The sequence below is a fragment of the Methylobacter psychrophilus genome (assembly GCF_025583945.1).
GTDB lineage: Bacteria > Pseudomonadota > Gammaproteobacteria > Methylococcales > Methylomonadaceae > Methylobacter_C > Methylobacter_C psychrophilus.
This window is the reverse complement of record NZ_JAOEGU010000030.1, coordinates 1-44,929: the sequence shown is the minus strand read 5'-3', so window position 1 is coordinate 44,929 and position 44,929 is coordinate 1. Positions and strand designations below refer to the sequence as shown.

Genomic DNA, 44,929 nt, shown 5'->3' with positions numbered 1-44,929 from the left:
GCAACAAAACCGTTACCTTAACCAGCAATTACAGCGGGGCTGATGCAGGTAACTACAACATTACCGATCAAGCGAACAGCACCGCTGGGGTCAGCGCCAAGGCCCTGACGGTCAGCGGCATCAGCGCAGCCAATAAAGTCTATGACGGAAATCGTGATGCCACCATCAACAGCAGCGCTGCCGGCTTTGACGGCATGGTTGCCGGTGATGTTCTGAGCGTTACTGCCACGGGTTTGTTTGATACCAAAAATGTCGGCAGCAACAAAACCGTTACCTTAACCAGCAATTACAGCGGGGTTGATGCAGGCAACTACAACATCACCGATCAAGTGAACAGCACCGCTGGGGTCAGCGCCAAGGCCCTGACGGTCAGCGGCATCAGCGCCGCCAATAAAGTCTATGACGGAAATCGTGATGCCACCATCAACAGCAGCGCTGCCGGCTTTGACGGCATGGTTGCCGGTGATGTTCTGAGCGTTACTGCCACAGGTTTGTTCGATACCAAACATGTCGGCAGCAACAAAACCGTTACCTTAACCAGCAATTACAGCGGGGCTGATGCAGGCAACTACAACATCACCGATCAAGCGAGCAGCACCGCTGGGGTCAGCGCCAAGGCCCTGACGGTCAGCGGGATCAGCGCCGCCAATAAAGTCTATGACGGAAATCGTGATGCCACGATCAACAGCAGCGCTGCCGGCTTTGACGGCATGGTTGCCGGTGATGTTCTGAGCGTTACTGCCACGGGTTTGTTTGATACCAAAAATGTCGGCAGCAACAAAACTGTTACCTTAATCGGTAGCTACGGCGGGGCTGATGTAGGCAACTACAACATCACCCAAGCGAACACCACCGCCGATGTCAGCGCCAAGGCCCTGACGGTCAGCGGGATCAGCGCCGCCAATAAAGTCTATGACGGCACTAGTGTCGCCACGATCAACAGCAGCGTTGCCGGCTTTGACGGCATGGTTGCCGATGATGTTCTGAGCGTTACTGCCACGGGTTTGTTCGATACCAAAAATGTCGGCAACAACAAAACCGTTACCTTAACCAGCAATTACAGCGGGGCTGATGCAGGCAACTACAACATCACCGATCAAGTGAACAGCACCGCTGGGGTCAGCGCCAAGGCCCTGACGGTTAGCGGGATCAGTGCCGCCAATAAAGTCTATGACGGAAATCGTGATGCCACGATCAACAGCAGCGCTGCCGGCTTTGACGGCATGGTTGTCGGTGATGTTCTGAGCGTTACTGCCACAGGTTTGTTCGATACCAAAAATGTCGGCAGCAACAAAACCGTTATCTTAACCAGCAATTACAGCGGGGCTGATGCAGGCAACTACAACATCACCGATCAAGCGAGCAGCACCGCTGGGGTCAGCGCCAAGGCCCTGACGGTCAGCGGGATCAGCGCAGCCAATAAAGTCTATGACGGAAATCGTGATGCCACGATCAACAGCAGCGCTGCCGGCTTTGACGGCATGGTTGCCGGTGATGTTCTGAGCGTTACTGCCACAGGTTTGTTCGATACCAAAAATGTCGGTAGCAACAAAACCGTTATCTTAACCAGCAATTACAGCGGGGCTGATGTAGGTAACTACAACATCACCGACCAAGCGAACACCACAGCCAATGTGACCCCCGAAGACCTGGCTATCAGCGGCATAAGCGCAGCCAACAACGCCATTATTTCTTTGACCGTTACCAATAATAATTCAGGCAGTAAGAATAATCTGTCGGTTGGTAATCCCAGCTCTGTTTCACAAGGACTTAACCAATCAGTTGTTCCTGTGACCTTTGATTCTGGTACCAGTAATACCGGTAACGGTGCATTGCTAAGCTTTGCGAATTCGTTAATGAGCGTGGAGTTAGCGGTTTCTGGGGATATGGCTATATTGATGACAGGTGATCATTCGCAACAAATTGGCGGCCAAGCCGGATTGGCTATTTCTTCCGCTAACGCGATACCAATCCCGATGTTAAGCCTGAGCAATGGCAAGTTTTCTGTTGTCAACACTTTGTTGCTTTCTAAACAGGGCCAATGGATGGGAGCTACGCTGTCAAACAATGTAAAAACCCAGGCTCCAAGCCAGGATGGCTCTTCCCTACGCACTACCTCGGCTGACTATCATTCTGCCGATGGTCATAATGAAAAGATAAGCATAAGCATCGGAGCTGATGGTGTGCTAATCATCGAGCTGCCAGCAAAGATGGAAACTAATTTTGATGATCGGCATGTGGCATTACTCAGCATCGCGGTTGCCAAACAAAATCTGGGGATCAAAGGTGATGATATTCAAGGGATATTGATCAAAAATACAGGAGCACCTATTTAACCTGAATTCGGGATAATGAATCTTAACAATGGCAATAATTCCTCTCTTTGTAAATTGAGCGCCTGCTTTTTGTTTTGGTAAGAGTTAGCGGCTAAACAGGCGACAATATTGAACATATAATTTGTCAGGGGAACGATGTCCAAGAGATTTTCGGTTTTAATGTTTATGCTTTCCTCATATTCATTAAGAAAAAAAATATATAAATAATGCAAAATTACACAATTTTGGACATTATTTTCCCTTGTTTAAGTCAAGGCTTCGGACAGTTTACGCCGAGACAGCTTAGTTACAGAGATTTGTAAAGTCTGGGCTGGATTTTATGGCAATAAAGTCCAGCCTCAAGTGGCAATAAAACCTGTCCAACAAATGCGCATTGAATTTACGGGTTTTCCAACTAGCGATGGAAATGACGTTGCGGCCTGATCAATGGTTCAGTTGCGAAGAATTATGAGTCGAACAGCTGATTGTTTTTTGTTAGGCATTAAAATCGTCACTCATTCCCATACTAAAAAGGTAGGGGAGGCTATTAATAAATTACTTTTTTATCATTGGCACTGTGATTATTCCGGGATATTTATAGAAAGCATTGTTAGTGCCATCAATGATGCAGGATATTAGGCGATATCCAAGAATGAATATACCCAAGTGGCGCAGGATTTTTGTTTGTTTTCAAGGCGGAAAAATAGGCGCGTAGCTAGCTACGTAACTATTTTGACAACGCAGTTAATGAATAAAAAGACTAGCGACTTGGGTATATTCTTCGTAGGAAATCGCCTTAAGCATAAATCCACTAATATTATATCCATAGCTAGAAATTTCCCCTCAAATTCCGGCTCTACTTTTCTTGTGCCTTATGTGGTGACATTTTCACAATTTATATCCATTATATTACCGTCTCGGTGTATTGAAATCGGTGTGTCTGCTGGCGCTTTCCATTTGCCCTCTTCATTTTTAAGTGTGCATATATACTCCGCGCGGTCACGGATGCGGAAAATAGAAACACATTAACCCTTTGTAATATATGGTGTTAAGCACATTTAAGAATCCGCAATAGTGACCGCGCGGAGTATAGTATCGGAATTAGTTGTGACTCCAACAGGTGATACCGTTATGGATTGATACGCGGTATTTGCTTGAGTTGCGCAGTCGGTTAACAGAAATGTTTCCAATAGAAGTTTTTTCATATCTGTATCTTCTTTTTATGATTTATTAGTTCCTAATGCACCCGGGTGATTACCCAGGTGTTGGAATATCTATTACGCGATAATTGATTAGCTATTTATTTTATTGTTAAGGTGATTTCTGGGAAAGAACTTACCCATTAGACGGATCTAATCGCTTGCCTGATTTGAAAATGCCTGCTTTTAATGTGTAAAACCTTCTTCGGAAATCACCTGATTAAATGTCTATTATTGTGCTATTGCTTGAATTAGAGCAGAAGTAAGATTAAAGAAGTGTCAAGAAATTATGATGCAAAAGGTTTTCCCTTGCTTCTCCATCATAGTTGCCAACAAAATCAGCGTTACTAAATAAGCCAGATTTACATCTTATTCGAAGCGTTCTTAAATTAATGTGGATTTAAACTTCTAAAATAATCTTGCCAATATGCTGGTTGGATTGCATGTAGCGATGCGCTTCCACCACTTGTTCCAGCTTGAAAATCTTTGCTATTGAAGGTTTTAGCTTGCCGTCAGTGAGTCCTTTAATAATGAATTGCTTTGCACGTGCGAAGCGTTCCGGGTCTGTGCTTACTTCAAATAAGGTATAACCGCGTATCGTTAGTTGTTTGGCAAGTATCGTGAACAGCGGCAATGGAGTCGGTTCGCTACTGAGCGCGCCATATTGAAAAATAATGCCGCGTTGCGCAGTCGCTTCTGCCAACTTGTTAATCGTCGGCCCGCCCACCGGATCAAATATGACCCGTGCGCAGTGGCTGTTGGTAATACGGTTGACTTCAGCCACCAGATCTTGCTCTTCGGTGGCAATCACATACTTGGCGCCAGCCTTGAGTAAAGCCTCACGCTTGCTACTGTAACGTGTCAGCGCTACCGGAATGGCACCGATCATATTTGCTATTTGTATCGCAGCAACTCCCACGCTACTTGATGCCGCTGAAATCAGTACATATTCGCCGGCTTTGGTGTCGGCAATATCAACCAATGCACCATAAGCGGTCATATATTGCATCCAGATTGCCGCGGCTTCCGGCCAGGATAAATGCACAGGATGTTTTACTACCGCAGTCGCAGGTACATTTACCAAGTCCCCATACACACCGTACTCATTCTGTGAAAAGGCCGGTACGGTGCTTACTGCATCACCCAATTTAAATTCGCTAACGCCCTCACCGACTGAAACCACAATTCCGGCAGCTTCATAGCCCAGTCGTGCCGGTAGTTGCGGCGTTTCAAGATACTGGCCACTACGAAACATGACTTCTGCGCGATTAATACCGATAGCTTTTACCTTAATCTGTACCTCGCCTGCACCAGGAGCAGTAACCTGTTCATCGCTGATTTGCAAGACTTCCGGCCCACCTACTTTATGAAAACGAACAACACGCGACATAGCATTTCTCCTGATATTATTTATAATTAATTTCGTCCGCTCAACACGATTTTACCTATGGTACTGTCAGTTTCAAGTTTAATATCCCAAATTTGACATTTTTTTGTATGAGGATATATAAAGGTTTTATCCTGCAGGATACTATTATGATACAAGACAATGGCTATTTAACAGCCCCGTTCGATAATGCCGTATCTGCCATACTTAAAGGTATAGATCGTGATGTGGAGCGGGGCGAAGATGTATTAATGTTGGGTCTGGGTCTGGTTATGCTATCGTCCACTTTTGCACCGATAGCTCCGCCAACTGTGCTACTGCCCTTGGTGGCCTTTATTTTTGCAGCTTCTGCAGGATATGCGCGGAAGAATTATCATCGCATGGAGCAAAAACTTTCAGCGTCAATGGTAGTCCTTGAAACCCATGAAATAGACAAGCTGGGAGCTATAGCGACTGTATTTGCACAATACCCCATGCCTGGTCTGGTTGAGTCTTTTAACCCTTGCAAGAATCTGAAACGAGCAGGAAAAAGTGCGTTGGGCGGATTATTGATTAATCCTTTGTGGATGCCCATTTTTTATGTGATGGGCATGCAAATCCAGGAAGAAGCTAATTTGGGCATTTTGAACAAGGCTATAGTTGAAGCAGAACAAAGAGAGTTTGATTGTAACTTGCTTTAGCTGTTAGTGTTTATCTCTAGCCTGAGGTGGAAAAAAGTATTAGACTGAATGTATAGGGATTTCTCTAAAACGATCTTGTTCATACTGCATTTAAAAGCTGAGTCTCCCGATGACTGAGATAATTAATACCCCGATTTCTTCTGCTGTGGAACTGGTTCGACGTTACGGCGGCCCCGTGTCACACGCGGCACTAAATTCATCGCTTAGCATTTTTCGTACTCCCGGAATTGATGGACTGATCGGCTTTCAGGTCGTGCAACGGTGCGCTGTCGTCCAGGGCGATCCAATCTGCGCTCCCGAGCATAAAACCTCATTGGCCGATGCTTTTGCCACCTATTGTGCCAAAAATGGCTGGACCTTCCTCTACTCATCTGTCACGGCGGATATGCAAACCTATGCCAAAGAGCGCCGTTATACCACGATGGAATTCGCGGATTTGTTGATAGCCAATCCCCAAGACAATCCCGAGTCAGACCACAGGAGTCACCACCTGCGCCAACATCTTAACAACGCCCGTCGAACCGGAGTAGTGGTTCACGAGTACTTGGGAGAGACAAACCCTGATGTCCGACTGGAAGCTCGGATGGAAGTGGCTTGCAAACAATGGCTAGCTGCCCGCCATGGGCTGCAGATGTATCTTGGCTATCCACGCCTGTTTGATGACAGGTCGGGGCGGCGCTGGTTTATCGCTGAACTGGATGGCAGCGTCGTTGGTATCTTATCAATGCTAAACGTGAGTTGCTTCGAGTGCCATAATCTAATAAACATCGTATTCTCCTCTCCCGCCGCACCGTTTTATACTAATGAGCTACTGGTAGTCACTGCCCTACATGCATTGCGCGAAGAGGGTTTAGATTCGGTTTGCCTTGGTGTGGGACCATTGAGTGTACTTGGGCAAATCGATGGCTGCGATGGGGTTACCGAGTTATTGTCGCGCAGTCTCTACCGCTTGGCGACCAAGATGCTAAACCTGCATGGTAGGTCTGAATATTGGGATAAATTCCATATAACACGCAGGGAACCGTTGTACCTTTTATTTCAGTCACCGCGCATCGGTTTACGCGAGCTTATTGCCTTGTTTCGAGCCTTGCATTTTTCCGTGACTTGATAACCCGCAGAAACGCGTATCACGCCTTTAATAATAGTTGTTTTTGTCTGAAGGCTATCCGAGAACAGAAAATCGATAGCGGAAAAGCTATTTTTGCCACATTTTCTGCTCATTTTTGTTTAATTTACCTCAAATGATGAAAAAATGTGACTAACATAGCTCCACCTTGCTACAGATCCTATTCTCGGGCAGTCTTGGTACTTTTATGGCTGAGGTGAAATGTCAACAGAACCTGGAAGACACAATAGAGCAATGCTTTATGTCTGAATAGAGAGCGTCGATTATCAGTCCACCGATGGTAAGGAATCGGATAGGTAGGCTTCTACCTTATATAGATTTTCAGAAATTAAATTTCCACTACACAATCCGTGTAACTTACACGGATAACATCCCTTGAAGGGATGGTATCCGATAGCATCGAAATTATTTATCTGAAAATCTATAGTTGTAACAACACCGTTGGATGGCAATAGCTTACTTTATTGGCTATTGAGTCCTCTTCCATCGGGATTGTGAAAATTCCAGTGCCTCCTGAATGTTTAAGTCGCGGGTTCCACCTCCCGTTCTTACATATAGCTTTAGTGTGTTGCCCTGATTTAAAAATACAGGTCTGTCTGAGGGCGAAACAATCAATCGACATATGGCATTAGCCTCGATGACATGAAACAAAATATTAATATGGGTACATAAGTCGGTGCCAAGGTTAGCGGCGATTGCCGTCATGATGGTTTGTTCAAAGCCATCCTGGTTCTGCTTTTTTAGGGTTTTGAAATCGTTTTCCAGGCCAATAATTTGGCCATCATCAGCTACTCCAATGAGCAATGTTCCACCTTCATGACTATTAAGAAACCCGGCCAAGGACTTGAGTACTACGCCTTCCAGTTGCCGATTTGTTCGGGATTGCTCCATGTCCCAACGAAAAGTTGACTTAAATTCCAATAAAGGTCCTTCACCTTGCTTAATGATTAACGGGATATCTTTATGCAGTTCTATTTTTAATAGCTCAATTCGCCGTAAGCGCGCATGCAAAAAACTGTATATGCTGATGGTCAATAAACCCAGCATTGCGCCAATTTCTGCATAAAACAGCATCAGATCATTTTGAAAAACATTGCCATTTAACAGCTCTTTAAACTGTCCCGACATATAATCGATTGAAGAGGTGGTATTATCGGTATGTACTTTGGAATCGATATAGTCATAACTGGGTGCCAATACCACAACGCCAATAATGGCACCTATCAGAGCGGCAACAAAATAGAGCTTTAGTTGTTCTTTCCAAAGGGACAGCATTAATAGAAAAAATCGTTTCATATTATCAGTAATTAATGGCGTGTTTCAGAAGAATTAGGCAGGCTTTCCGCAGACAACAAGGTTTCTACATCAACCCGATCGAAAAGGTATTGCTCACCACAAAATTCACAACCGACTTTAATGGAATCTTGTTCGGTTAAGATGTCTTGCAGCTCTTCTTCGCCCAAAGCGCGTAAGGTTCTCTCAATTCTTGGACGGGAGCAGACGCACTGAAATTTAACCGGTTCAGCATCAAATAGTCTGACTTCTTCGGCATTAAATAATTTGTACAGGATATCTTCGCAGTCCAATTCGAGTAATTCCTGTTCTGTGACTGTATTTGCCAGTATTTCAATGCGCTCCCAATCATCCTGCTCGCTATCTTGCGAAGGTAATTCCTGTATTAATAAGCCTACCGCGTGGGTTTCATTGGCAAATAACCACAGGCGGGTTTTAAGTTGCTCGGATTGTTCAAAATAAATCTGTAAGGCTTCGGCCAAATTACTGCCTTCCAGCGGCACGACACCCTGATAAGGTTGGGCATTATCGGGTTCAATTGTTAACACCAGGCGTCCCTGCCCAAACATGGTTTCCAATGAGCCATCAGGAACATGATCATTACTGCGAATTAAACCGCGTATTTTTTGATCATTGGTCGACTGTGCAACCAGCGTTTTAAAGTCCCCATCACCTTGTGCCTGAAGTATCATTGAGCCTTTAAATTTAACTGTTGCCGACAACATAACAACGGCGGCCAACGCTTGTCCTAACTGCAGTTGGGCATTTTCAGGTCCTTGTTGATACTGTTTGGCTCCTTGCCAACTCGTTGTTAATTTGACCCATTCGCCTCTGACGCCTAACTCTTCAAATATAAAACGGCGTAATAAATCTTGCTCTATCATGATTTTCTCGTTGAAAGTCTGTGCTTTGTTATAATCAAAAATTCCAGTAAGATAAAATGTAACTCTTCCTGATTTATCTTACCAAAATACCATAAGCCATGATTTTTTCATCAAAAAAGCTTACTTTGCCCGAACTCTCTCAAGCATTACCTGGCAGAGATACGCCAATACACATCATTAATAAACATTTTGTAACGGGCAATCCCATTGCCCCGCCTTTTCCTGAAAACCTCCAGCAGGCACTGTTTGGCATGGGTTGCTTTTGGGGGGTTGAGCGAAAATTTTGGCAATTCCCCGGCGTTTTTAGTACGGCAGTTGGCTATAGTGGTGGTTATACGCCCAATCCGACTTATGAGGAAGTATGCACCGGACTGACCGGACATAACGAAGTAGTGAAGGTTATTTATGATCCGGCATTAACGTCTTATGATCAATTGCTTCGCCTGTTCTGGATATCACATAATCCAACCCAAGGCATGAGCCAGGGTAATGATAGAGGGACGCAATACCGCTCCGGAATTTATACTGACGGTCAGGAACAGTTGGATAAAGCGCTTGAATCAAAAGAGCACTACCAACATTGCCTTACCCTGGCAGGTTTTAATGAAATAACCACAGAAATTATGCCGGTTGGTATTTTTTATTATGCCGAGGATTATCATCAGCAATATCTGGCCAAAGAACCTATGGGTTACTGTGGGCTAGGTGGTTTGGGCATTAATTTCGATTAGGGGCTGACAGCGCAGGCAATGCCTCACTGCCTTAAGTTAAGAAATAAGGAATCAAAAAACATGTTTTTTGACTCCCCATCATATAGTGACTGCTGGAGTACAAACCTAGGTTTGTACTCCATGTAAAAGCTATTTCAGCGCTTAATTTAATGGTAGTGAGGCAATGCCTTGAACGATGTCATTTGTTGCCGCAGGCGGCGCGTAAAGGTATCTGATAAAATCCTGTTCCTTTATGGCTTACACCTCTTTTCCTTGAAATTTCTTAACGACGCTACCAAAAATGCTCACACACATATCACCAAAATCACAGATTTCTGATCGACAAAACCTCAAATGGCTGTTTATTCTCAGAAACCTGATGATGCTCAGTGAGATAATACTCATTGTTTTATCTGTCTATGGTCTGCATATTAATTTACCGGAGCAACAGCTCTGGCTGGTAGTCATATCAACGGGTGCAGTTAATCTTTATACGTCAATGCGTTTACAGACGGATGTTCCGGTTACCGAGCTGGAAATTTTTTCGCAAATATCCATTGATGTTTTTGCTATTGCCGTATTGTTGTATCTGACAGGAGGTGCTTCAAATCCAATTACATGGGTATTTTTGTTACCCCTTATTATTACCGCTATCATGTTGCCTCAGGATTATGCCTGGTATATGGTAATTTTAACGACCTCGCTGTATACGATGTTAATTGCTTTTAATATTCCTCTACCGTCTATAGAGCCGCATATGCCTGATCCGCAGATGCAGATTTCAGATATGGAGAGTTACCGAATGCTGCAAAATGCGCATGTCATGCATGATAAAAGTTATTTTAGTCTGCACATGTTTGGCATGTGGTTTGGTTTTGTCTTTAGCGCCGGTTTAGTCGCATTTTTTGTTGTTGAGCTGGCCAGAACCTTGCGAGATCAGGAACGTAGCCTGGCTGAAGCCAGAGAAAATGCCTTAAGGGATGAGCGGGTTGTCGCCTTGGGTACACTGGCCGCGAGTGCCGCCCATGACATGGGGACGCCGTTGGGTACTATTATGATCGTCGCTCACGAGTTGGAACAGGAGTATCCAAGCCATCGTTATCCGGATTTACACGAAAAAATGTTGATTATGCAACAACAGATTAATCGTTGTAAGGAAGCGTTATCGGTCATGTCGGCATCGGCAGGTGAAATGCGTGCCGAATCTGGTGGAGTGATATTATTGACTGATTATATTGATGATGTCATTAATCAGTGGCGTACCCACAAGCCGGGAGCAAAATTAAATTTTTTTATTGATCCCAATGTTGCCAAAGACGCTAAAATCATTGCTGAACGTACGTTGACGCATTCGCTGATTAATGTTTTAAATAATGCCGCCGAGGCATCACCTATTGAATTGGGGATAGAATTTCATGCAACGTGGAATTTAGATTATATGACGCTTAAAATTCGGGACTTTGGCCCCGGCTTTCCTTCAGAGATCGTTGAATTTGTCGGTAAACAACCGGTAGTCAGCAAAAAACGTGGATTAGGTGTAGGATTGTTTCTCACTTATTCCACGATCAATCGCTTAGGCGGTAAAATTAACCTTTATAATAGTGATTCAGGTGGTGCCTGTGTGGAAATCACTCTTGCCCTTTTAAATACAGAGACTAATAATGACAATCCTGGAAATGGATAAACCCCGACTGTTACTTGTCGATGACGATGAAACATTTTGTAGCGTATTAAAATCGGCACTGGAAAAAAGAAATTATGAAGTACTGGTTGCTACCAATGTAACAGAGGGAATGCTGCTGGCCGAGCACAATTTACCTGAGTATGCCGTGATTGATTTGCGTATCGGTTATGAATCGGGCCTGGAACTGGTAAAAAAACTAATTTCTTTGGATGATAATACGCAAATTGTTATGCTGACCGGTTTTGCGAGTATTGCCACAGCCGTTGAGGCTATAAAACTTGGTGCCATACATTATTTAACCAAGCCTGCTAATGCGGATGAAATTGTCAGTGCGCTTAATAAAAATGAAGGCGACTCATCGGTATTGATTAGTGAAAATCCTTTATCAATAAAGCGTTTGGAATGGGAGCATTTGCAGAAAGTCTTGATGCAACATGACGGTAATATTTCAGCCGCCGCCAGAGCACTCAACATGCACAGACGCACCTTGCAAAGAAAACTGGATAAGAAACCAGTCAGAGAATAAGCTGGGTTGCGTTAACCGAACTAACACAGCTTACCTTTCACCTTGAACCTTTCGCCTTTTACCTTAACCACATGTATTCAAAAGAAATATTCGATCAGGATTGCCGGCAGTGTAAACGGCTGGATGATTTTTTGTGTCAGGTAAAACAAAAATATCCTGATTATCATGCGCGGCCGGTAGCGCCTTTTGGCGATCAAGAGGCCACTTTACTGATTGTTGGGTTGGCTCCCGGAATGCATGGGGCCAACGCTACCGGGCGGCCATTTACCAAAGATTATGCGGGCTTGCTGCTTTATGAAGCGCTTTATGAGTTTGGCTATAGTAATCAAATACTGTCTGAGTCCTTGGCAGACGGCCTTGAACTTAAGCGTTGTCGTATTACCAACGCAGTTAAATGTTTGCCTCCGCAAAATAAACCAACAGGCGGCGAAATTAATCAATGTAATCAATTTTTGGCAGCCGAGTTAAAAACCCTGCCGCAACAGGCAGTAATATTGGCTTTGGGTACGGTTGCTCATCAAGCGGTATTAAAAGCCTGTAACTTAAAGTTGAGTAGTGCGGCCTTTGCCCATAATGCACAACACAGCTTGCCGGGTGGACGTACCTTGATTGATTCTTATCATACCAGTCGTTATAACGTACAAACCAAACGCCTTACCAAAGCCATGTTTGCTGATGTTTTTCGTAGTATTGAGCTGTTATTGCCTGCTTGATAAAATCTACAGTCCATTTTTCGGGTACAATTTGTTTTTATCCATCTGGCATTATTCAAGCTGGCTTATACGTTTTTCAGTTAAAATGTGCGCAATATCGTTGGTAGGTTTTGCAATTTGGATGACATGACTTTTTTTACCCCTGTTACTGCAGTTAATTATTTTAAAAAACTAAGTTATTTGATTTTCCTGATTGGTCTTTTTGGCACTGTATCAGCCAAAGAGCATCAGTTTCTGGTTCTTAATTATCATGATATTGTTGGAGCGGAAGGCGCCAAGCCGCCTTTTAACGCGATGGATGTCAGTATTGATCATTTTGAAGAGCATCTGGCGTGGTTGAAAAAAAACAGCTACCAGATTATCAGCATACAAAATATTCTTGATGCAGCAGCAGGCAAGGTTGAGTTACCTGTTAAAGGTGCGCTGCTGACCTTTGACGATGGCTACCAGAGTTTTTATACTCACATTTTTCCACTTTTAAAAAAATACCATTATTCAGCGACAGTTGCCTTGGTGGGAACCTGGATGGATGGTAACGTCACCGCCAACGATCCGGGTAAACCATTACTCACTTGGGAACAGGTAAGGGAGCTGGTGCAGTCCGGTCTGGTAGAAATTGCCTCACATAGTTATGACCTGCATAAAGGCGTGCTGGGTAATCCACAAGGCAATAATCAGGCAGCGGCCGTTACCCGAATCTATGACGATCCGATGCTGGTTTACGAAACTGACGAAGAATATCATTTACGTATTAATGCCGCTTTGTTGAAAAGCGCCGAGTTTATTTTTCAACATGCCGGAGTAAGGCCCCGGGTTATGGTTTGGCCGTATGGGGAATATAATCAAATGGCCGTGCAAGCCGCGCGTGAAGCCGGAATGCCAATTACCATGCGACTGATGGATGGCTTTAACACGCTGGCAGACATCAGTGCCGTGCGGCGTTTGATTATGGTAGATAATCCTGATGTTAAACAATTTGCAGAAATTGTTACCGGCTTGCGTGCTGACAGATCTTTACGGGTCGCGCATCTGGATATGGATTATCTTTACGATAAAGACCCTGAGCAACTTGAGCGTAATCTGGATATTGCGATACAGCGCATTAAAGACATGCACATCAATACGGTTTATTTACAGGCGTATGCTGATCCTGATGGCGATGGTAATGCCGAGGCGTTATATTTTCCTAATCGACATTTACCGGTAACGCAGGATTTGTTTAATCGGGTTGCCTGGCAATTAAAAACAGTTGCCAGAGTGAAGGTTTATGCCTGGATGCCGATTATGGCCTACAAGGGCGAAGCGCCGGAATCCTGGTATATTCAGGAATGGCGAGACGGCAAGGCACAAAAATCCAGCCATATTTATACCCGGCTATCACCGTTTAACCCGGAAGCCCGTCAGTATGTGGCTGAAATTTACGAAGATTTGGCCAAATATTGTAATTTTGATGGCATCTTGTTTCATGATGACGGGATTTTATCTGATTACGAAGATGTATCGCCATTAGCCTTACGTTTTACCAAAGAGGTTTGGGGGCTATCAGATCAATTTGGGCAGTTGCATGCGACCAGCGCGATGCGTATGGCTTGGGCGCAACATAAAACCGATTTAATCAACCAGTTTACCGATGAGTTGGCGAGTCGAGTACGTATTTATCGACCGGATATTAAGACGGCGCGTAATTTTTATGCACTGCCTTTATTAAAACCCTACAGTGAAGAATGGTACGCGCAGTCCTATCAGTCCTTTTTAACGCATTATGATTATGTGGCCATTGAAGCCATGCCGTTTATGGAAGAGGCCGAAAAGCCCTTGCAGTGGCTCACACAATTGGTAAAAGCGGCGGCTAAATACCCGGAAGGTCTTAAAAAAACCGTATTTGAGCTGCAAGCAGTCAACTGGAAAACCCAGGAAAAAATCCCCATGCCGGTATTTATTGAGCAGCTGGAATTATTGAAAAAAACAGGTGTAAAGCACATTGGCTATTATCCTGACAATGTTTTTACCGATCAGCCGCGCTTGGCAGATTTACAACAACATTTTTCGCTGCATGCCCGGCCATAGTCACAATAAACCATGAATATTTCATTGCAGAACATTTTTGCCATACTCCAAAGCCAATGGCATTATTTTGTGCTGGCATGGCAACCGCTAAATGGTCTTACCGAAGGATTTATTTATTACTACCCTTTGTTTATGGCTTATATCTGGATGTTTGGCGCGATTATTTTTTATTTCCGCTATGAATGGCATGAGCAGGCTGATAGCGAACATTTGCCTGAGTTAACTGATTATCCTCCCGTTTCTATTTTGGTACCCTGCTATAACGAAGGGGAAAATGTTCGTGAAACTATCGAAATTTTGCTACGGCAGAAATATCCGGCGTTTGAAATTATTGCCATTAATGACGGCAGTAAAGATAACACGCTGGCGATATTGCAAGAGTTGGCCTTGCAACACGCCCAGCTTCGGGTGATCAATTTGGCTACCAACCAGGGTAAGGCCATGGGCTTGCGTACGGCGGCATTATTGGCCAACAGCGAAATTTTGATTTGTATTGATGGCGATGCGTTATTGGCACCCGAAGCCATTGCCTGGATGGTGCGACATTTTCTTGATAATCCCAATGTTGGTGCTGTCACGGGTAATCCACGCATACGCAATCGCTCAACGTTATTGGGCCGTATTCAGGTCGGCGAGTTCTCTGCCATTGTTGGCATGATCAAGCGGGCGCAACGGTCTTACGGTAAAGTATTTACCGTGTCGGGGGTTATAGCGGCATTTCGTAAATCCGCCTTGTACGATGTGGGTTTTTGGAGTAACGATATGATCACGGAAGATATCGACATTAGCTGGAAATTACAGTTGGCTGGCTGGTCTATTTATTTTGAAGCCAACGCCTTATGCTGGGTATTGATGCCGGAAACCCTGGAAGGCTTGTGGAAGCAACGAGTGCGCTGGGCCCAGGGTGGAACGGAAGTATTGCTGCGTTATTTTCACGCCTTGTTTCGCTGGTCATCGCGTGGCATGTGGTTATTGTATGGTGAATGCTTAATCAGCATCATCTGGGCATTTTTGATACTGGTACATCTGCTTTACATACCGGTAGAGTTAGTGACTGAATCAACCAGGCAATCGTTACATGATTTAAGCCCTAGCTGGACCAGTATGTTGCTTAGTCTGACCTGTTTGATACAGTTTGGCGTCAGTCTGTTTATAGATTCACATTACGAATCCAAAACCGGTGGTGTCGCACGCTACTATTACTGGATGGTCTGGTATCCCCTTGTTTACTGGTTGATCAATGTCGGGACCACGATTGTTGGCTCGATCAGGGCGATAAAAAAGAAGCGTGGGCAGCGGGCAATATGGGTTACCGTCGATAGAGGCTTGCGTCATAAATGAAAGACTATATTATTAATGCGCCGCAGTTACAAAGCTTGCAAAAACGGGTCGGTGCTTTATTTACCTGGGCTATTTGTTGGGTGATGTGGATTTACTTGTTGGTTCCCTTGGTTACTTTATGTAGTTGGGTGCTGGGGGATAAACAGATGATCAATGAAATGCGCTGGTTTGGCGGTTATAAAAGTCTGCTGGAACTCATGGAAATTTACGTCGTAACTTTGCTGATTATGCTGGCGCTTTGGCTGATCTGGATTTTTTATCGACGTTTACGGAGCAGGGCGCTATTGCCCTCAGTGCATAAAATAGTTAGTGACACCGAGCTGTGTGCGTTTTATCAAGTCAAGGTCGATGAATTGCAACAATGTCGAAATGTGTCGATGATTAGCGTTTATTTTGATGATCACGGGCACATTGTGCAGCTTGATCCTCATATAAACCGGTAGTGGTAAAGGAGAAAATTTTGCTTTTGTTTACAGATTTATCATCGGAAGATTTGGCATTGCCAAGCGCTCACCTGTTATTGGTAGAAGATAGTTCGATTAACCAACTGATGATCAAGACTATGTTGCATAAAGGCGGCCATAGTGTCGACATCGCTGATTGTGGTGCTGCTGCTATTAAAGCGGTATCAGCTACCCGTTACGATTTGATTTTTATGGACGTATCCATGCCTGACATGACGGGTATGGAAGCTACACGATGTATTCGTCAGTTGGGTGGTGCGGCGGCTACTGTGCCGATTATCGCCATAACGGCTCATGCTTTTGAAGACTATAATGCAACGTGCCTCGCGGCGGGGATGAACGGTTTTGTCACCAAGCCGGTTGGTAAAAAAGACTTGTTGGCTTTGGTAGCGCAATGGTGCGGTCGCGTAGCGCCAGGTGTAACTGTTGAATCAAATATAACTGTCGAGTCGGTTGCCCGTAGTGTCGAGCTGTTGGATGAAGCGGTGTTGCAGCAATTTATCGATGATTACAGTATGGTTGGTGCCCCTCAGCTGTTACAGTTGTCCATGGCTGAGTTGCTAAAGCGCCGCGACGCTATAAAGCGTGCTGTAGATAAGCGGGATTTAACCGCGTTGGGCTTTGAAGCCCATACTTTAAAAAGCGGTGTGGCATTGTTGGGTGCCTGGCCTTTACATGCGTTAGCCGTGGATATGGAGGCATCCAGTCATGGTAACGAGTTGGCAGCGGCATTGGTACTGGCAGAACAATTATTGCCTTGTCTTGAGGCAACAGTAGCGGCGCTGGTATTGCGAATTAACAAGGAAGCTGATTAAGACATCTGTTGATCAACAATGAGGCGATTACGTCCCTCATGTTTAGCCTGGTAAAGTGCAACATCAGCATGTTGCAGCAAGTTTTGCCAGGTTTTGTGCTGATCCAGATTTAGCGTAGCCAGTCCCAGACTGACAGTGACATGGTTTGCAACCGGGGAGTCGGCGTGGGCAATGCCCAAGTCACGGATACTGAACAGTATCTGCTCGGCCAGGTTGATGGCTTGTTCCCGAGGGACTTCCGGTAACAGGCAAACAAATTCCTCGCCACCCAAGCGGGCGACCATATCGCTGGCTCTACGTATGTTGCTGACGAAGCTGTCGGCAATCGCTTTTAAGCAATCGTCTCCGGCAGCATGTCCATAATAGTCATTGTAACGTTTGAAGTGATCGACATCGACCATAATAAGGCTGAGTGGTTTATCATAACGTAAGGCCCGATTCCATTCATTTTGTACGACCGTTTCAAAATGACGTCGATTGGGGATGCCGGTTAACATATCGGTGTCTGCCGTTAGTGCCAAGCTGTCACGATGTGCTTTAAGCTGTAACTGGGCTGCCACACGCGCACGAATAATGTTGGGTTGTATCGGCTTGGTAATATAATCTACCGCGCCTACAGAAAAGCCCTGGGTTTCATGTTCTTCATTATTTAGATCAGTAACGAAAATAACGGGAATATGTTGGGTATCGGTTTGCTGTTTGAGTTGCCGACAGATCTCGTAACCATCCATTCCTGGCAGTCGAATACTCAGCAGGATTAAATCCGGTTGCACGCTAACAGCAATAGTTAGTGCTTGCACACTGTTTGTAGCAGTAAACAAGCGGTATTCAGCCAAGGCGGAGACCAACGTATCCATATCCCAAGTTGAATCGTCGACGATTAGCAGGCTGGGTTGTATTTTAAAGCTTTCGATCATCAACGGGTCTACTCAGGAAAAGCGATAATGTAAAAGTGTATTAAATAATATGGGCATTACAATACTTGTTTTCGGCGATTGTGTTTCTTTTAGAGTATAGATGAGAGTCATCAATATGGCAGGGATTTTTTAAGCAGTATTTTATGATGGCCGCAATTTTTGATGAGCTTAATTATTTTAGCGGCATTTTTTAAGTAAAAAATAATATTTTCAGATGGACGCAATTAAATAGAATGTGCTATAAATCCAGTTTTATTTTTCTTAAAGATATTGATTTGTTTTAATAACTGTACTATGAGGCTTGTGAAATAATTTTCCTTATTGAAACCTTAAGGATTGATTTTCTCCTGAGCCTTACGTCTATGTTCAGGAGAGTTTTTTAAAAAGGATATTCATGGAAATTATAGTGTAGCTGTTCCCAAGCCAAACTTTACCTGGAATGATAATTTGCCGAAAGCTCGGCAACACTTTTACCTTTATCCAAGGTGTGATTTTTTTAACTTAAAGAGGATTTACTCATGAATACATTACCTGTAAAAAAACTACAACAAGGTTTTACCTTGATCGAATTAATGATAGTGGTCGCGATCATTGGTATCTTGGCGGCGGTGGCGATTCCGGCGTATCAGGATTATCTAAAGAATGCAAAATTCACGGAAGTAGTTCAATCGACTCAAGCACTTAAAACCGCGGTTGAAGTGTGCGCACAGGATCAAGGCGTTGTTACTAACTGTACGGCAGGTTCAAACGGTATTCCGGCAGATATTACTGTATCAGGTTCGGCTGGGAAATATGTTGGTTCTATTGCAACTTTAGCAGGTGTAATTACTGCAACAGCCGTGGGCGCTTCTGGTGCTCCCGTTCTAGGTTTATCGGGTGAAACCATTATTCTAACGCCAACATATACCCCAGCTACTGGCATTAAATGGGCGGTTACTGGAACTTGTATAACCGCAAGAATTTGCAAGTCTTAAAAACGTGAATCAATCGGGTCAGCGAACGCGGGACGGGGGTTGTAACCCCGTTCCAAACGTTTGATGTTTACCGTTATTCAAAAAGTTTCGTTAGGCATGGTTAGCCATTTAGTTCAGGCAGGTTAAAAACGTAAGGGACGGGGTTATAAACCCCGTCCCGCCGAGAGTCGTTCGAATATGTTTTGCTGACTATGATAAACTTAACTTAATAATTAATCTGATGGAGCATTTTATGGCAACAATTACCTTTGATACCTTAAGGTTTGCCAATAAATTAAAATCTGCCGGAGTGCTTCCTGAGCATGCAGAAGCTGAGGCTGAAGCATTGGCTGATATATTTGAAGTTAACCTTAAGGAAATTGCGACCAAAGACGATATTAAGCATCTTGAAGAGCGACTCTGCGAACGTTTTGATGGTAAATTTATCCAACTTGAACAGCGCATGACTATTAAATTGGGTACATTAATGGTGATAGCCGTTAGTGCTGTTGCTGCTTTGATTAAATTATTGTAGGCGGTATAGAGTGAGCCTTGCTTTTGTGCCCACGCCAATAATGCAGCACTACTGGTATCGAACGCGGGACGCGGTTTGTAACCCCGTTCCAAACGTTTGATATTTACCGTTATCCAAAAAGTTTCGTTAGGCATGGTTAGCCGTTTAGTTCAGGCAGGGTAAAAATGTAAGGGGACCAGAATCTCCGATTGATCATCGGGAGAAAGGTGAGGAAGTCGTGCTCGCCAATCTTTATGTGGTACGCGCAGGTCATCACGTGGTACGCCGATACCATGACGTGGTACGCTGATAATGCACTGCTGGTATTAAAAAGCTCAACAAAAACCATCCAATCCTGTACGGGGTTGGATGGTTTTTTGTGCCTGCATTTTGGCGTGTTGGTTGACAAAAAAGCGTTGCCCGCTCTACAAACCTATCGTCTTAAGTCATCCTGTTCGGATAATCAAGCATCGATATGAGCTTATTTAACTGTTTTCGTGTCTTTCGTGCTTTTCGTGGACCGACAGCTTTTGTGTCACTACGTGAACAATCGCAGCTTAGCGTTTGTACTTTTTGGCGACAGGCGGTTCGGAAAAATCAAAATCATATTCCAATTCGTCATCAAGAGTTTCTTGTGCAAGTCGCTGATTTAGATCTTGCTGTTTTTGCTCTGAAACAGCGGGTTTATGGGTTGTCAATAAGGGTGAGTCGGGAATAAGCACTTTAACCATATCGGCAATATTGTTCCAAAACGGATGCTCCTTAAGTTTGCCGGCATCGTCGAGTTCATTGATGTAGTTTGCAAATTGGCTTTTATTGCCACTGGTGTAATAGGTTTTTAAGAGTTTAAGTTTATATTCATCGCGGATGGGTTGCTGTTGCATAGCCCGACGAAGCAATTCTTCGGCTTTTTGGTAGTATCCATGAGAGATATAAATATCGACTTCGGTTAGCAGATTAACCGCGTTTTGATTGGCGTTTAAGATGTTTAGCTCAGCCAGAAACTCAAGTGTTGCCTCTGCTTTTATGACGGGAGTGAGTGTTGCATCAACAGGTTCTGATGGCGAAGAACTTTTGGCTGTCTCCGTATAAAAACTTTCCTTAGGCTCCTTGTTACGCCATTTCTGCCAGCCTAATAGACTGATAATTCCTATGATAAAGGCAATGGCAGGAAGAGCGTAGGACTCTAAAACAGTTGCCAAAGGAGCTGTTGTTGGCTCGGCAACTTTCTCGGCATTTTGCTGCACACTTTGCACATTTTGTAGCGTGTTTATTTGTTGCTCCAGTTGCTTGAGATGTGCTTCCATTTCCACAGCCTTGTTGCTGGCAGCTTTATCTTCGGTAATGATGGCTGGATCTGCAGTTACCGTGGTATTTTGTTGAGGCACTTCCTTTTCGGTGCTCCGTTTTGCTACGATGCTACGCTTGGGTGTGCGAGGTTTTGGGTTAACTATCGCGTTATTTTCAACGGGTTCAGTGATGCCGGATGTTGCCGGGTTTGGTGTTTTACCAGCATTTTGTTGTTGCGTATTCGTTAAATTATCTTTGGCACCTCCCTGTAACTGGATGCCATTAGCCGATTTTTGGTCAAGCGCTGAACGAGTTTGAATATCACTACTTTCCAGTGACCATGCCTTGGTTGATACCAGTAGTGCTATCAGCGCCAAGGTTTTTATAAAAAGTTTACTGTGCATTTAATGATTTTTCTATTTTTGATAATGTCATTTTATCTATTGTCGGGCATTGTAGAAATGTTGGGATATTCGCCTTCATAAGGGGGTAGTACCAGGGTATTTAAATCATCGCTGATTAAATCAGAGGGTAGGTTTTTTGAGGCGGTATCCATTGGCATGGATACCGGCGTATCAATGGCGGCATCGCCAGACTCGGCATCGTTAAGAATCATCAGTTGTACCCGTCGATTACGCAATCTGCCATCGGCGCTGTCATTCGATGTTATCGGTCGGTTGGCGGCATAACCGATAGCCGCTAATCGTTGACTTTGGATACCCATACCAATCAAAAGCCGCACGACACTGCCGGCGCGTGCCGATGATAACTCCCAGTTTGATGGATATTGCTGCGTGTTAATGGGAAGATCGTCCGTGTGGCCTTCCACATGAATGAGGTAAGGCTGGTTGGTAAGAACGTCGGCAATGGACTGCAGTGTTAGCATCGATTTTGAATCTGAATTAAAAACAGCATCGGCCGGAGCGAATAAAATACTGGCATTGATCTCTACACTGATACCACGGCTGGACTCAGTGATTCGTACTTTGTCCTGATTGATTAGCGAAGCAAGACGTAGCTCCAATTGATTGGCAACGTCTTTCATTTTTACTTTTTCTTGGCGTAGCTCGGTCTGATGTTTTATCTCATCGGTTGTCATGGGCGGGTTTTCGATAACCGGCTCGATCAACGCTGTTGGATCGGGTATCAGCATAAGCATTGGCACAGGAGCGGGCATTGCAACTGTTAATGGCAGCAGGACGACTTTGTCTGGATCAGGATTATCCAGCATGATATCAGCTGGTTTAAAAGCCATTGGCTGAAGGGTAGTGGCAGGGGGTTGATCAGGCTCTCTGTTGGCTAATGCTTGACTCAGTGATGAAGACAATTGTTTAAATTTTATACCCTGCGTTGATGACATGGCGTACATCACCACAAAAAGGGCAAATAGCAGCGTGATGAAATCAGCATAGGATACCAGCCAGCGGTCGTTTTGCTCCGGTTCTTCATGGTAGGGTTTACGTGCCATCTTAGTGCCCTTGATGCCAATAACTGCTCATGCGTTCCTGAATCAAATGGGGATGTTCACCTTGTTTGATACACAAGAAAGCATCAGCCAGCATTTCACGCTTAAGAATTTCAAGCTGAAGATGCCCTTTAAGCTTATTGGCGATGGGTATAAAAACCAGATTGGCAAGTCCAACACCATAAAGGGTCGATACAAAAGCTACGGCGATGCCTTTGCCAAGCATTAGCGGATCAGACAGATTTTCCATGACATGGATGAGACCCAGTACCGCACCCAAAATACCAATAGTTGGAGAATAGCCGCCAGCGGCATCCCAAACTTTAATGGCATGGCGTTGCTCACGTTCATAACTGGTAATATCAATATCCAAGATGTCACGAATTTTTTGCTCGTCAATGCCATCCACGACAAGACGTAGACCTTTGGCTATAAAAGGATCTGGATGGGCGCTGATGTGGCCATCAAGTTTCAAAAAACCTTCAATCCGGGCAGTAGTGCTCCAGGAATGAATGGTACTGGTTAAGGCCGGATAAAAATCAGCTTGCGGCACAAAAGCGCTACGTAGCATGCGCACACCACGAACCAGATTGCCCAGTCCGTTCTGTAGTAATACTGCGCCAAAGGTTCCACCTACGACGATTACTAGCGGAGCTGGCTGAATCAGCGAGCCTATTTGGCCGCCTTCGACCCACTGACCCAAAATAATTGCTATCAGGCCAAGGATTAATCCGGCTAAGCTTCCCCAATCCATTTTTGCCCCCTGAGAATATCCCGTATACGAGCGACGGCCTGGCTATGCAATTGCGACACCCGAGATTCAGTGACTCCCATTACCGCCCCGATTTCCTTAAGATTAAGCTCTTGCTCATAATAGAGGCCCATTAATAGTTTTTCCCGTTCGGGGAGCCCTTCAATACATTGGGCCAAGGCATCCTGTAAGCCATGGTCAATAAGATCCTGTAAGGAATCTGCTGACGATTCTTTATGAAAATGATCCAGAAAATGCTCGCCGTCATCTTCATTGGTAAAGTCCTCGAAATAAAATAGTTGATGTCCGATACCGTTAGCCAGCATTTTCTGATACTCAGCCAAAGAGACATTGAGTTTATTGGCAATTTCATTTTCAGTGGGGGTGCGTCCTATTTTTTGTTGTACTTCGGTTATCGCCGTTTCAATTTTCCGCATAGACTGACGGACACTGCGTGGCGTCCAATCCATGGATCTTAACTCATCGACCATGGCACCGCGTATACGTAGGGTTGCATAGGTCTCAAATTGTGCTTGTCGGGTATTTTCATAACGGCCCATCGCATCGAGGAGGCCGATTATGCCTGCCTGAATTAAATCGTCTACGTCAATATTGGCAGGCAATTTGGCTTTGAGTTGATATGCCAATTTTTTAACCAACAGAATATGCTCATCAAGAATCGGTTCCTTGGCTGCATGGCCTTTCGCATCGTACATAAGTTATGCCTCCATTTTTGCAAAATGGTTGTCTGGCTTTGAAGACGGAGCGTTAATACTCATTGGCTTGTCAGCCAGTCGTGTGGCTATCTCTCTAAATGCGATTGAAGCGGCTGCCATGGGAAAAGCTTCGATGACTGATCGTCCGAGTTGGACGGCCCGCGACAGATGTTCATCGGACGGGATACATCCCAGCGATATTAACGGTACCGCCAGAAAAAGATTGGCGGCTTGGCTCATATTCTGCTGTATCTTTGCCGCTTGATCCGGTGAAGCATTAATTACCAGTAATTGGTAAGACCTGCGCCCCAGTTGAGTATGTAATTCCTTTATTTGCAAGTAGGCAGACTTGATGGAGTCGATGGTATTAGTTGCCAGTACAACAACATCGCCGGCAGCCACTTCAGATAACATGAAAGGATTATCGTTATCCATTTGCGTATCTATCAGGCAGAAGCCGCTCGTTGGGCTGAGTTCACGTAATGCTGCGGATAGATTTTCCAAGTCCTTAGGCTGGTCAGTCATTTGCTTTATTGGCTCGCGTGATAGTTTGCTCATATAGATACCCTGGTTTTGTTCCTGACTCACCAGTTTCTGAGTCGTGTTAATATCACAAAGGAAAACGGGTGCGGGTGCTGCGGCACAAGAACTGATGCCCTCCGGTGACTGGCTTGCATCAAGTAAATGAACCTCACTCCCTACTTTCACCAGTGCGGCGGCAAGATTTTGTAAAAGCTGATTCTTTTGGGCGGGAGACACTGCCGAGACAAACGAAATCATGCGTATCGTACCCGGTCCCAGCATTCGTCGTAAGCCGGCAGCTTGATCCAAACCCTGATTATGTGACATTAAAGTTCTCCATATCAGAGTTCTGGCGCGTCGCTTCGTAAGCCATTAAAACTGCCAATTCATGGTCTTCGTAGCGGGTAGCACTTCGCGAATGCCGGTGTTCGAAGGTTCGTTCCAATAGTCCGTCAGGCTCCACCATTTGTAAATCCTCAGGTACGCGCTGACCGATTCCTACATAAAAGAGTTTAAGTTTGTATCTAAGCACCACATCCAGCGCATTACTGAGCGTGACCGCTTCGTCCAGTTTGGTCAGGATGCAGCCGGCAAGTCCGGAACCCCGATAGGCAAGGGTTACTTCGTTAAGCGTTTCAATAGTGCTGGTGGTGTTGAGGCAGAGTAGTCGTTTGATGGGCATCCGTGTGCCCGACAGCATGGCAATTTGCTCTGAGACCATCTGATCTCGTTGGCTCATACCTACGGTATCGATAAGTACGATGTGCTTATTTTTTAGTTCATCCAGTGCAATTCTTAGATCCGCTTCATCTCTGACCGTATGAACCATGACGCCCAAGATCTTGCCATAAATTCGAAGCTGTTCATGAGCGCCAATCCGGTAACTGTCAGTGGTAATTAAAGCCAGTTTACTTGGGCCATGGCGCATCACGCAACGTGCTGCCAACTTTGCTGTCGTCGTGGTTTTACCAACACCGGTCGGGCCAACCAGTGCGTATATACCACCTTGATCAAGGATTTCATCTTCGTTTTTTAGCACGGATAAATTGCGTAAGAGAATACCCTTGGCCCATTCAAGCCCTTGTTCTATATCTTTATCCAGGGGAGCATTTTTTGCGAGATAACGCGACAGGCTGGCGCTAAAGCCCATCGCTACCAGCTCCCGCAAAATTCCGGATTTTGACGGATAGCGTTGATGCTGATCATTCCATGTTAGTAGCGCAATTTGGGACTCCAAGGATCCACGCATCGCCTTGATTTCATTCATGATAAGGTTCATGTCATTGTCAGGAACGATAGCAGATGTAGCCGTGGTCTTTGGTGCAGCTTGGTTCGGTACCGCTTTTTTCAATATGGGGGTAGGGCTTTGCGATTCCTCAACTGCCGAGTTGAAGCCTCTCTCGTCAGAAGCAAGAATTTCTACTCCGTTGGCAACATTGCGATTTGACAGTATGATCGCATCAGGGCCCAGAGCCTCACGTACAAGACTCAAGGCTTCGCGAGCTGTCAAGGCAAAAAAGCGTTGAATTTTCATACTAATGCTCCAACAAGATTAGTGACTTTAATGGTAAGAGAGTCGGGTAACTCTGCATGAGATAAAACTTTTAATTGGGGTAAGTTGCGGCGCAGAAAACGTGCCAACATAACTCGCAGTGGTGCCGGAACCAACAGAACAGGTATATAACCTAGTTGTTCTTGTAGTTGTGTGCTTTTCGCTGTTTGTATGGCAAGTGTTTCGGCCAGTCCGGGTTCAATACCGGCTCCTTCAGGGCCGCTGCTGTGCAGCGCTTGTAATAAAAGTTGCTCAAGGCGGTTATCTAACGTCATTACCGGTAATTCCATAGTTCCTGGTGCAATTTGTTGGACAATTGCTCGTCCCAGTGCTATTCGTACGACTGCTGTCAAGATATTCGCATCCTGACTTTGGGGAGCGTATTCTGCTATTGTCTCTATAATGGTGTGCATATCGCGGATGGAAACGTCCTCAAGCAGCAGGTTTTGTAGTAACTTCTGTAGTGTGGCTAGAGGTAATAGATTGGGAACCAGATCTTCAACTAATTTGGGTGCGACTTTGCCCAGATGATCAAGCAGGGCTTGTACTTCTTGACGGCCAAGTAAGTCGGCAGCATGTAGTGACATTAAATGATTTAGATGAGTCGCTACGACGGTGCTGGCATCAACGGCAGTATAACCCATGGCTTGAGCTTGCTCGCGAAGTTGGGCATCAATCCATACGGCAGGCAGACCAAAGGCAGGGTCGTTGACTGGAGTGCCCGGTAAGGTGCCGGTTACGATGCCGGAGTTAATGGCCAGAAATTGACCGGGATGTGCTTCGCCGACGCCGATTTCGACGCCTTTCAACGTAATACGATAGGCCGCCGGACGTAACTCCAGATTGTCGTTAATATGGATAGGGGGTGGCAGAAAACCTACTTCTTGAGCAAACTTTCTCCGAACTCCCTTGATACGACCTAATAACTCTGCTCCCGGGCCTTTGTCAACCAAGGTAATGAGTCGGTAGCCGACTTCGAGCCCTAATGTTTGGATAGGTAGTACATCCTCCCAGGACACTTCTTTCATGTCTGGTGATATAACAGGTTCGGCTGTGTCTACTTCAGGTTCTGTTTGCCTGACGTGTTTAAAATAGTAGGCAGAACCCCCAATCAATAATGCCAGCATCCAAAAAGCCAGATGTGGCATGCCGGGGATTAATCCCAGTCCGCCAATAATACCAGCCGTTATATAAAGAACCTGAGACTTCATGAACAATTGCGTCACTAACTGGCTACCGATATCCTGATCGCTCGCTACACGCGATACTACAGCACCGGCCGCTACAGAGATAATCAAGGAGGGTAGTTGGGCGACCAGGCCGTCACCGATGGCAAGCATGGTGTAAGTTGCAATTGCTGTTGAAAAATCCAGTTCGTGCTGGATTACACCGACCAGTAAGCCGCCAACCATATTCACGACGACAATGATGATACCTGCCACAGCATCCCCTCGTACGTATTTGCTGGCACCATCCATGGCCCCATAAAATTCCGCTTCCTGTGAAACTTCTTTACGGCGTGTGCGCGCGTCTGCTTCGCCGATCAGGCCGGCATTTAGATCGGCATCAATCGCCATTTGTTTGCCCGGCATTGCATCCAGGGCAAATCTGGCACCCACTTCGGCAATCCGACCGGCTCCCTTGGTAACTACGACAAAATTAATGATAGTCAAAATGGTAAAAACCACGACACCGACCAGATAGTTACCGCCAATCAGGAAGTGACCAAAAGCTTCAATAACTTTACCGGCGGCATCGGGGCCGTTATGCCCTTCTGTTAATACAATACGTGTCGAGGCGACGTTGAGCGATAAGCGCAACATGGTAGTAAAGAGTAATACCGTTGGAAAGGCCATAAAGTCAAGAGGCCTGATTGTGTACAGGGCTGTTAACAGAACGATAATGGATAAGGCGAGATTGAAACTAAAAAAAATATCGAGCACGAATGCAGGTACCGGTAACACCATTAGCGACAGCATGGCGACAACCAGTCCTGGTGCTGCCAGTGCTTTACCGTTAACCTGTGCAAGCCAGCCAGGTAATGTCACGATAGTACTCCGGGTTTGATAGCGTTGCCGGAATCATCATTGATGGTTTCCAAGGTATCCATGCCGGGAGGGACAGATATTTGCTCGGGTAATTGCGGTGCAGGTCCACCATGGGTTCGCCAAGCACGCAATTGAAAAACATAGGCAAGCACTTGAGCCACAGCAGCATAAAGCGGTGCAGGAATTTCTTCGCCCAGTTCGGCATGGCTATACAGTGCACGGGCCAGTGGTGGCGCTTCCATTAAGACAATTTTGTGTTCCAGGGCAAGCTCACGAATTTTTGCGGCGACTTCATTCATCCCTTTTGCGATGACCAGTGGTGCGTGATTGGCGTTTTCAGGATATTTTAAGGCAACCGCATAGTGGGTTGGATTTGTCACTACCACGTCAGCGGTTGGGACATCGGCCATCATACGTCTACGTGCCATTGCCCGTTGTTGGGCGCGAATCTTCGCTTTGATCTCCGGGTTGCCGTTGGATTCTTTGGATTCTTGTCTGATATCCTCGCGTGTCATCATCAGTTTTTTTGCGTAATGCAGCATTTGATAAGGGGCATCAATTAAGGCAATTATTGCCAGAGCCCCAACTAACGCGGTAAAGCATATTAATAATAAATGCCCTTGGCGCACGCTGCTCACGGCAGGTGACTGAGCGATTAATGCAAAGATGGCATCAAATTGTGAGGTAACCACAGCCCAAGCCACAAAACTGACCAATAATGTTTTACCGATGGCTTTGAGTAGTTCGACCAGTGCACGGATGGATAACATATTACCCAAGCCTGTCATCGGGTTCATTTTGCCAAAATTAGGCCCCAGTGCTTTTGCGCTAAACAACCAACCGCCAATCAGCATGGGCGAAAATAGCGCTGCCAACATTAGTAGTCCGGCTAGTGGTGCAAAGGCTAATAGTAAATCTATCAGTTGCTGCGCAATTCCGATCCCTAGTTGGGACGGGTCCATTATTTGGGCGCGTTCAAAACTTAAACCCTTGGTTAGCATGTGTTTGAGTTGCTCTACCATGGCGTCCCCTGATATCCAAAAGCCGAGTGTAGCGGCAATTAATACGGTAAAGGTAGCCAGTTCTCGGGAGCGAGGAACGTCACCGTCTTCGCGAGCCTTATCAATACGACGCTGCGAGGCGGGTTCTGTTTTTTCGAGATCACTTTCTTCTGACATATGGGGCTCCCAAGTCGATGCACCGTATTATCATTGGTGAGTGAGCAGGATGCCTATTATCAGAGCTAAAGGACTTTACGGTATGCTAGAGAACGGAGGTAAATTCACCGCTATTTATCATTCAGGAGATAGAGAGAGTGTTTTGTAAGTTGATATGTCAGTATCCATGCGCCTTTGAAATAAAGTGATGGTTATCTATGGCAGCTGACTATTTTAGGTGTGCACAGGCAATATTTTTGCAAATTGAAGCGCAGGCACACTTAATTTGGCGTCTGCAGTTGTACTCAAGAGTGCCTTGCCAAAAAAGCATGGGCTTGTTCAAGACTGTTATACAGGATCCGGATCCTAAGTTAAGTTGAAAAAAATATAATTAGCGCAACTTGGTCAAATCTTTTGCCTTCGCTTTCAGGTTGTCTGAATCAACGATGAGGTTGGCAGCGGATGCAATAGAGTCAGTTTTAAAATGTACATCGTTCTGATTGCCGGCAGCTTCCACCAAGCTTTTAGAGGTGACCATTAAGTCTTTTGCCGTAGTTATCATGCCTTCCGCAACGATGGTTGCGTTAACCTGAAAGGTTCCTTCAGCGATGGCAGCCTTTATTTTATTAACTTTTTCTGTGTCAAAGATGCCGGTGTCTGGTGATAATGCACCTAGCGCCTGGAGCTGTTCAGAAAGCTGTACGCTGCTGCTTGGGGTCGGGCTAACTGGTGGTGCTTCAGTTGCTTTAACGGGCTTTGGCTGGAAGTCTATGGGGGGTGGGTTGGTTATATTTCCAACCGGGTTATCAATTTTCATGAGCGTTCCTTTAAAATTTTTGACTACATTTTTTTAAGCTCTGCGAGCTTAAGCAGAATAGGCTTATCTGATCTTTAAGCTTATTAACGGCAAAGCAGCAAAAAACTTTAAAAGTTATAGCATGATTTTTTCGGGATACTTCTTAATGTTTCAAAGTTAATGGCCTGAAATCTCTACAATACCGCCTGTCCTGGCGATTCCGCTGATTATATGATTTGATTGTGTGCGCACTTGAACGGTTTCTCCCGCCATGGCGTTGGCTAGTGACTTTCCTTCATAAGTGATACCGAAGCCTTTCCCTGTAGCAATAATTTTGACAGTTTGCCCTCGGGTCAATGTTGGTTCGGTATGCAAGTCATTGCTGCGTAAAGAAGCACCTGCAGGCAATGGACGAATAAGGGTACGTCCAGCCAGTTCTTGCAGATCGTTAATCAAGTTTTTTGGCGGGTGATGCTCATAAACAGGGCTTGCCATTACATCATTGGCGGTAACTGTCTGGCCTTTTTCCATAGCTCTGAGAGTGATATAGTGCGTTACCGGTTGCAGGATACTTGCAATCAGATAAAGCGACCATGATTGTGGTGCTGTGCAGCGAGCGCCCAAGCGCATGTTGCCGCGTTGACCGCTACCTGCGGGCAGAAAGAATTCAAGCGACTCGCAATTCACTAAACTCAGGTGGGGATCCGGCAGGTTGACCTTGATTTTTGACTCGTGAGTAATGCCCGGTAAGGAGCTCAGAAATTGTATGGCACGACCGCGAAGCTCTTCGTGGCTTTGCAATTGAGTGTCTGTTTGTGCCCAACTGAATTGGCTTGGTAGCAAGGCAATCAACAAGATGCCTAAGAGGTTTTTTAAAAAACGGACTGTAATTATCATACTTGAATTTATTCACCTTGATTTATTCACAAAAATATTATTTTTGTATTTTATCGGCGGCATCGCTACTGTAATTGCTGATGTCTGAAAATATAAATGACTAACAGTTCGCTAAGGCAAGTTGCAAAAAATAATTAACCATCTTGTCGTGTTTGAGCATTGCTACCCTCAATTAAGCCTTACAGGAGTCGGCGTGTTTCTTCGGGTTACTCAAGGTTTACTTAAAATGCAAATTATAACCCAATGCCATGTAATCACAAGACAAGGTAAGGGTTAAGCTAAGGGCTGTTTTGGTCTTTTATTAGTCAATTCATTAGTCAGGACTTACTTATAATTATGGTGTAAAAAAGTGGTTGTCGTTTACTTGAGGTATTCGAAAGCCCTCATTCTAACAAAGTAAAGGGGTAGACCATGACTGGAAAATTGGATAATGCGTTGGGTTTTTATGAAAATGCTTTGCGTTTTCGCAGTCAGCGCCAGCAGTTATTAGCTTCCAATATTGCCAATGCTGATACGCCCCATTACAAGGCTCGGGATCTGGATTTTGGCAAGGCCATGCAAGCGGTGATGGCGAACAGTAGTCCAACAGTCTCTGTTGCCAAGGCCTTAACGCAAACCAATCCAGGGCATCTTGCTGCCGGTTCATCGTTATCCGGAATGGATACTTACGTTGCCTTACGTACACCCACGCAAAACAGTATGGACGGTAATACGGTAGATATGGATGTCGAACGTAATGCCTTTACTGAAAATGCCTTGCATTATGAGGCGGATGTAACCTTGGTTAACAACAAGATCAAGGGTTTATTAAGTGTACTTCAAGGCTAACAATCATGTCATTACTGAATATTTTTAATATTGCAGGCTCTGCTATGTCTGCACAGGGCCAGCGCCTGAATGTGGTTGCCAGTAATTTGGCAAATGCTGATAGTACGGTCGGACCAAATGGTTCAGCTTATCGTGCCAAGCAAGTAGAATTTATGACGGTTCCGGTCGGTGGCGTAAAAGAAGCCGGCGTTAAGGTTTCGCGGGTGATTGACGATACCGGTCCTGCCAAGTTGGTCTATAACCCGGGGCATCCTCAAGCCAATAAAGAAGGTTATGTGTCCATGCCTAATGTTAATGTCGCCGAAGAGATGGTTAATATGTTGTCGGCTTCACGCTCTTATCAAACCAATGTGGATACCATGAACGCGGCTAAATCCATGTTATTAAAAACACTGACTATCGGTCAGTAATTAAAGAGGATTATTCGTCATGACAATTTCTGTTATCGGTACCACTTCGGCTCCAGTTACCCCGGCTACAACGACTGCAACTTCTACGAGTCAAGTCACTGGCACTGCCGCACAAGCCCAATTCATGTCCCTATTGCTTGCGCAAATGAAAAACCAGGATCCAACTGCGCCCATGTCCAATTCCGATATGTCTACGCAGATGTCGCAGTTAAATATGGTAACCGGCATTAATAAGTTAAATGCCACTATGGATACCGTGGCGAGTGGTCTTCAGTCCAGCCAGACTACACAGGCGGCTAGTTTGCTGGGTAAAAATGTGCTTGTTCCAGGCACCAACTTATCGTTGTCCAATGGTCAGTCTCAGATGGGCGTAGAGTTGGCGCAGGCGGTGGATAGTTTGACTGTAACCATTAGTGATGGTAACGGCAATATAGTACAAACCATGAATCTGGGTTCACAACCGGTTGGTACGCTAAATCTGGCATGGGATGGTGTAACCAGTGCCGGAACTGCCGCAGCAAATGGCGATTACACCTTTCAGGTGGCAGCTACACAAGGTGGGCAAACCTTTACTCCAACGGCATTGGCAACCGGTACGGTTGCCAATGTGACGCTTTCATCAGCGGGAGCGATTGATCTTAGCGTGCCTCCGGTAGGAAATTTCAGTTTGGCAGATATACGTCAAATCCGATAAGCGTAAGCTGATTACCGTTAATTTTATATTGACATTTACAGGACATTATTTATGAGTTTTATCGATATCACAGGGATGAACCTGGCACAACAACGGCTTGATGTGATTAGCAATAATATCGCGAACGCCAATACCGTGGGTTTTAAAAGCTCCACTTTTAATCAGACATTGGCGGCCATGTCGTTCGCATCTTCGGGTGCCGAGAAAGGGGGCGCAGTACAGGCGTTTTCGCAAGGGACTATTAGTGCCAGTGGGAGTCCTTTTAATCTGGCTATTAATGGTGCCGGTTTATTTCAACTGGACAACAATGGCATTAAGACTTATACCCGCGATGGCCAATTTTCGTTAAACAAAGCTGGTGAAGTTGTTGATGCCACCGGCGATATTCTGACCGGCTATAAAGCTGTTGATGGTGTTATACAGACAAACAATGGAGCGGTACCTCTCATATTCGCTTCTGAAGCCTCCAAACCGGTAGCAACGACCACCGCGACGCTAGGGTTGACGCTTAATTCAATGTCGAAGAGCATGGGAACAGTTGCAGCAGTTGCCGGTGTTGCAGCAGTTGTAGCAACTCCAGCGGTTATAGCGGTTACAGCGGTCACCGCAGATCCTAATGCAATTCCACCAATTGCAGGAGTTACAGGAGTTACAGGAGTTGCAGCAGTTGCTGCAACTCCAGCAGTCGCAGCAGTTACAGGATTTACCCGTCCTGCTTTCGACTCGACAGACCCGACAACTTATACGAGTGCGACTACCAGCAATATTTATGACTCGTTGGGTGCGCCTCATACGATTGAAACTTTTTATACCAAGTTAGCCGTTGATGGGGCAGGGGCAGCTACTTGGGATGTAAAGGCTACTGTTGATGGGGGAGCTGCGGTTACATCTGTTGGAACTCTCATTTTCAATGCCAGTGGCGCTCTTGATGTCACTAGTACGGCTACCTCGGGCACCATAACAGTTAATAATCAGGCGGTATCTCTGGATTTAAGTAAATCAGTGCAATATGCTACCTCCTTTGGCGCTACCAACAGTCAGAATGGTTTTCCATCCGGTCAAATGACCAGCTACTCAGTCAGCATGGACGGAGTCATTAGTGTGCTCTATAGTACCGGTAACTCTGCGGTTGTGGGGCAAGTCGCCTTGGCAACATTTAAAAATTTGAACGGGTTGGCATCGGCACCTAACAATCAATGGAGCGCCACTTCCAAATCAGGGAATGCGTCAGTTGGGACAGCAGGCTCGACAGCGCTGGGTCTGGGTCTGTTAAGTTCATCAGCTATTGAAGATTCTAACGTTAATCTGGTTAATGAAATGGTTAATATGATTTCCGCGCAGCGGGCTTTTCAGGCGCAATCATCAGTGATAAAAACTGAAGACCAAAACTTGCAAACGATTGTTGGTCTTAAACAATAGGGCTTGGCCGTGACTCATTTGGTTGTTAACCTGTTTTTAAGCTGCGGAGTCTGATTTATGGATCGTCTTATTTATACTGCCATGACTGGTGCCAAGCAAATTATGGAGCAGCAGACGACCGTATCGCACAATATGGCGAACGTGGGATCCACCGGATTTCGTGCTCAAATAGATGCTTTTCGTGCGGTGCCGGTAGAGGGTAAAGGTTTGCCTACCCGGACGCAAGTATCTGACGATACCGTAGGGGCTGATTTTTCCGAAGGCACCATTCGTCAGACGGGTCGAAGCCTCGATGTTGCGATTAAGGGTGCTGGTTGGATTGCCGTACAAGGGTCAGATGGCAAAGAGGCTTATACGCGAGCAGGTGCCTTGAAGGTTACGCCCAATGGTATTTTGCAATCCGAAGGCGGGTTAAATGTACAGGGTGATAGTGGTCCTATTAGTATTCCCTTCGACACTTCTCTGTTAGTCGGTAAGGATGGCACCATCTCTTCTTTAATCCCAGGTTCTAATCCGGAATCTATGGCAGTGCTGGGTCGTATCAAGTTGGTTAATCCGCAGCCGGATACTCTCAAGCGTGGAGATGACGGTCTTTTTCGGAGTAGCACCGGTAAGCCCGTGGCAGCGAATCCCGGTGTCACTTTATTGGGCGGTGCGTTAGAGGATAGTAATGTCAATATCGTTGAGTCTATGGTGCATATGATTAGTTTGGGGCGCCAGTTTGATATGAATATGAGTTTGTTCAAAAACGCGCAAGAGAATGATACCAAGGCCAGCCAGATTTTAAATTTGAGCCAATAGTTTAGTCCAACCATTAAAAATAAAGAGAAATATCATGTTTCGTTCACTATGGATTGCCAAAACCGGACTGGAAGCGCAACAGAGCCAATTGGATGTCATTACCAATAATTTGGCTAATGTTGGTACCACCGGGTTTAAGCGTTCACGAGCAGTTTTTGAAGACCTGCTCTATCAAACTATTCGCCAACCCGGAGGACAGTCATCTCAAATAACGCAATTACCCTCCGGCTTACAATTGGGAACAGGTGTTAGGGTAGTGGCTGCTGAACGCTTGTATCTTCAGGGCAACTTACAGCAAACAGGCAATAATAAAGATCTGGCTATTCAGGGTACCGGTTTTTTTCAAATATTGATGCCGGATGGCACATTATCTTATACGCGAGATGGTTCGTTTCAGGTCAACAGCGAGGGTTTACTGGTTACTGCCAGCGGTTATCCAGTGCAGCCGTCAATAGCCATTCCATCTGATGCGCAAACTATTACTGTCGGTCGTGATGGGACGGTCAGTGTCGTACAGCCCGGCTCGGTTCAACCCAATACTGTCGGGACCATCGAGTTAGCCAACTTTATGAATCCGGCCGGGTTATCGGCCCAAGGTGAAAACGTGTTTATTGAAACGGCGTCTTCGGGGCCGCCTATTATCAATGCACCTGACAGTAATGGTATGGGATATCTGGCGCAAGGTTATATAGAAACGTCCAATGTTAATGTAGTAGAAGAAATGACCAATATGATTCAGGCTCAGCGTGCTTATGAAATCAATAGTAAGGCTGTGACGGCGGCTGATCAGATGTTGCAGAAGCTGACACAGATGTAATTTTTGGAGGGATTGTTTGATGCATTTATTATTGGTTTTTATATTCTCGGTACTGACCGGTTGTTCAGTGGCTCCGACCTCCATTGTGGCTCAGCCGACTACGATGCGTGCGCCGTTGCCAATCCCCGTCGCTCCTGATAATGGCGCTATTTTTCAGGTTGATACTTTTCGCCCTATGTTTGGGGATTTTCGTGCGCATGCGGTTGGTGATGTCCTGACGGTCGTCATTACCGAAAAAGTATCTGCTGATAAAAAGACTGGTGCATCAGATGATAATTCGGGTGCCATGGATGCCAGTGTTGATAAATTGTTTGGGGTGACAACGACTAACCTACAGGTATCCGAGAGCGCCCAAATGAAGTCGGCGGCCAAGGCTACCGGCAGCGCCAGCTATAACTTTGCAGGTATGATTGCAGTGACTGTGTTGGAAGTAATGCCCAATGGTAATCTGCGGGTTAGTGGCGAAAAGCAGATTGGTCTTGACAAAGGCACTGAGTTTATTCGTCTGTCAGGTATGGTGATGCCCACCTCCATTGAGGTGGGCAACATGGTGCCCTCCACAAAATTAGCGGATAGCCGGGTGGAATATCGCACCAACAGTCAGTTCGATAGCGCCGAAATTCTTAAATGGTTTAGTCGTCTCTTTTCTACTGTCTTGTTGTTATGAAGATAGCGAGACCGGGTTGGCTGGCGAAAAGCGGGTGTTGGGCTTGTCTGCTGGCGTGTTTGTCGACTGTTGCTGTTGCAGAGCGAATGAAAGACCTGTCTAATATTCAAGGGGTTCGGGAAAATCAGTTGATTGGTTATGGTTTGGTCGTGGGGCTCGAAGGTACCGGCGATCAAACGTCGTTTTTTTCCAATCAAAGTGTCATTAATTCGCTGCAACAGATGGGTGTTAATGTACCGCAGGGTATTAACATGCGTACAAAAAATACCGCAGCGGTGGTGGTTACCGGCATGTTGCGAGCATTTGCCCAGCCTGGCCAAACTTTTGATGTGACGGTCTCGTCGATGGCCTCCGCCAAAAATTTGCGTGGTGGCACCTTAATGATGACCTCCTTGAAAGGGGCTGACGGGCAGATTTATGCCATGGCTCAGGGTAATATTTTGTTGGGCGGCTATGAGGGGGCTGGCAGTGGTTCGCCGGGCAATAATCCCATACCTGGCAGTATTGTTGACGGGGCAACTGTTGAGCGTGCCGTTAATTCTTCAGTGGGGCAGGGGCCTTACGTGAAGCTGGTGCTCAACGAAAATAATTTCAATATGGCCAGTCGTATGGTTGAGGTGATCAATAACCGTTTTGGTGCAGGTATTGCCGAAGCGCAAAACGGGTTGGTTATTCAGGTACGGGCTCCGCTAAAACAAAATGAGCGGGTGGCCTTTATTGGCGAACTTGAAGTGCTGGATATTGCACCGGCTGCATTAAAGCCCAAGGTCGTGTTTAATGTCCGTACCGGAGCCGTCGTTATTAATCAGGCTGTCACTCTTGATGCCTGCGCCGTGTCGCATGGTACGCTTTCTATTGTTATTGGCTATCCGCCTGACATCCCTCAAACAGTGGTGGTACCCAATCAGAATTTGGTAGTGTTAAATAAGGGTGTGTTGTTGGCGGATGTTGTTAAAACATTGAATGATATTGGTGCCTCGCCGCCGGAAATGCTGGTTATTTTGCAATCCATGAAGGCTGCCGGTGCCTTGCATGCAGAACTTGAGGTAAATTAATTTATGACGACAATGAAACCTGCCGATGCCTCAAACGAGTTGGCAATGGATGTGCAGTCCTTGGGGCGTGTACGGCAAATGTCTCAGCAAAATCCTGCTCAAGCATTAAAAGAATCCGCCAAGCAATTTGAGGCCTTGTTTATTAATATGATGCTCCAGAGTATGCGGCAAGCAACGCCGCAAGGTAATCTGATGGGGGAAAGTCATGATCGGGAGCTTTATACTTCCATGTTGGATCAGCAGCTTAGTCAGACCATGGCGCAACGTGGTATAGGTGTCGCCGACCTGTTATTGGGACAGCTTAAAAGCGGCAATAACGCTCAAGTAATGCCGAATTTGACACCGCCACAGCAAACTGTTGCCAGGGTATCAGGGCATTCACCCGCGCAACTCAGGTCTGCTCTTGATGTTGCGTCCTTATATGCACAGGCATCTTTAGCGTCAACTAATAACGTTAAAACGGCTACAGGTTCTGTTAGCGGTTCCGTACAAGATTTTAATGCCAAGATGCACGGCCATGCTGAAACTGCTGCGGCCATTACTGGTATTCCTGCTGACTTTATTTTAGGTCACGCAGCGTTGGAAAGTGGTTGGGGCAAGCGCGAGATTATGTTGCCTGATGGCACTAGCAGTCATAATCTGTTCGGAATCAAGGCGGGTGCCAGTTGGAAAGGTAAGGTGGCCGAGGTAACTACGACTGAATATACGCAAGGGGTGCCTTCAAAAGTTGTGGCGCGTTTTCGTGCTTATGACTCCGATGCGGATGCCTTTCGTGATTACGCTTCGTTCTTGCAGGACAATCCTCGTTACCGACAGGTGTTGGTTAACGGGCAAAGTGTCGATGGCTTTGCTCAAGGCTTGCAAAATGCCGGCTATGCCACTGACCCTGCCTATGCCGCCAAGCTAATGAGCGTTATTAGGCGTATACAACCGGCTTAATCGACTTTAAAAGCAAAAGCTTCAGTCCACGAAAAACACGAAAAGCACGAAAAAAAGCAAAAGAGCAAAAGAGCAAAAGAGCAAAAGAGCAAAAGAGCAAAAGATTTATTTCATTGGCAGGTCACATAACTCGACAAATACACGGCTATTTTGATGAGGTAGCTTTAATTGCCTACATAGTACATTAATATTTTCCGCTTACTCAAGCCCTAATGATTTTTTTGTTTTTCTTTGCTTTTTTTCGTGGCTTTCGTGTTTTTCGTGGACAAAAGCTTTTATTTTTCATAACATAATCCGTTCGACGGTAGCTTTGGGGTAACAACCAAAGTTGACCAGTAAACCTAATTTTATACCGGTTGCTTTAAGATAATTTAAGACTTGGGCTTTGTGTGTGGGTGTTGTCGCAGATAGTGCTTTAAGTTCAACAATAATGGCCTCATGGCAAATAAAGTCAGGCATAAAGGTTTGCTTTAACAGTTCGCCTTTGTAGAAAAGTTTCAGTTCCTGTTGGGCAATAAAAGGTATGCCGCGTTTGGATAACTCTTTTTCCATACACTCTTGATAAACCGCTTCAAGAAAGCCACAGCCCATTTCCCGATAAACCTCAAATACCGCTCCTTGTAGCTGATAACATTCCTCTCTCCACCATATTTCTATAGTCATTTTTCGTATCTCTGGTGATTTTTAAAAACAATATTTTTCCATAACTACTGAAAAAAGCAAAAGCATCAGTCCACGAAAAGCACGAAAAGCACGAAAAAGATCAAAAGATTTATTTCATTAGAAAAGTCGTATAAGTAGATAAATCAGTTTCTGTTTTAATCAGGGTTCTTAATTGCTTAAGTGATATCTCAGTATTTCCGCTTACTCAAACGCTAAGGATTTTTTTGTTTTTTCTTGGCTTTTTTTCGTGTCTTTCGTGTTTTTCGTGGACAAAAAGCTTTTGATTTATTTCATTGGAAACTCGCATAACCCGACTAATACACGACTATTTCGATGGGGTAGCTTAAATTGCCTACACAGTACGTTAATATTTTCCGCTTACTTAAGACTTAAGGTTTTTTTGCTTTTTTTTCGTGGCTTTCGTGCTTTTCGTGGACTAAAGCTTTTTTCTTTCATTTCTGCAATTTATTTCAAATAAAGGTTAAAGTTTTTTTAAAGGCCGTCGTTAATAAAAGTAACAGTACAACTACTGTGCTTTTATAAACAAGTTATGTCGATTCAGTCTATGTTACTGGTCGCATCGACTTTTAGTAGAACACCGCCTTCGGGCAAAACATAAATTACTTTAACTAAAAGGAATACGATCATGTCAGGCTTAACATCATTGTCATCTACGTTAACCAGCGCCGTTAACGAAACTCAGGCAAAAATCAATACTACCCAAACCCAATTGGCCGCTGACAAGAAAATATTGGATCCAGCGCAACAAGGTGTGGTGACACGATTGACTGCACAAGTAGAAGGTTTTGCTGCTGCAAAAAGCAATATTACCCAGGCACAAAGTGTTATCAGCGTCGCGCAAACCGGCTTGGCCGCTATTTCCGACATGCTGACACAAATGCAGTCTATGGCCACCAAAGCCAGTTCTGCTGGCGTAACCGCGTCAGATGCGGCCAGCTATCAGGCAACTTTTGCCAGTTTGGCAACACAGGTTAAAACCTTGGCAACCGGTGCTTCAGTGAATGGTGCGAACGTGTTAGGTTCACAAAACCTTTCAGTTCAAACTGGTTTAGAATCAGATGTATCATCGCGAACCGCTGTTATGGGCGTCGATATAAACAAATTGTCAGTAGTTTCCGGCACTGTTAATAGTGCTGCGACTAACACTGCTAACGCCGCTTTGGCCGCTACTGCACTAACTGCCAAAACCACTGCGGACACGGCTAAAACTACTGCGGATACTGCCAAAACCACTGCGGATACTAATGTAACAACAACTGCAGCTACTGCTTCAGCCTCTGCTACTGCGGCGGCCACAGCCATCACCAACGCTGAAGCAGCTGCTACCACAGTGAAAACCGGTGCCGAAGGTGCTACAGTTGATAATGGCGCTGGTGGTTCCGCAGCCACGGTCACTGCAATCAAGGCAGCAACTGCTGCGGCCGTTGCCGCTGCTACTGTCGGTGCCGAAAGAGATGCTGCTACTGCTCTCAAGACCGTTATCGATAATGCTGCCGATGCCCAAGCTGCTGCCAACGTTACTGCCGGTGGCGCTGCTCTTGATGACGGTACTTCTATCATGACCGCCGTTACTGCCGCTGCCACTGCTGGCGCTATCACTGCTGCCGCTGCTGGTGCCACCACTACGACGACTAACACAGATACGACTGACGCAACGGCTGCTACGGCTGCCGTCCCCGCTGCTGCGACTGCTGCGACTGTTGCTACTGATGCCGCGACTGCTGCGACCGCTGCTGCGACCGCTTCAACCTTAGCCGCTGCCACTGCCGCCAGCCTCACTACTGCTATTGATATATCAACTGCGGCCGGTGCTCAAGCAGCTTTGGATATTTTAACAAATGATCTTTCAACAGTCTCTTCCGGTCAATCAACACTTTCTGCCAGTGCTGTTGGTTTGGCAGCTCAATCTACCATGGCTGATGGTCTTAAGATCAATTTACAAAATACCATTGATTCCATTCAAAAACCGGATCAAGCCGCTTTACAGATTAAATTGACGCAATTGAACAATCAATCAACGGTTAATTTTTATCTGATCAGCCAAATGAATACTGCATCGCAAGCCGTGTTGTCACTGTTTAGATAAGGTTTTTTATTTGGAAGGGGAGGAGCAATAGCTCCTCCCCTTTTTTTTCCAATTTTACATGAGGGTATTTTATGAACAAAAAAAATCCGTTTGACGCGTACACCACCGTTGATAGCCAAAACCTTTCCGATGCCGACTTTGAAAAAAAATGGTACGAGTCAGTGATTATGATTCTCCAGCGTATTCAGGGAGCTTATTACAATCCGGTAGAAGCGCATATCAAGTTGATTGAAATACTGGATGGCTTGGGTTGGATTCAAGAAAACCTCAATGAAAAACTAAGCTCGCAGCACAGGACGTTATTAAAAAGTATCTACAGCAATAACATCGTTATTATTAATGGTGCCATTGCCACCAAAAACATGACTTATCTGGATATTGTTATCGCCTCATTAAGAACCGTCATGGAACCGTATTACAAAGATACATCAGCAGTTCCCGCAGAAGAAGCCACAGCGTAAAGCTGCCTTAGTCCACGGAAAACAAAAGCTTTGGCGCATCAAAAGCAAAAGCTTTTTTTTTTCGTGGATAAAAAAGTTTTAACCATGTAGTATAGCCGCTAATCAAGCGCCCATAGCTCAGCTGGATAGAGTAATCGGCTTCGAACCGATTGGTCGGGAGTTCGAATCTCTCTGGGCGCACCATAAAATAGCAAGCCTTACATGAAAATGCAGGGCTTTTTTTATGCCTGAAAGAAAATAAATACTTCAGATACCATCCCTTCAAGGGATGTTATCTGTTGGTATAAAGATTATTAATCTGAAAATATATAACGATGCGTGACGGGGTTTGTAACACCATTACTTATGTTTTAAAAGTTATTAAAGCCTTCAAACATTTCGATTGGTGTTGTAAACCCCGACAAGCATCGGTAAGCCGGTAGTATTGTTGAATTGACAAATTGATTAAATATAGAGATATTAATCAACACTTAAAATCTAAAAAACGGACAAAATAAATTCTATGGCGACTTGGCGACTAACTCCCAAACATAAAAAATCATTTATTGAAATTGAAACCTGGAAAAAAGGCAAGCTTGAATTAGTCCATGATATTGTTTGGTATTCGGGCTCTTTAACCATTGAATCGACAACCAAGCCTGAAATTGATCTGGCTAATAAAGACGGTTTGGATCCTGACAATAATGACTATGGCTATGACTTCGAATTTGAAGAGTCTGCTGATGGTGATGGTGAATATACTTATCCCGAAGGATTATCTGCGGCGGAGGAAGCTAAACTCGAGACGTTAATTGAAAACGAGGAGTTGGAAAACGCTGGTTGGGTTTATGGTGGTAACGAGTACTACTTGATAGGTGAGCTTGAACTCACCCAGATTAACGATTAATAACTGACAATAAATGCCCCTGATGGCATAGTTATCTACACAAATTGTCATCCCTGCCGGAATGACGCTGCTTTTACTTGTGTAGATAGCTATGCCCTGATGGATAGATCTAACAGGCGTATTTACTGGTTAGCCTCTTTTAACCGTACCTTACCGATTTTCAGCATTTTTTCCTTGTATTCCGGTAACATATCTTTAAATTGAGTTTCAGCTTCCTCACGTGCTTGACGATTATTAAGGTTGGCATCAAATTGCTGCATAACGTTTTTAGCTTTACTTTCAATCGCTTTGGCTTGCTCGGATATAACTCTAAGTTCACTTCGGGTTGGCAGTGCAGGGTTTTGGTTCTGGCCATCATCTAAAGTTTGTATTGGAATCCCGGGTAAAGCTTGCGGTTGATTTGACGATTGCTTTAGTAGGTTTTCTATTTTTTTACCATCATCCGCTTTTTGCGCATCAGTGGCTGAGTTTTCAGAAGAACACCCGTACAAAAACAGACTGATAAAAACACAGGTTAAACTGGGCTGTGTAAATAACATCTTATCTTTCTCCCATTTATTACGGCTAAAACATAGCCAGGACTATCGTTTAACTTCAAAAATTAACTTATGCCGGTTGTAAAATACGTAATAGTGCTACTGTTGATCCGGTTTCCGGCCTGATCATACAAAGGCGCAAATATCGAGACATAAACAGAATACCGCCGGTTGGCCAGTAACATTGCGGTCGACGTTAACGTAACGGTTTTGCCATCGTTACTAAACGCCGCTGTCGTTGCCAAATGCTGACCGGTAACCGTGTCATACCAGGTGATCGTTTCCGGATTGACGGTCAGCGGATTTAATCTTTCGGCAAATGCCACGACTATTTTCGTGTTTAAGCCTACATTATTGGTGGTGTTGGCCGGACTGATTTGCACCATGCCGGTTGAGGCTACATCGGCTCCGGCACCGGTAGTGAAATTACGCGCCGTAGCGCTGGCCAGCACATTACCGCCCAAGTCTTCAATGCCTTCGACATGAACGGTGTAAGCCGTGTTGGCCAGCAGTGGCTGAACCAGTTTCAGGGTCAGGATTTTGTGGTCAGCATTGAGTTCACGAACGACGGTAATCACTTCTTCATCTTTGCGTAGCTGGATGTTGCCTAAACTTAAACCACTCACTGCTTCATCAAATTGCACTTGCAGTTGCACGTTGGTCGGCACTGCGATTTGATCCGTCTCAATGCTGTAGCCGGTTATTTGTGGAGCTGTCGTGTCAACAATCATTGCCGTTGTAAAATAGCGATATTGATTGACAGTATTACCATTCATATCCTGTATTCCGTAGATATAGAAATAATAACTACGACCTATTGCCAGTACTTGTTCCGGTACCAAGGTAAGAATGCGACCATCGCTGCTGACCGTCCGGTTTGCGGTTATATTCTGACCGGTGACGGTATCGTAAAGTCTAAAGGTTTCAGTTGTGACAGTCATCGGATCAATCGCTTCATTGAGACGGACTTTAAATACCGTATTAACCGGTACATTGGTCGCGCTGGCAACAATGCTCCATTCGTCCACGATAGGTGCGGTGGTATCTGGGCCATTGGCAGTCTGAAAGGTGTGGCTGGTAATGGTTACCGGATGCCCTGCATAGTCTTCAGGTGTCGTTACCGTGACGGTAACATTGCTATCGACGGGCCAGGGATCGTGGGGCAGATAGGTGACCTGACGGTTGCTGTCACTGAAACTTAAGGAGTAGTAGCGTGCGTCCGATGATAGTGTTTGGGCTAGCGGCACATTGGTATCATCACCCAGAAAGCTGATCGGATTAACTGCTTCATCAAAGCGAATACTGATTCGGCTGTTGATGCCAATATTCGTCGCTGCTTCTGTCGGGCTTAAGGCGGTTACTTTTGGGGCAATACCATCTTCGGATAGTCCGGCGATAAAGGTCCATTGGTAATCCGAATTGTAGCTTGAGGCAACACCGGCCGCATCTTTTAGGCCGCTATGGACACCGATATAATAACGATGACCGGCTTGTAGTAAGTTATCAGGCAGCAGACGTACAACACGATTGCCTTTTAGCAGGCTGACGGTTACCGGTATTTGCTGCCAACTGGTGGCCTCATGCATAACAAAAGTTGTGGTATTAACGGTGTTGGCATCAAGAACTTCGTTAAATTGTAAATCAAGTGCCGGATTCAAGGGCAGGGTGACACTATCATCGGTATTAACAGCGACTACATAAGGTGTTTTTAGCGCCGGATCTTCTTCAATCCGGAATGAGCCATGATAGCTGTTCAGGGCATTGCCGGCTTGATCCTGGGCCATGCTGTCCAAAAACACTTCAATGATCGCGTCTTTACGCCAGGCTTGCAGTGGTGTAAACACCAGGGTTCGGCCATCGCCGA

43 protein-coding genes and 1 tRNA gene are annotated in these 44,929 nt (G+C 45.3%); 27 read left to right on the top strand and 17 right to left on the bottom strand.

Annotation, left to right across the window (positions count from 1 at the left end; translation table 11 throughout):
- Positions 1–2,336: beta strand repeat-containing protein (locus N7974_RS13865; protein WP_262966195.1), on the top strand; the 2,336-nt coding region annotated here is incomplete at its 5' end.
- 1,578 nt (positions 2,337–3,914) lie between these two features.
- On the opposite strand, the gene N7974_RS13860 is transcribed toward N7974_RS13865, so the two are convergent.
- Positions 3,915–4,904, bottom strand: coding sequence for a zinc-dependent alcohol dehydrogenase family protein (locus N7974_RS13860; RefSeq protein WP_262966194.1), 990 nt, complete (start codon positions 4,902–4,904; stop codon positions 3,915–3,917).
- Between the two features lie 146 nt (positions 4,905–5,050).
- Between N7974_RS13860 and N7974_RS13855 the strand changes: the two genes are divergently transcribed.
- Together N7974_RS13855 and N7974_RS13850 are read left to right on the top strand one after the other, a co-directional pair.
- The gene (locus N7974_RS13855; RefSeq protein ID WP_262966193.1) at positions 5,051–5,581 is read left to right on the top strand and encodes a hypothetical protein; all 531 of its coding nucleotides are present in this window, start codon (positions 5,051–5,053) and stop codon (positions 5,579–5,581) included.
- A 109-nt stretch (positions 5,582–5,690) separates the two neighbouring features.
- Positions 5,691–6,689: a DUF2156 domain-containing protein gene (locus N7974_RS13850; RefSeq protein WP_262966192.1), complete on the top strand. Its 999-nt coding sequence runs from the start codon at positions 5,691–5,693 to the stop codon at positions 6,687–6,689.
- Positions 6,690–7,175: 486 nt separating this feature from the next.
- On the opposite strand, the gene N7974_RS13845 is transcribed toward N7974_RS13850, so the two are convergent.
- Positions 7,176–8,003, bottom strand: coding sequence for an AlbA family DNA-binding domain-containing protein (locus N7974_RS13845; RefSeq protein WP_262966191.1), 828 nt, complete (start codon positions 8,001–8,003; stop codon positions 7,176–7,178).
- 11 nt (positions 8,004–8,014) lie between these two features.
- The gene (hslO, locus tag N7974_RS13840; protein ID WP_262966190.1) at positions 8,015–8,884 is read right to left on the bottom strand and encodes an Hsp33 family molecular chaperone HslO; all 870 of its coding nucleotides are present in this window, start codon (positions 8,882–8,884) and stop codon (positions 8,015–8,017) included.
- A gap of 98 nt (positions 8,885–8,982) precedes the next feature.
- On the opposite strand from hslO, the gene msrA reads away from it, so the two are divergent.
- The 8 genes from msrA to N7974_RS13800 all read left to right on the top strand — a co-directional run bounded on the left by msrA (position 8,983) and on the right by N7974_RS13800 (position 17,204).
- Complete coding sequence (gene msrA / locus N7974_RS13835; protein WP_262966189.1) at positions 8,983–9,615, top strand: peptide-methionine (S)-S-oxide reductase MsrA; 633 nt, start codon at positions 8,983–8,985, stop codon at positions 9,613–9,615.
- Between the two features lie 280 nt (positions 9,616–9,895).
- A complete protein-coding gene (locus tag N7974_RS13830; protein ID WP_262966188.1) occupies positions 9,896–11,278 on the top strand; it encodes an ATP-binding protein in 1,383 nt (460 codons plus the stop codon).
- Complete coding sequence (locus N7974_RS13825) at positions 11,256–11,804, top strand: response regulator transcription factor (protein ID WP_243216875.1); 549 nt, start codon at positions 11,256–11,258, stop codon at positions 11,802–11,804. Before N7974_RS13830 ends, N7974_RS13825 begins: the two co-directional genes overlap by 23 nt.
- Positions 11,805–11,875: 71 nt before the next feature.
- Positions 11,876–12,517 carry a uracil-DNA glycosylase gene (locus tag N7974_RS13820; RefSeq protein ID WP_262966187.1) on the top strand — a complete coding sequence of 214 codons (642 nt, stop codon included), beginning with the start codon at positions 11,876–11,878 and terminating at the stop codon, positions 12,515–12,517.
- Positions 12,518–12,643: 126 nt separating this feature from the next.
- Complete coding sequence (gene pgaB, locus N7974_RS13815; RefSeq protein WP_262966186.1) at positions 12,644–14,584, top strand: poly-beta-1,6-N-acetyl-D-glucosamine N-deacetylase PgaB; 1,941 nt, start codon at positions 12,644–12,646, stop codon at positions 14,582–14,584.
- Positions 14,585–14,596: 12 nt separating this feature from the next.
- Positions 14,597–15,925: a poly-beta-1,6-N-acetyl-D-glucosamine synthase gene (gene pgaC / locus N7974_RS13810; protein ID WP_262966185.1), complete on the top strand. Its 1,329-nt coding sequence runs from the start codon at positions 14,597–14,599 to the stop codon at positions 15,923–15,925.
- Entirely contained in the window at positions 15,922–16,368 is a 447-nt protein-coding gene (gene pgaD / locus N7974_RS13805) for a poly-beta-1,6-N-acetyl-D-glucosamine biosynthesis protein PgaD (RefSeq protein WP_262966184.1), read from the top strand. The genes pgaC and pgaD overlap by 4 nt, the downstream gene beginning before the upstream one ends.
- A gap of 17 nt (positions 16,369–16,385) precedes the next feature.
- Positions 16,386–17,204, top strand: a complete 819-nt coding sequence (locus N7974_RS13800) for a response regulator (RefSeq protein WP_262966183.1) — start codon at positions 16,386–16,388, stop codon at positions 17,202–17,204.
- Here the strand turns inward: N7974_RS13800 and N7974_RS13795 are convergent.
- Positions 17,201–18,121, bottom strand: coding sequence for a diguanylate cyclase (locus N7974_RS13795; RefSeq protein ID WP_262966182.1), 921 nt, complete (start codon positions 18,119–18,121; stop codon positions 17,201–17,203). The genes N7974_RS13800 and N7974_RS13795 overlap by 4 nt on opposite strands.
- A 518-nt stretch (positions 18,122–18,639) precedes the next feature.
- Between N7974_RS13795 and N7974_RS13790 the strand changes: the two genes are divergently transcribed.
- The 3 genes from N7974_RS13790 (at position 18,640) to N7974_RS13780 (ending at position 20,067) form a co-directional block, all read left to right on the top strand.
- On the top strand, positions 18,640–19,095 hold the full coding sequence (locus tag N7974_RS13790; RefSeq protein WP_262966181.1) for a pilin: 456 nt from the start codon (positions 18,640–18,642) through the stop codon (positions 19,093–19,095).
- Positions 19,096–19,327: 232 nt separating this feature from the next.
- Positions 19,328–19,609 carry a hypothetical protein gene (locus N7974_RS13785; RefSeq protein ID WP_262966180.1) on the top strand — a complete coding sequence of 94 codons (282 nt, stop codon included), beginning with the start codon at positions 19,328–19,330 and terminating at the stop codon, positions 19,607–19,609.
- A gap of 272 nt (positions 19,610–19,881) precedes the next feature.
- On the top strand, positions 19,882–20,067 hold the full coding sequence (locus N7974_RS13780) for a hypothetical protein (RefSeq protein WP_262966179.1): 186 nt from the start codon (positions 19,882–19,884) through the stop codon (positions 20,065–20,067).
- Positions 20,068–20,145: 78 nt separating this feature from the next.
- On the opposite strand, the gene N7974_RS13775 is transcribed toward N7974_RS13780, so the two are convergent.
- The 10 genes from N7974_RS13775 to flgA form a co-directional block, all read right to left on the bottom strand.
- A complete protein-coding gene (locus N7974_RS13775; RefSeq protein ID WP_262966178.1) occupies positions 20,146–21,282 on the bottom strand; it encodes a type IV pilus assembly protein FimV in 1,137 nt (378 codons plus the stop codon).
- Between the two features lie 32 nt (positions 21,283–21,314).
- On the bottom strand, positions 21,315–22,346 hold the full coding sequence (gene motD, locus N7974_RS13770) for a flagellar motor protein MotD (RefSeq protein WP_262966177.1): 1,032 nt from the start codon (positions 22,344–22,346) through the stop codon (positions 21,315–21,317).
- Between the two features lies 1 nt (position 22,347).
- The gene (locus N7974_RS13765; RefSeq protein ID WP_262966176.1) at positions 22,348–23,097 is read right to left on the bottom strand and encodes a flagellar motor protein; all 750 of its coding nucleotides are present in this window, start codon (positions 23,095–23,097) and stop codon (positions 22,348–22,350) included.
- Positions 23,079–23,810, bottom strand: a complete 732-nt coding sequence (locus N7974_RS13760; protein ID WP_262966175.1) for an RNA polymerase sigma factor FliA — start codon at positions 23,808–23,810, stop codon at positions 23,079–23,081. Before N7974_RS13760 ends, N7974_RS13765 begins: the two co-directional genes overlap by 19 nt.
- Positions 23,811–23,813: 3 nt before the next feature.
- On the bottom strand, positions 23,814–24,659 hold the full coding sequence (locus N7974_RS13755; RefSeq protein WP_262966174.1) for a MinD/ParA family ATP-binding protein: 846 nt from the start codon (positions 24,657–24,659) through the stop codon (positions 23,814–23,816).
- Entirely contained in the window at positions 24,649–25,866 is a 1,218-nt protein-coding gene (gene flhF / locus N7974_RS13750) for a flagellar biosynthesis protein FlhF (protein ID WP_262966173.1), read from the bottom strand. The genes N7974_RS13755 and flhF overlap by 11 nt, the downstream gene beginning before the upstream one ends.
- Positions 25,863–27,932 carry a flagellar biosynthesis protein FlhA gene (flhA, locus tag N7974_RS13745; RefSeq protein WP_262966172.1) on the bottom strand — a complete coding sequence of 690 codons (2,070 nt, stop codon included), beginning with the start codon at positions 27,930–27,932 and terminating at the stop codon, positions 25,863–25,865. Before flhA ends, flhF begins: the two co-directional genes overlap by 4 nt.
- Positions 27,929–29,110: a flagellar biosynthesis protein FlhB gene (flhB, locus tag N7974_RS13740; RefSeq protein ID WP_262966171.1), complete on the bottom strand. Its 1,182-nt coding sequence runs from the start codon at positions 29,108–29,110 to the stop codon at positions 27,929–27,931. Before flhB ends, flhA begins: the two co-directional genes overlap by 4 nt.
- 370 nt (positions 29,111–29,480) lie before the next feature.
- Positions 29,481–29,906: a flagellar biosynthesis anti-sigma factor FlgM gene (flgM, locus tag N7974_RS13735; RefSeq protein WP_262966170.1), complete on the bottom strand. Its 426-nt coding sequence runs from the start codon at positions 29,904–29,906 to the stop codon at positions 29,481–29,483.
- 156 nt (positions 29,907–30,062) lie between these two features.
- Entirely contained in the window at positions 30,063–30,782 is a 720-nt protein-coding gene (gene flgA / locus N7974_RS13730; RefSeq protein WP_262966169.1) for a flagellar basal body P-ring formation chaperone FlgA, read from the bottom strand.
- A gap of 411 nt (positions 30,783–31,193) precedes the next feature.
- On the opposite strand from flgA, the gene flgB reads away from it, so the two are divergent.
- From flgB to flgJ, 9 genes are read left to right on the top strand one after another with little or no spacing between them, the layout of a single operon-like run.
- Complete coding sequence (flgB, locus tag N7974_RS13725) at positions 31,194–31,610, top strand: flagellar basal body rod protein FlgB (RefSeq protein WP_262966168.1); 417 nt, start codon at positions 31,194–31,196, stop codon at positions 31,608–31,610.
- 5 nt (positions 31,611–31,615) lie between these two features.
- Positions 31,616–32,020, top strand: a complete 405-nt coding sequence (flgC, locus tag N7974_RS13720; protein ID WP_262966167.1) for a flagellar basal body rod protein FlgC — start codon at positions 31,616–31,618, stop codon at positions 32,018–32,020.
- A gap of 19 nt (positions 32,021–32,039) precedes the next feature.
- Positions 32,040–32,714, top strand: a complete 675-nt coding sequence (locus N7974_RS13715; protein ID WP_262966166.1) for a flagellar hook assembly protein FlgD — start codon at positions 32,040–32,042, stop codon at positions 32,712–32,714.
- Positions 32,715–32,765: 51 nt separating this feature from the next.
- Positions 32,766–34,133 (top strand): flagellar hook protein FlgE, encoded by a 1,368-nt coding sequence (locus N7974_RS13710; protein WP_262966165.1) that lies wholly within the window; start codon positions 32,766–32,768, stop codon positions 34,131–34,133.
- A gap of 57 nt (positions 34,134–34,190) precedes the next feature.
- Positions 34,191–34,934 carry a flagellar basal-body rod protein FlgF gene (gene flgF, locus N7974_RS13705; RefSeq protein ID WP_262966164.1) on the top strand — a complete coding sequence of 248 codons (744 nt, stop codon included), beginning with the start codon at positions 34,191–34,193 and terminating at the stop codon, positions 34,932–34,934.
- 34 nt (positions 34,935–34,968) lie between these two features.
- On the top strand, positions 34,969–35,751 hold the full coding sequence (gene flgG / locus N7974_RS13700) for a flagellar basal-body rod protein FlgG (protein ID WP_262966163.1): 783 nt from the start codon (positions 34,969–34,971) through the stop codon (positions 35,749–35,751).
- Between the two features lie 19 nt (positions 35,752–35,770).
- On the top strand, positions 35,771–36,418 hold the full coding sequence (locus N7974_RS13695; protein WP_262966162.1) for a flagellar basal body L-ring protein FlgH: 648 nt from the start codon (positions 35,771–35,773) through the stop codon (positions 36,416–36,418).
- Positions 36,415–37,473 carry a flagellar basal body P-ring protein FlgI gene (locus N7974_RS13690; protein ID WP_262966161.1) on the top strand — a complete coding sequence of 353 codons (1,059 nt, stop codon included), beginning with the start codon at positions 36,415–36,417 and terminating at the stop codon, positions 37,471–37,473. Before N7974_RS13695 ends, N7974_RS13690 begins: the two co-directional genes overlap by 4 nt.
- A 3-nt stretch (positions 37,474–37,476) precedes the next feature.
- Positions 37,477–38,412, top strand: coding sequence for a flagellar assembly peptidoglycan hydrolase FlgJ (gene flgJ / locus N7974_RS13685; RefSeq protein ID WP_262966160.1), 936 nt, complete (start codon positions 37,477–37,479; stop codon positions 38,410–38,412).
- Between the two features lie 282 nt (positions 38,413–38,694).
- Here the strand turns inward: flgJ and N7974_RS13680 are convergent, their stop codons facing one another.
- Entirely contained in the window at positions 38,695–39,075 is a 381-nt protein-coding gene (locus N7974_RS13680; protein ID WP_262966159.1) for a GxxExxY protein, read from the bottom strand.
- A 646-nt stretch (positions 39,076–39,721) separates the two neighbouring features.
- Between N7974_RS13680 and N7974_RS13675 the strand changes: the two genes are divergently transcribed.
- From N7974_RS13675 to N7974_RS13660, 4 genes are all read left to right on the top strand, one after another.
- Positions 39,722–41,182 carry a flagellin gene (locus tag N7974_RS13675; RefSeq protein WP_262966158.1) on the top strand — a complete coding sequence of 487 codons (1,461 nt, stop codon included), beginning with the start codon at positions 39,722–39,724 and terminating at the stop codon, positions 41,180–41,182.
- 71 nt (positions 41,183–41,253) lie between these two features.
- A complete protein-coding gene (locus N7974_RS13670) occupies positions 41,254–41,643 on the top strand; it encodes a hypothetical protein (protein ID WP_262966157.1) in 390 nt (129 codons plus the stop codon).
- 106 nt (positions 41,644–41,749) lie between these two features.
- Positions 41,750–41,826, top strand: a tRNA-Arg gene (locus N7974_RS13665).
- 319 nt (positions 41,827–42,145) lie between these two features.
- Positions 42,146–42,529, top strand: a complete 384-nt coding sequence (locus N7974_RS13660; RefSeq protein WP_262966156.1) for a hypothetical protein — start codon at positions 42,146–42,148, stop codon at positions 42,527–42,529.
- 122 nt (positions 42,530–42,651) lie between these two features.
- On the opposite strand, the gene N7974_RS13655 is transcribed toward N7974_RS13660, so the two are convergent.
- Both N7974_RS13655 and N7974_RS13650 read right to left on the bottom strand, forming a co-directional pair.
- Positions 42,652–43,068, bottom strand: coding sequence for a hypothetical protein (locus tag N7974_RS13655; protein ID WP_262966155.1), 417 nt, complete (start codon positions 43,066–43,068; stop codon positions 42,652–42,654).
- A 62-nt stretch (positions 43,069–43,130) separates the two neighbouring features.
- Positions 43,131–44,929, bottom strand: a 1,799-nt coding sequence (locus N7974_RS13650; protein ID WP_262966154.1) for an Ig-like domain-containing protein, incomplete at its 5' end; no start/stop codon positions are given.

Coding starts and splice junctions, on each gene's coding strand:
- N7974_RS13860 (WP_262966194.1), bottom strand. CDS start 4,904: ATGTCGCGTGTTGTTCGTTTTCATAAAGTAGGTGGGCCGGAAGTCTTG.
- N7974_RS13855 (WP_262966193.1), top strand. CDS start 5,051: ATGATACAAGACAATGGCTATTTAACAGCCCCGTTCGATAATGCCGTA.
- N7974_RS13850 (WP_262966192.1), top strand. CDS start 5,691: ATGACTGAGATAATTAATACCCCGATTTCTTCTGCTGTGGAACTGGTT.
- N7974_RS13845 (WP_262966191.1), bottom strand. CDS start 8,003: ATGAAACGATTTTTTCTATTAATGCTGTCCCTTTGGAAAGAACAACTA.
- hslO (WP_262966190.1), bottom strand. CDS start 8,884: ATGATAGAGCAAGATTTATTACGCCGTTTTATATTTGAAGAGTTAGGC.
- msrA (WP_262966189.1), top strand. CDS start 8,983: ATGATTTTTTCATCAAAAAAGCTTACTTTGCCCGAACTCTCTCAAGCA.
- N7974_RS13830 (WP_262966188.1), top strand. CDS start 9,896: ATGCTCACACACATATCACCAAAATCACAGATTTCTGATCGACAAAAC.
- N7974_RS13825 (WP_243216875.1), top strand. CDS start 11,256: ATGACAATCCTGGAAATGGATAAACCCCGACTGTTACTTGTCGATGAC.
- N7974_RS13820 (WP_262966187.1), top strand. CDS start 11,876: ATGTATTCAAAAGAAATATTCGATCAGGATTGCCGGCAGTGTAAACGG.
- pgaB (WP_262966186.1), top strand. CDS start 12,644: ATGACTTTTTTTACCCCTGTTACTGCAGTTAATTATTTTAAAAAACTA.
- pgaC (WP_262966185.1), top strand. CDS start 14,597: ATGAATATTTCATTGCAGAACATTTTTGCCATACTCCAAAGCCAATGG.
- pgaD (WP_262966184.1), top strand. CDS start 15,922: ATGAAAGACTATATTATTAATGCGCCGCAGTTACAAAGCTTGCAAAAA.
- N7974_RS13795 (WP_262966182.1), bottom strand. CDS start 18,121: ATGATCGAAAGCTTTAAAATACAACCCAGCCTGCTAATCGTCGACGAT.
- N7974_RS13790 (WP_262966181.1), top strand. CDS start 18,640: ATGAATACATTACCTGTAAAAAAACTACAACAAGGTTTTACCTTGATC.
- N7974_RS13785 (WP_262966180.1), top strand. CDS start 19,328: ATGGCAACAATTACCTTTGATACCTTAAGGTTTGCCAATAAATTAAAA.
- N7974_RS13780 (WP_262966179.1), top strand. CDS start 19,882: ATGACGTGGTACGCTGATAATGCACTGCTGGTATTAAAAAGCTCAACA.
- N7974_RS13775 (WP_262966178.1), bottom strand. CDS start 21,282: ATGCACAGTAAACTTTTTATAAAAACCTTGGCGCTGATAGCACTACTG.
- motD (WP_262966177.1), bottom strand. CDS start 22,346: ATGGCACGTAAACCCTACCATGAAGAACCGGAGCAAAACGACCGCTGG.
- N7974_RS13765 (WP_262966176.1), bottom strand. CDS start 23,097: ATGGATTGGGGAAGCTTAGCCGGATTAATCCTTGGCCTGATAGCAATT.
- N7974_RS13760 (WP_262966175.1), bottom strand. CDS start 23,810: ATGTACGATGCGAAAGGCCATGCAGCCAAGGAACCGATTCTTGATGAG.
- N7974_RS13755 (WP_262966174.1), bottom strand. CDS start 24,659: ATGTCACATAATCAGGGTTTGGATCAAGCTGCCGGCTTACGACGAATG.
- flhF (WP_262966173.1), bottom strand. CDS start 25,866: ATGAAAATTCAACGCTTTTTTGCCTTGACAGCTCGCGAAGCCTTGAGT.
- flhB (WP_262966171.1), bottom strand. CDS start 29,110: ATGTCAGAAGAAAGTGATCTCGAAAAAACAGAACCCGCCTCGCAGCGT.
- flgM (WP_262966170.1), bottom strand. CDS start 29,906: ATGAAAATTGATAACCCGGTTGGAAATATAACCAACCCACCCCCCATA.
- flgA (WP_262966169.1), bottom strand. CDS start 30,782: ATGATAATTACAGTCCGTTTTTTAAAAAACCTCTTAGGCATCTTGTTG.
- flgB (WP_262966168.1), top strand. CDS start 31,194: ATGACTGGAAAATTGGATAATGCGTTGGGTTTTTATGAAAATGCTTTG.
- flgC (WP_262966167.1), top strand. CDS start 31,616: ATGTCATTACTGAATATTTTTAATATTGCAGGCTCTGCTATGTCTGCA.
- N7974_RS13715 (WP_262966166.1), top strand. CDS start 32,040: ATGACAATTTCTGTTATCGGTACCACTTCGGCTCCAGTTACCCCGGCT.
- N7974_RS13710 (WP_262966165.1), top strand. CDS start 32,766: ATGAGTTTTATCGATATCACAGGGATGAACCTGGCACAACAACGGCTT.
- flgF (WP_262966164.1), top strand. CDS start 34,191: ATGGATCGTCTTATTTATACTGCCATGACTGGTGCCAAGCAAATTATG.
- flgG (WP_262966163.1), top strand. CDS start 34,969: ATGTTTCGTTCACTATGGATTGCCAAAACCGGACTGGAAGCGCAACAG.
- N7974_RS13695 (WP_262966162.1), top strand. CDS start 35,771: ATGCATTTATTATTGGTTTTTATATTCTCGGTACTGACCGGTTGTTCA.
- N7974_RS13690 (WP_262966161.1), top strand. CDS start 36,415: ATGAAGATAGCGAGACCGGGTTGGCTGGCGAAAAGCGGGTGTTGGGCT.
- flgJ (WP_262966160.1), top strand. CDS start 37,477: ATGACGACAATGAAACCTGCCGATGCCTCAAACGAGTTGGCAATGGAT.
- N7974_RS13680 (WP_262966159.1), bottom strand. CDS start 39,075: ATGACTATAGAAATATGGTGGAGAGAGGAATGTTATCAGCTACAAGGA.
- N7974_RS13675 (WP_262966158.1), top strand. CDS start 39,722: ATGTCAGGCTTAACATCATTGTCATCTACGTTAACCAGCGCCGTTAAC.
- N7974_RS13670 (WP_262966157.1), top strand. CDS start 41,254: ATGAACAAAAAAAATCCGTTTGACGCGTACACCACCGTTGATAGCCAA.
- N7974_RS13660 (WP_262966156.1), top strand. CDS start 42,146: ATGGCGACTTGGCGACTAACTCCCAAACATAAAAAATCATTTATTGAA.
- N7974_RS13655 (WP_262966155.1), bottom strand. CDS start 43,068: ATGTTATTTACACAGCCCAGTTTAACCTGTGTTTTTATCAGTCTGTTT.